Genomic DNA, 57671 nt, shown 5'->3' with positions numbered 1-57671 from the left:
CATCCACAAGGGTATAGCAATGATCTCACTTTATTTGGTCGTAAACGAGGTTCGGGTGAAACGATTTGGGATATTAAACGCCATATTGGTTATGTTAGTAGCAGCTTACATTTGGCTTATCGAGTTAGTTCTAGCGTTAAAACTGTGTTATTGTCTGGCTATTTTGATTCGATTGGTGTCTACCAAGCTACCAGTGATAAACAAGCTAAATTGGCTGATGAATGGCTACAGTTATTAGGGTTACAAACGCAGGCGGATAAACCCTTTCAATCGCTTTCTTGGGGACAACAAAAATTAGTATTGATTGCCAGAGCGTTGGTTAAACATCCGACACTGCTTATTTTAGATGAACCATTGCAAGGGCTTGATCATCTTAATCGAGAATTAGTAAAACGTTGGATAGATCGTTTAATTAGTGAAGGGTACACGCAGTTGCTATTTGTGTCTCATCACGCAGAAGATGCGCCAAAATGCATCACTCACCGATTGAATTTCATCCAATGCTTGGATCATAGCTATCAATATCAAATCGAACAGATAAATCGAATGATTAGTTAAAACTATCAAACATAGTGTTAAAGATAGGAATAAACATTAAAATAAGAGGAATTTGTTTTTGAAATTTTATCTTTATAATTGAAAAAAGTTTATAAAGATTATACTTATAAAGTTATCCCCGTTGCCTGTGGATAACTCTGTGAGTATTTTATTGAAAAAAGCGCTAACCTCAGTAACTATCAGGATTTTTCTTAATTTGATTGTAACTTAATCATGAAATATTTTTTTGTTTTATATCAACACGTTATCGTAAATCAAGTTATAAATTAGTTGTCTTTTTTATAAATGAAAATGTTAATTGAATAAAAAATAGTAAATTTTAAAAGGTCAAGTCCTTTTGGGGATAATTTTTATTAATAGGTAAAATATTAGGTTGCGATGTAATGAAAAAATTTAAATTATGTTCCGAATTTAAGCCAGCTGGTGATCAGCCAGAAGCGATAAAAAGGATTAATCAAAATCTTGATGATGGGATTGCGCATCAAACATTATTAGGCGTAACAGGATCAGGTAAAACATTTACCATGGCAAATGTTATTGCTAAACATAATCGCCCTACAATTATTTTAGCACCAAATAAAACATTAGCCGCTCAGCTATATGGTGAAATGAAAGCCTTTTTCCCTGAAAATGCGGTTGAATACTTCGTATCTTATTATGATTACTATCAACCTGAATCTTATGTACCGTCAACCGATACATTTATTGAAAAAGATGCATCAATCAATGAACATATAGAACAAATGCGTCTTTCTGCCACTAAATCACTACTAGAACGACGTGATGTTGTAATTGTTGCTTCGGTGTCGGCTATTTATGGTTTAGGAGCACCAGAAACCTATATGTCGATGATATTACACCTAACAAAAGGCACCATAACCGATCAGCGTTCAATCTTAACTCGATTAGCTGAATTGCAATACACTCGTAATGAAATAGGTTTTAGTCGTGGTACATTTCGTGTTCGAGGAGATGTTATAGATATTTTTCCAGCTGATTCAGACGATCTTGCTGTGCGCGTAGAGTTATTTGATGATGAAGTCGATCGAATTGTTATGTTTGATCCGCTTACAGGTAATAGCATAAATGAAGTATCGCGGATAACAATTTATCCAAAAACGCACTATGTCACACCAAGAAACATTATGGAAAACGCTATTGCGCAAATAAAGCAAGAGCTTAAAGAACGTCAAAAAGTTCTGTTAGACAATAATCGTCTATTAGAGGAGCAACGTTTAACTCAGCGGACATTATTTGATATTGAAATGATGACCGAATTGGGGTATTGCTCTGGGATTGAAAACTATTCACGCTTTTTAGCTCAGCGTAATCCGGGCGATCCGCCAGCAACCTTATTTGATTATTTGCCACCTGATGGATTACTGTTTATTGACGAATCTCACGTGGCTATTCCACAATTAGGAGCAATGTATAATGGTGACCGTTCACGTAAACTTAATCTGGTTGAATATGGCTTTCGGTTGCCATCAGCACTAGACAATCGACCGTTAAAATTTGCTGAATTTGAAAACATCATGCCACAAACTATTTATGTGTCAGCAACACCAGCTAAATACGAGATTGAAAAATCAGGTAATGAAATTATTGAACAAGTAGTTAGACCTACAGGTTTATTAGATCCTATTATCGAAGTTCGACCAGTTGCAACGCAGGTTGATGATCTATTATCAGAAATCAAAATTCGTATCAATAACGAAGAGCGTGTTTTAGTGACCACATTAACTAAACGTATGGCAGAAAACTTAACTGATTATCTGTCAGAACATAATGTAACTGTAAAATATTTGCATTCAGACATCAATACGGTTGAACGTATGGAAATTATTCGTGACCTACGTTTAGGTAAAGTTGATGTACTTGTGGGCATTAACTTATTGCGAGAAGGTTTAGATATACCTGAAGTCTCACTAATAGCAATATTGGATGCTGATCGCGAAGGTTTTTTACGTTCAGAAAGTTCACTAATTCAAACCGTAGGGCGTGCAGCTCGTAATGTAAATGGTAAAGCCATATTATATGCTGATAGAATAACCCCTGCCATGCAAAAAACGATTGATGAAACTGCCCGTCGTCGTAAAAAACAGGAAGATTTTAATACAGCACACGGCATTACACCAAAATCAGTACGCAAAGAAATTAAAGACGTATTAGAGGCAGGTTTAAGTACCAAAAAATCAACAGCCAAAGTACAAGCATTTGAACCAGGCAAACCTTATCAGTATGTTTCAGTTAAAGAAGTACAAGCAAAAGTGAAAGAGCTTGAAGCAATGATGTACGAAGCGGCTAAGAATCTTGAATTTGAAAAAGCTGGTGTACTGCGTGATGAAATAAAAAAATTGCGTGCTGATTTTATTAAAGTTTCTTAATAACTCATCTAACAAGGAAAATATGATGACAATAACACGAATTGATCCAGATAACCGCTAGTCTGAAGCAGTGATCCATAATAACGTTATTTATTACACAAGTGTTTCAGCTGATCTTGAAAATGACGCTTATGTACAGACTAAAAGTGCATTAGCTGAAATTGACAAAATATTAGCCCGAGCTAACAGTGATAAATCACGTATATTAGATGTAACATTATTTTTAGTTAATAAAAGTGACTTTGCCGCTATGAATAAAGCATGGGACGAATGGGTAGCTAAAGGTAGTGCACCAGTACGTTGTACAGTGCAAGCAGGGTTAATGAAAAAAGAATATTTGATAGAAATTAAAATCGTGGCAGCAGTAAAAGGCTAACTTTTTCTTCACCGCCGATACTATTCGGCGGTATCACTTTGTTTATCATCTTCATTTTGCAGGGAACATGTATTTTAATTGCTAACAGATAAAATCCTTACTATCCCCATTAATTAAATTTTAGTGTATACTTCACATACATCTTATTTTAATTATTCATACATTTGCCATGCATATTCAACCTAGAATTGCCATAGTAATGGGTTCCAAAAGTGATTGGACTACTATGCAACACGCAGCCGATATCCTTGATGCATTAACAATTCCTTATCATGTTGAAATCGTTTCTGCTCACCGTACCCCTGATAAATTATTTTGTTTTGCTGAAGATGCCAAACAAAAAGGCTTTGATGTGATCATAGCTGGTGCTGGCGGTGCGGCTCATTTGCCAGGTATGTTAGCTGCTAAAACGCTGATTCCTGTATTAGGTGTTCCAGTGCAAAGTGCTGCATTAAGTGGAATAGATAGTCTCTATTCTATTGTTCAAATGCCTAAAGGTATTCCAGTTGGCACTTTAGCAATAGGTAAATCTGGTGCAGCGAATGCGGCATTACTTGCTGCACAGATTCTAGCTCTACATGATAAAGTCATATATCAACGCTTATCAACATGGCGATTAACACAAACTGATGAGGTATTAAATAACCCAGATCCAAGAGTGAATGCATAATATGAAACTTCAATCTGTTTGTGTACTAGGTAACGGGCAATTAGGGCGAATGCTTAAGCAAGCTGGCGACCCAATAGGTATTAAAGTTTATCCAGTTGGATTAGATGTAGATCCTACCGCCATTCCATATCAACAGTCAGTAATAACAACTGAAATTGAGCGATGGTCAGATACGCCATTTACACATATTTTAGCCGAGCATCCGCATTTTATTAATCGAGATGTTTTTCCGATTATTGCAGATCGTTTAACCCAAAAAAAACTACTTGATGAGCTAGGTTTACCTACAGCTAAATGGTTTGCACTTAATCAATACCAAGATTGGTCAAAGTTATTCACTGAACTTGGTGAGCTATTAATTGTTAAACGTAGAACTGGCGGTTATGATGGACGAGGGCAATGGCGAATTGCTATTAATGGTCCAATAACTGTACCTGATGATATCTATCAACAAGCTATCGTTGAACAGGCTATCCCGTTCGAAAAAGAGATGTCATTAATAGGCGCTCGTAATGCAAAAGGTGAAACAGTATTTTATCCCCTTACCAATAACTTCCACCAAGACGGCATCTTAAAAATAAGTGTTGTACAACCTAACGAATCAGATTCATTACAAATAAAAGCAGAACAAATGCTATCTGCTATTATGCATAAATTGAATTATATTGGTGTAATGGCAATGGAATGCTTTATTGTTGGTAATGAACTACTGATCAACGAACTTGCTCCACGAGTACATAATAGTGGTCATTGGACGCAAAATGGAGCTTCAATTAGCCAATTTGAATTACATCTTCGTGCTATATTGGGGCTTCCATTTCCTAAGCCAGATGTATTTACGCCATCAGTTATGGTTAACTTAATTGGCACAGAATTAAATTTAAATTGGTTATCAATTGATTTGGTACATCTTCATTGGTATGAAAAAGAAGTTAGAGTTGGACGTAAAGTAGGGCATTTAAATTTAACCCATAACCAAACAAACAAATTGTTAAAAGCATTAGAGAATTTAATACCGTTATTACCTAATGATTATCAAAAAAGTATTGAATGGGCAAAACAAACATTAGCAATTTGAAAACTTAAAACAATTTGAGTGATTAAATTAGGGATGAAACCATGATCAACTTTAACCAAAAAATCAATTATCAGCGTTATGCTAGCAAACAGCGTGAAGCTCTGTCTGATGAGTACTCAATAGTACGTTGTTTTGAAAGCGATCGTGGACGCATCATAAACTCAGCCGCTATTCGTCGCCTACAACAAAAAACGCAAGTTTTTCCATTAGAACGAAACTCAGTAGTTAGAACAAGACTTACTCACTCTATGGAAGTGCAACAAGTTGGGCGATACATAGTCAAAGAAATCGTTAATCGCCTAGGCAATGCTGGAAAATTAAAAAAATACGGGCTTGATAATTGTATAATGGCGATTGAAAGCCTAGTTGAAATGGCTTGTTTAATGCATGATATTGGTAATCCTCCATTTGGTCATTTTGGTGAGGCTGCCATTAATAAATGGTTTACTCTACGTTTAGGTCTTGGAAAAACAACAGATTATCGACTTCTAGAAATAAATGATAGTGATAAAAAAGAAATAAGAGTACTTAAAACTAAAATCCGTCAAGATTTATCAAGTTTTGAAGGTAATGCACAAGCAATTCGTTTAGTGCATACAATATTACGCCTTAATTTAACTTACTCTCAGATTGCTTCAATTATGAAATATTCTAAACCAGCTTATTGGTCTAAGCCGGTACTGCCAGAATTTTCTTATTTAATGAAAAAAGCAGGTTATTATTTATCAGAAGAACCATTTATTGAGGAGTTATCTAAACAGCTTGATATCAAACCATTTCATCGTTATCCATTTACCTATATCATGGAGGCAGCCGACGATATCTCATATTGCATTGCCGATCTAGAAGATGCGGTTGAAAAGAAAATTCTAACAGTAAAACAGCTTTATACTTACTTAGCTGAGGCATGGGGACCGATTAAAAAAGGTGATCTTGATCTGTTTGATACCGTTGTCAATCGCCCTTATGAAAATCTAAATCAAAATGGATTTGATGCGATAGGAATCGACCAATTTTTTATGTACCTACGTGTCAACACTATTGGCAAATTGGTACCACATGCTGCTGAACGCTTTATTGAAAATATTGAAGAAATTTATCACGGCTCATTTAATCATGCCTTACTTGAAGATCATGGTGCAGAATATAAATTACTCAATATTTTCAAAACAGTTGGACTTAAACATATATTTAATCATGAATCGGTTGAAAATATTGAACTTCAAGGGTACCGAATTATTAGTGGATTACTCGATATTTATAGCCCACTGCTTGATATGCCTACCAACGACTTTTTGAAATTGGTTGAGGATAAACATCACAAAAATTATCCTATTGAAACTCGCTTATATCATAAATTATCCTCAAAACATTGTGTCGCTTATAAACAAGCAGTTAACAAACTCAATATAAATAAAGCGGAAAATTTTGCGTGTATGGAATTCTACTATCGATGTCGCTTATTGCAGGATTACATTAGTGGCATGACAGATCACTTTGCTTATGACGAATATCGCAAGTTAATGGTGACATCCTAGATCCTATTAATTTTTATAACAGCTAAGCACCACTAATATGCATTGGCACTATATTAGTGCGCTGCTAAATAATAATAAATCTAATTAACTATTTGTTATATTTTGTTTTAATCCTTCGAACAGAACCGCTGAACCGTGATTTTATAACAACTATATTTTTTATAAATTCAGCTGCAATAGCTTAATTTCATTTAAGTTAACTTTTTTGGCACATTCTTTGCATAATTTAATCTGTAACTCACAATTTTTAGGAGCGATGGATGAAATTAGTTACTGTAGTTATAAAACCTTTCAAATTAGAAGAAGTTCGAGAAGCCTTATCCAATATAGGTGTTACAGGATTAACTGTTATCGAAGTTAAAGGTTTTGGACGACAAAAAGGTCATGCCGAACTTTACCGTGGTGCAGAATATAATGTCAATTTTCTACCAAAAGTTAAAATTGATTTAGCTATTAGAGATGATGAACTTGACCAAGTTATTAGTACAGTTACTAAAGCAGCGTATACGGGCAAAATTGGTGATGGAAAGATTTTTGTCACTTCACTTGAACATGTAGTGCGTATACGTACTGGTGAAACCGATGACTCGGCATTGTAATTGATTGTTAAGGAAATTATTATGTTGAAAAAAATTATTCTCTTTTTAGTTATTTTATTCTCAAGTTCAGCTTTTGCCGAAGGAGCTGCCATAGTTGATAAAGCGGATAACGGCTTTATGATGATCTGTACCGCCCTAGTACTTTTTATGTCGGTGCCAGGGATTGCTTTGTTTTATGGTGGATTATTACGCTCTAAAAATGTGTTATCGATGTTAACACAAGTGCTGGTAACTTTTTCGTTAATAGCGGTGCTATGGATTGTTTATGGTTATTCACTTGCTTTTGGTGAAGGGAACTGGTTTTATGGTAACTTTAATCATTTTCTATTAACAGGGATAGGTATTACAGATGTGTCAGGATCGATTTACGAGCTAATTTGGATAGCATTCCAAGGATCATTTGCTTGCATTACTTGTTGCTTAATTCTTGGTGCTTTTGCTGAACGAATTCGTTTTCCAGCAGTATTAATATTTATGGTGTTATGGTTTACATTTTCATATATTCCCATAGCGCACATGGTATGGGGTGGCGGAATTTTAGGTGATGAAGGCGCACTTGATTTTGCTGGCGGTACTGTAGTGCATATTAATGCTGCGATTGCAGGAATAGTGGGCGCTTATCTGATCAAACAACGTATTGGTTATAATCGTGAACCACTAAAACCATTTAACTTACCTTATGTCTACCTTGGAGCTGCTATTCTTTATATTGGTTGGTTTGGCTTTAATGCAGGATCATCAACGCATGCAGATGAAATCGCAGGTTTAGCCTTTATTAACACTGTTGTAGCAACAGCAGCCGCGGTTTTGGCATGGACATTCGCAGAATGGTTTTTACGAGGTAAACCATCCTGCCTTGGCTCGGCATCGGGAGTGATAGCGGGATTAGTTGGTGTAACACCAGCGGCAGGTCTTGTTGGTGTAGGTGGTGCTATGTTAATAGGACTTATTTGTGGTTTTGCTGGTGTCTGGGGAGTATCAACACTCAAAAGAATTCTAAACGTTGATGATACATGTGATGTATTTGGTGTACACGGCGTATGTGGAATTGTGGGTTGTATATTAACTGGTATATTTATATCAGAATCGTTAGGAGGTATTGGTTATGCCGAAGGTATTACAATGGCAACTCAAGTAGGAATTCAATTGATGAGTGTTATTACCTGCGTAGCATGGACTACAGTGGTTGCTTATATTGCTTATAAAATTGCAGATATCACTGTTGGTTTAAGAGTATCAGAAGAACATGAAAGAGAAGGTCTGGATATTAATAGCCATGGTGAAAGTGCTTTCAATAGTTAATCCGTAAATAAACTTTCATTAATTAAAAAATCATATATAAAAAGGATTTAAATTAAAAATAATTTACAGGGAAATGTCCCTGTAAATTACTGTTTTTATTAATTATTGTTAAGATAAAATTTTAATCATCCCAAAGCATAATTGCATTATCTTCAGTCAAGATTAAAGGTGGAGCAAATAGATATTGTTTTATTTTAGTCGGTAAAATTCGCATATCATTAAAATTAAGTTGGAATTCAGGGTAAAGATTAGCGATTTCCTTTATTCTTTTCTTTAGCAATCCTTTAATTTTATTGGATTCATTTGTGATAGCTATTTCCTCTTTTAGCATTCCAATTTGTTTTTGATGATGTTCTGACTCAAATATTTCATGAAAAACAAAAGAAAAACCTCTTTTATTATTGCTCTTATCACTATCATGACATTCTCTATATTCAGGATGATGCAATTTAAGTTCTTTAACACGCAAAGCAATAATTTCGTCAATATGATCAGTGTAATAATTTAATGTGGGATCCAAATAAGCCAGAGTTCTGTGTTCAGGTATGGAATTATTACTATGTACTAAGGTAAATAAAGGTTTTTTATATATCTTCATTTTGTAACTTCCTTTTTATTAAAATAAAAAGATAACAAGACCTTAATAAAGAAAGAGGTTGTTAATTTTTATGTAAAAATGTTTCAGGTTGACAAAATACTTAAATATGAAAATAAACAAAAAATTCAAATAATTAATAATATTTTATTAGATATTCAAATAAATGAATTAAATCTCAACTCAAAAAAGCATAGAAAAATAAACACTGCTAGAAATGACTACTATTAGAGAAACGAAACAGTCTAATTTACTTATAAAGCCTGTTAAAAGGTTAATTACGGCATTTTATTAAAACAGCAAAACCCTTTACTTATTACTAGAAAACTAAATAAGCGATGACTACCTATTTTCAATAACGGACTAATACTATTAAAAATAGTCTCTTTATATTAAGACAGATTTAATTTAGGAAAGTTCAAAAATATTGTAGATTTAATTTTTTTGTTGAAGATTTTTATTATATTTTCGCAGAAAAGTAAACCATAGAACGCCCCCAATATACTATAATAATTTTTAATATATTTGACTATTAAAGCTATTCAGAATAAGGCAGAGTATAAAATCATTTATTTTTTGATAATAAATAGCAAGATCGGCCAAATTATTAGACGATTATAGTTATGGTGACGATAGTTGGTTTTTCAATGCCTTTGGATATTATAAATAATAAACCTAATATATAGAAATTACTCGCTTCGTTTACAGTAATTTCTGGGACTAAAGTAATTGACATACTTTAATTAAGATGTGGTGTACACTTTTTAGATTCTATTTCTGTAAAAATATTCAGGAATCTATACCATTTAGTAATTAATTTATATATCGTTCTATCTATTCGTTAAAACGTGTGATAACTACCATATCAATCAAAAAGCACAAAAACTGCTTATTCACAAACAAATGGAAAAGATGAAAAGAGTGATACGTACTTTGATAAAGATGAAGCATAATCAGCAAATAGTTAGCAATTCAACATATACAAACAAAATTTTAAGTGATTTGTAAGATTAATGCCACATAAAGCAATTTTAAATAAAATGCCTTATGAGGTTTTAGAGGACAATTTTAACTATGAAATGTAAACAATTCAGTATTTTCTTACATTTTAAGTCAAAAAAGTCAGATAAACTAACTATTTTTCAAGTTTGCTTTTTTAATATGCTTTAAGTTAGGTAAAACAATTGCCAAAAGAATAATACCCACTCCAATCCATTGATTAAAATGGACCGATTCGTGTAAATAAAAATATGAACAAATGACTGCTACAGGCAGCTCTGTTGCCGACAAAATGGCACTTAATGAAATCCCAATTCTTGGGATTCCTACCGAAAACAAAAAAGGTGGCAATACAGTACCTAGCAATGCTAATAAAAATCCTAATTGATACAGTTTGTCGCTAATATCAAGTCTGAAGAAAAATAAAGGTGGAAATATCAAAAAAGTAACAATACATGCACCGGTAATCATCAACGCACTTTTTTCAAGCTTAGGTAATTCGTTACCAATATTGCTGCTAGTACTAATAAAGAGTGAATACATTAGTGCTGCTAAAAAACCAAAAAAACAACCAGTCAAATTTAAACTAATATCTTGATTAAAAATACCTGCTGCTAGGCAGCTACCTAAAATAATTATAATAACCGCTGAAAGTTGAATAATACTAGGTTTATTCTTAAATATAATAAAATCAATAAAGACACTAATCCACAAATATTGCATTAATAAAATAATTGCAATTGATGCAGGCACTAGTTGTACGCATTGGTAATAACAAATACCGACTAATCCAGGAAATAGACCAACAGCACAGATCTTCCATTTTTTTGTCAATTTTGTATACTTTTCTGTTGGAGTTGTTAATCGTGTGTTTGTTGATGTAGATACTTTTGGGGAGCGTATTATTTTGACAATAAAGTGAATACTCCATAACATTAACATTCCCAAAAAACATTGGATACCAGTGACTTCACCTAATTTATACCCGTTTTGATAAGCCGTCTTAACGATAGAAGATAGTACACCAAAGCTACATGCACCTAATAAAACCAGTAAACCGCCTAAAAATTTATCTTTCATATCTAAATCTCGTAACAAAAAACAACATTGCCGATAATTGTCGGCTAAAAAACACAATAAAAGACATCAGATGAAGGATCATACAATTCATCTCCCGGTGTCTTTTTAATAAATTAATCAAATTACAATGATAATTAATATTTCAAATATCTATTAATCTAAACGGATAAGTGATTATGCAGCACACTTACTTTTAGTATGGTCATAATTAAATGAATAATAAAAAACAATACCTAACACAAGTGCATATGTAGCAAAAATTAGCCAAATTGTTTGCCAATCTTTAAGACCATCATGTGTACACATGTCAACAACATAACCACTTAAAATCGAGCCAAAATAAGCGCCAATACCATTAACCATGGTCATAAACAGTCCTTGAGCACTGGCTCGAATATTTGAACTGACTTCTTTTTCAATGAAAATAGAGCCTGAAATATTAAAAAAGTCAAATGCACAGCCGTAAACGATCATTGAAAGCATTAATAGCACAAAACCAAAAGGTGTTGGATCACCAAATGCAAATAAACCAAATCGTAAAGTCCAAGCAATCAAGCTTATCATTATGACTTTTTTAATACCAAATTTTTTGAGGAAAAATGGGATGGTCAAAATAAATGCGACTTCAGCCATTTGTGAAACTGATAATAAAATAGCAGGGTATTGTACAATTAAGCTATCTTTAAATTCTGAGACTTTACCAAAATCATGTAAAAAAGCGCCACCAAAAGTATTAGTGATTTGTAGTATCGCACCAAGTAACATAGCAAAAAGAAAAAAAACAGCCATAATGGGCTTTTTGAATAACACAAAAGCATCCAATCCTAAATAAGAAACCCAAGACTGTTTTTGACTTTTAGATACAGTAATATTTGGTAATGTTGTACTATAAACAACAAGTACAACGGATGCTGCGCAGGCAACATAGAGCTGAGCATTACTCAACTCGAATTTGCATAAACTAATTGTCCACATTGCAATGATAAAACCAACAGTACCAAATACTCGTATTTTAGGGAAAACGGTTACCGAATCTAAGTTATGTTGAGCCAAACAGTGGTAGCTAATAGAATTAGATAATGCAATAGTTGGCATAAAAGCTAACGCATTGCCTAACATTACCCAAAATAAAATAGCTGAATTATTAACTGATGCAGCATAAAAAAGCGCAATAGCACAAACAGAATGACAAAGCATATATAGATATTTAGCCTGTAAAAATTTATCGGCAATAATACCAATAATAAATGGTGTAATTAATGCCGCTAAACCTTTGGTACTAAAAATCATAGATACTTCAACACCAGAAAAGTGTAAAGTATTAAATAGATAAGCACCAAAAGTGGCTAACCAGCTTCCCCAAATTAGATATTGGAAAAACATCATTATTTTCAATCTATTCTTTATGTTCATTGTTTATTCCTAAAATAAAGTGAACTTTTTATAGAAAATTACCAATAAAAAGTATTGGTTAGAAACGTGCAATCGTTTTTGTTATTAGTTGTAAAAAAGTTGATTTAACGCGTTCTGCTGTCTCTATAACTTCTTCGTGTCCTAATGGTTGATCTAAAATTCCGCAAGCCATATTAGTTAAACACGAAATTCCAATGGTTTTAATGCCTGAATGGTGTGCGATAATTGCCTCGGGTACAGTTGACATACCAACTGCATCGGCACCTAAAACACGAATCATTCTAATTTCGGCAGGTGTTTCATAAGTTGGACCTGTCCACCAAGCATAGACACCTTGTTGTAAGGTAATATTAAGTTCTTTGGCTACATCAATTACTGTTGAACGCAATTGCTTATTATAAACCTCACTTACATCTAAAAAGCGCACACCTAAATCAGGGTTATTTGGTCCAATAAGAGGACTGTTGGCAGTAAGATTAATGTGATCGGTGATCAACATTAAATCGCCTGGTTTAAAACTCGTATTGACTGCACCACATGCATTAGTGATAATTAATTTTTCAACACCAAGCATCTTCATCACACGAACAGGGAAAGTAACTTGATCTAACGAAAAACCTTCGTAATAGTGAAAGCGTCCTTTCATTGCCACAACTGTTTTGTCTCCGCATTGGCCAATGACTAATTCATTTGCGTGGCCAACGGCTGCTGATTTGGCAAAATGTGGAATTGTGTCATAGGGAATATGAACAGCATCTTCAAGAGTGTCGGCAAAAGGTCCTAAACCTGAACCAAGAATAATTCCAATTGTTGGTTTTTTGTTTGTATGTTTCTGAATAAAATTAACGGTTTGTTGAATGTCTAAAGTCTGATGCATGATAGTATCCTTTCAAAAAAAATTAATGCTAAGCTAAAGTAAAATAGGTGAATATAATAAAACAACGATAACCTATTGCTTAGCTTAATTGGGTAAAAATCCCATAAAATAATTAAAAAACAAAATAATTTTTGTTTTCGGCATATATTATGATGATCTTCGTTTCATAAAGGAAGATGCGAATTGATATATCTTAGAATGAATTAGAAAAATTTCTTTTTTATTTTTATTATTCAATATATTAAATTTAGATTAATTTAATCACCATAAATGAAAAATACAAAAGATTTTTTTAGATAAGACGATCATCGCCAGAATAGATCACGCCTTTATCGCCTCTAAAAAAACCCAATAAAGTTAAATGGCACTGTTTTGCCAAATCAACGGCCATTGAGGTTGCTGCCGAAACCGCTAACAAAAATTTTACACCACACTTGGCCGTTTTTTGCACCATTTCGTAGCTGGCGCGGCTTGAAACCAATACCACACCATGTTGATAGCTAGGATTATTAGGCAATTGCATTGCTCTAAAACCAAGCAGTTTATCTAATGCGACATGCCGGCCGATATCTTCAAACCCTACCATAAATTGTCCTTTCAAATCTAGCCATACAGCTGCGTGCGTGCAACCAGTTTGTTTACCAACTTGTTGAACATGCGATAAATAGCTTAAGCTGTCACTAAAATCTGCTAAATCAATCTGGCTTATTAATGGTAAAGTAGGAATATCTTGGCAGACTTGCTCTATCTGCTCAGTACCACAAATACCGCATCCTGTTCGCCCAGTTAAATTACGTCGTTTTTCTTTCAGCTCGCTAAAGCGTCGTGACGAAAGTTCGATCTGTACTTCTATGCCTTTGGGAGTATCAATAATATCAATGCCATAAATATCATTAACCGAATGAATAATATTTTCCGTTAACGAAAAACCAATGGCAAAATAATCCAAATCTTTTGGTGTTGCCATCATCACTACATGTGAAATTCCGTTATAAATTAAAGCAACTGGCTTTTCGATAGCTAACATATCAGGTTGAAAATGTTGTAACTTACTGTTTTTAAATTTACGTACTGGAATTGATTTAACACCGATCGCCATTAATTGCCTCTTGCTAATTTGGTTATAATTAAGACTGCTATCAGCACAAGATCAACCATTAATAATTCTAAAATGTTAACGTAGTGTAATATTTTATCAATAGATAGCGTGCTCAGCACTTAATAAGCAATATTATGATAAAATAGTTCATCATAAGCAATTGATAATTCATAAACTAACTCTATGTCATTACAAGAAATCACACAGACTATCATGCAGTTTATTGAGCACCATCAAGTTTGGGCATTACCCATTATATTTTTATTGGCATTTGGTGAATCATTGGCAATTATCTCGCTTTTAGTGCCTGCAACGGCTATTTTATTAGGGGCAGGGGCTTTAATCGGTGGAGGAGCAATATCATTTGTACCCGTATTAATTGCCGCTTCGGCAGGTGCTGTTTTTGGGGATTTACTGTCTTATTGGTTGGGTAAACACTATCATCAACAAGTTATTGCCTCATGGCCACTTAATAAGCACCCTAAATTAGTTTATCGTGCTGAGCAATTCTTTCAGCGTTATGGAACGTTAGGGGTATTTATAGGTCGATTTTTTGGACCACTACGAGCCATAGTCCCTTTAATTGCTGGCACAATGCATATGCCAACCACCAAATTTAACCTAGCAAACATTGCTTCAGCACCAGTTTGGGCTTTTGTATTGCTTGCGCCAGGAGCATTTGCCGTGCCTTGGTTAGAAACTCTTTTTGGTTAAAGTGTACCGATGGTATAACTGCGACGCCCACTCTTGCGTCCCAATGCTTCTAAATTGGTTTGCAATGGTGGGAATGGTAGCATTAAATGATGTTTACGATAAGCTTCAAGTATCAATTTATGTATAGCGCTTCGCAGTAACATTCGGTGTCCCATTTCAGCAGCAAAAACACGTAATTCAAACAACTGAATGCCTTCTTGGATATCTACTAAAAATACTTGTGGTTCAGGATCGTTAAGCACATATTCACATTCGTCTGAGGCTTGTTGTAAAAGTTTGATAACCAAATCACTATCAGCATCGATAGTTGCAGGAATGGTTAATACAATCCGAGTGATCGAATCTGATAACGACCAGTTCACCAATTGTTCGGTAATGAAAGCTTTATTGGGCATCACAATTTCTTTACGATCCCAATCGACGATGGTAATTGCGCGAGTATTAATTTTGGTGATATTACCTGTCAAATCGCGAATTGTCACCGTATCGCCAATACGCACAGGTTTTTCGAATAAAATGATTAAGCCAGAGATAAAATTAGCAAAGATCTCTTGTAAACCAAAACCTAACCCTACACCTAATGCGGCAATTAACCATTGAATTTTAGACCAGTCAATACCAATAAACGAAAACGCAATCATACAGCCTATCATCAAAGTAATATATTTTGAAACTGTGGAAATAGCATACCCCGTTCCCGGTGCTAAATCTAAATGTTGCAAAATGCCTAACTCCAACAAAGAGGGCAAATTTTTGACCAACTGTATGGTAATTGTCATCACTAAAATTGCAATACATACTGCGCCAAGGGTGATGTATTGTTCGATTTCGGTTCCATTAACAATGGCACTGGTTCCCCAAAGTTTAATATTATTCATAAAAGCAAAGGCCGAATGCAGTTCAGACCATAGCAAAATCATACTAATTAGCGCAATCATCATAATAATCGATCTGACTAAATGTAATGATTGAGCACTAATGACATCTAAATCAATAACAGGTTCATCAACACTTTCGTTAAGTGAATTGAGATCATCTTCATGTGATTTGGCTCGTTGCATACGCTCTAAGCGACGTTGCTTGGTTCGTTCAAATTCAATACGGCGTTTTTGGATCCACATCCAACGGCGAATCATAAAATAAATAACTAACAGAGCAAACCAAATAATGACAGAAGCTTCAAGACGCCCTAATAGTACTTGAGCTGTCGAAAGATAACCTAAACAAGCCGCAATGATAGCTAGCCATGGTGCACTTAATAAAATAAACCACAAAATATGGCTTAATAAATTATCGCCTGCTCCTTTTTTATCAATATAAAGAGGAACTTCAGCACGATGGATAGAGTTAGTCATAAACACCAAAGCAAAGCAAAGAAAAATAAACGACGTTCGACCAATTGTGGCTGCAAATTGGTGATTATTATATTGATCAAAACTCATCACTATCATTACTAGTGGAATTACAAGCCAAATTGAAAGTTGATAATATTTCATTGCCGAGCGTACACTACGTTCTGACCAACCAAAATGGGTAATAAACAGCCCATTGGATGATGCAAAATGGGCTGAAATAATAAATACCCACAAAATAGGCGCTGCTGCATTCACGCCATAACCTAAGGCAAATGCGACAGGATAATCTGAATTAATCTGTAAAGCATAGCCAAATACCGCCCACAAAATTGGTATAGGTAAGGCCATTATTAATGAAAATATAATTACTTTTAATGTTAAAGAATAGCTATCTTGTGTTATTTTTCCCACACGGCTAGCTGATTTGTTTAAAAAAGTATTATATTTAGCACGCATTTTAAAGTGTGCAAACACGAACAGCAACGATAAAATAATTAAAAATAACGTTTTTGGAGAACTAAGTACTTCAACGCTAGCATTATAAAGTTGCGAAATTGTATCAACAGAAAAAACCATATAAACAACATCTTTAGCTAAATCGATTGGATAATTTAACGATATTGGATTCACATCTGCTACCCAGAAAAAATATCTGTGTGCGGCATCGTTTACTTCGTCGATCGCATTAGTTAATTGCTTATTGGCAATTTTTAATTTAGTCAACTCTAAAATGGTAGTGTCAGTTCCCGAAATAAGAGTCTTAAGTAATTCGTTCTGTTCCCGAATTAAACGACGATATTGTGTTGCTTCTTTGACACTGTCAAGTGAATTTGTTAACATTGGGTAATCGTCCAAAGACGTTAAAATATTACTATAATTAAGTTGTTGAGCCTTTGCCTCGGCAATTTCGGCATCAAGTGCTTGTGATTTAGGTTTCTCAGGCAAACGCAATAATTGTTGACGTAAGGTTTCGCCCAAAGCGGTCGAAAAACTTAACCACTCCCCTTGTTCATCAAGGGTTGCCAGTGTATTTTGTACATGTGAAATTTGTGTAGTAATATTGTTCTGTTCATTAACAATACTAGTTAGATGTGCTTTTTGTAACTCCATATTTTGTCTGAGTTCATCATTTTTATCATTTAACTGGTGAACAACTAGCGAAAGATCATCCTCATTGTTAATGATTGGCGTGGTTTCTTCGGCAAAGGTCAGTGAAGAAAACAACACAGCAACAAAGCACATGACACCACGAGTCCACATAACGTTATATCCTATCAGCTAATTTTTGGCCTACACGCGTAACTTCACCTACTTTGAGTTGATTATCAAACTCAATTGAATTTGACGCAAATAGCGTAATTACAGTTGAACCTAATTTAAAGCAACCTATATCTTGCCCTTTAGTTAATTTTATACCGTTGGCATAAGTCCATCGTTTCATAATTCCTTCTCGCGGAGGGGTAATAATGCCTTCCCATTGCACTTCTATGCTACCTACAATGGTTGCACCAACTAAAATTTGTGCCATTGGACCTAATTCGGTTTCAAACATACAAATTACACGTTCATTACGAGCAAAAATATTAGGAATACTTTCGGTTGTAGCCTTATTAACTGAAAACAGTGAGCCAGGTACATAAATCATCTCACGCAAAATACCATCGCAAGGCATATGAAAACGGTGATAGTCTTTAGGTGATAAATAAATGGTTGCATATAAACCATTTTTAAAATATTTGATCATATCTGAATGACATGCAAGCAATGATTCTAAAGAATAAAAATGCCCTTTAGCCTGTAGCAGTTGTGTATCTTGAATAGTACCGAACTGACTAATTACACCATCAGCAGGCATAACAACTGTACTATCAGTAGTATCAATTGGGCGTGCATCTTCGTTTAATTCACGAGCAAAAAAGTCATTAAAGGTTTTAAACTCTTTTAAATCGTTAATTTTTGCTTCACTCAAATCCACTTTATATAATTTACAAAAAACCATAATCATCCATGTAGTAATTTTCCCCAATTGTTTTTTTGCCAGCCAACCCAAAAAAACAGTTAATAACTGTTTAGGAAGAAGGTACTGAATAATTGCTTTTAATTGATTTAACATATATATCTCTCAAAATTATGTTAGGAATATTTCATTATACCAAGATTTGTACACAAAGTGTAAAATGACTAAAAACAGTAATACATGATGTGCACATTAACTACTAGAGTTTTAAAAATTTATAAATATTAATTTACAGTTTATATGAAATGAAGAATGCTGCTATTTAGTTATATTTTATCTTAAAGTAAAAAACAACATAACAGAGTTTTTACAGTATCAGAATCACTTTAATTTATGCTTGTTAACAGTCTAAATTAAAAGAACACAAAAAACACCAAATTATCAATAATAAACACTGGTATTAAAATACACACAGACCACTTCATATAACTAAAAAAGCTTGGCATGTTAATTTTATTTTGAATTGCAATGCTTTTGACCATAAGGTTAGGTGCATTACCTATGTAGCTAAGAGCTCCCATAAAAACCGAACCCATTGAAATAGCGAGTAAGGTTTTTTCTAGTATATTCATTAAAATAGTGGCATCGCCCGAAGCTAGATTAAAGAAGACCAAATAAGTGGGGGCATTATCTAAGAATCCTGATAGTAGACCTGATAGCCAAAAATACATGCTATTAATCGGTTGTCCATGTTCATTTGTTACTAGTGATACAATTGGGGCTAATGCACCATGGCTACCTGCTCGTAAAATAGCAAGTACAGGGACGATAGTAATAAAAATCCCGATAAACAGCTTAGCAACTTCAATGATAGGCTCCCAATTAAATTCGTTACCGGCACGTACTTGTTTAGGGGTAATTAATATAGAAAATAGGGTAATCATGATAAAAATAATATCACGAATTAAATTTTGTAAAGCAATATGTGTTCCTAAAACCGTAAAATTAACCGATGAATGCCAAATACCAGACATTAACACGCAGGCAATAATGATTGCCAATAAAAAGATATTGCTTACACCATAAACCTTAATAGCGCTAGCTTTTTTAGCCGAAGTTAACGTAAGCGAATCACCATATTGCGTACGAAAGTAGTAGCAATCAATCTTATAATAAATTGCTAATAACAAAATTGAACTAAACAAAACTGGCAACAACATATGTTTAATTGTCCATCCAAAATTAACACCTTTTAAAAAACCAATAAATAAAGGTGGATCGCCCAGTGGTGTCAAGCCTCCGCCAATGTTTGCTACTAAAAAGATAAAAAAGACAATGGTATGTACGGCATATTTACGATTGCGATTAGCTCTAATTACAGGTCGAATCATTAACATAGCTGCGCCAGTAGTGCCCATGAGTGACGCTAACAGTGTACCTATTGCAAGCAAACCAACGTTTAGTTTGGGGGTGCTAAGCACATCGCTCTTAATTAAAATCCCTCCTGAAACGGTAAATAGTGCAAGCAATAACAAAATGAAAGGAATATATTCAGCTATAATTGCATGAGCAGTAAGATTGATGGTGGTTTGTAGACCAAAAGAATATAAGGCAAACAGTACAAACAGCATTGTCCAAAAAGTAATAATTTTGCCATAATGATAGTGCCAAAGCCGCGACAGAAATAGCGGCATTAATGCAATAGAAAGTAAAATTCCCACAAACGGAATACCCCAAAAGAGTGATAGATTATGACCACTAAAATCCATAGCAAAAAGATCAAAAGGCATTATGGTTAAGGGGATAATGGGTACAAGGGCTTTCATTTCGCATTTGTTTTTGTTTTTAAAGTGATGAAGGATTATAACAAAGTGTTTTTAATATATCGAATTTTAGAATTTTTGAGGGAGGTGACACTATGCAACAATGGTTATGCGGTTATGCTGGAAATTTAGTTGTATAAAACTAAAAAACGTCAGGTTCAGGTAGAGTAAAAAACAACATTCCACCGTAGTCATTTTGATTAATTGATTTGTTCGGTTTTCGCATATTGCTGTTAAGTCGTTATAATAGCGGTTATTTGATTTTGGATAAAATAGGACAATTGTGCAAAAGCCATTAAAAAAGCCTCAATTACATTGCAGAAACAAACACCAGAATGGTTATAATTTTGCAACGCTCATTAAAATACTTCCTGAGCTGTCTCGATATGTAAATCAGAATTGCTATGGCAATTTATCGATCGATTTTGCCGATCCTATGGCTGTTAAACAGTTAAATAAAGCCTTGTTATTTAATGATTATCAAATAAATTATTGGGATATTCCAGATGGTTATTTATGTCCGCCCATTCCTGGTCGAGCTGATTATATTCACTATTTGGCTGATTTATTAGCTCAAGACAACCAAAATAGCATTCCAACAGGTAAACAAATTCGGGTTTTAGATATCGGCGTTGGGGCTAATGTGATTTACCCTATTATTGGTTGTGCCGAATATGGTTGGTCATTTGTAGGGAGTGATATTAATCCAGTTGCGATCAAAGTTGCTTTGCTAATTACACAAGCCAATACGTTATTAAAAAATACTTTGCAGTGTCGATTACAAAAAGACAGTGGATCGATTTTTAAGCATATTATTAAGCCCAATGAATTTTATGCTTTAACCCTGTGCAATCCGCCTTTTCATGCTTCAGCAGCAGATGCGTTGGCAAGTACGCAAACCAAATTGAAGAAGTTAGGTAAATTAATAAATTCCACTCAAAAAACTGTGCTTAATTTTGGTGGACAACATGCCGAGCTTTGGTGTCAAGGAGGTGAAAGTACTTTTATTAGTAATATGATTAATGAAAGTACTCAATATAAAACTCAATGCCTGTGGTTTACTTCATTAGTTTCAAAAAAAGAGACCTTGTCGGTAATTAACAAAAAATTAAAGCAAGCTGCTGTTGTTGAAAGCCGTATTATTCCCATGGCGCAAGGGCAAAAAGCGAGCAGGTTTATAGCATGGACTTTTTTTAATCAAACTGAACGTAACAACTTTTGTCAAAAAATAACAAAAAACAAATTGTTAAACATTATAAATAAATTACCTTTATAGACCTTTTTGTTGTAAAAGGTCGTTTAAGTGTGTTTTGTTCATCTGCAATAAAAATTCCGATAGCTTATTGTTTTGCTTTTGGTTAAGATGGTGATTATTTAATCGCCGCTATTAACCCATCTCAATTTTCAATAACCATAGGAAATACCGATATGAAAAGTAATCAAACAGCTAAGCTCATTGAGCAGCTACAAGGTATTGTTGGACATAAATATACTTTAACCAATCCAGCACGCACATTACCTTATCGTCAAGGTATTCGCTTTGGTGAAGGTGATGCATTAGCAGTTGTTTTGCCGGGAACGTTAGTTGAACAGTGGCAGGTGTTAAAGGCGTGTGTTGAAGCGGATGTGATTGTTATCACACAATCCGCAAATACTGGTTTAACTGGTGGTTCAACGCCTGATGGTAATGACTATGATCGTCCTGTTGTTATTGTTAGCACTCGTCGCTTGGATGGAATCAAAGTGATAGAAAATGGTGAACAAGTTGTCTGCTTACCGGGTAGTACACTTTTTCGTCTAGAAAAGGAATTAAAAAAATATCATCGAGGTCCACATTCGGTTATAGGTTCATCTTGCATTGGCGCTTCTGTGATGGGTGGGGTATGTAATAATTCGGGTGGAGCACTGATTCAGCGTGGGCCTGCTTATACTCAAATGGCGGTGTTTGCTCAATTAGATGCGCAAGGGCAATTGCGTTTAGTTAATCATTTAGGTATAGAATTGGGTGATGAACCAGAAACAATTTTACAGAATCTTCAAAATCATACTTATACTGATAAGGATATTAAACCTGATGCTGGTTTAGGTCATGATCATCATTATTGTGAGCATGTTCGTGAAGTAGATGCCAATACGCCTGCTAGATTTAATGCTGATCCTGCTCGTCATTATGAAGCATCAGGTAGTGCTGGTAGATTAATGGTATTTGCTGTGCGCCTTGATACATTTCCGTTAGAGAAAAAATCAGCCGTATTTTATATTGGTACAAATGATATTAATGAATTAAATGGTATTCGTCGCCACATTTTAAGCCAATTTAAAACCTTGCCTGTATCGGGCGAGTATATACACCGTGTGGCTTTTGATATTGCCGCGGTTTATGGGAAACCGACCTTTTTAGCCATTAAAAAGTTAGGTACAGATATGATGCCACGCATGTTTGTGTTTAAGAACTTTGTTGATCGTGTTACCGCTAAAATTCCATTTTTTCCAAAGAATTTTTCGGATCGGTTTTCTATCTTTGCTTGCAAATTTTTGCCAAATCATTTACCAAAATTAATGCGTGATTATCGTGATCGTTATGAACATCACCTTATTTTAAAAATGGCAGATGATGGGATTGCAGAAGCCGAGGCTTTTTTAAAAGACTATTTTCAAAATAAAAATGGTAATTATTTTTTATGTAACGAAAAAGAAGCCGAAGCCGCAATGTTACACCGTTTTGCAGCTGCGGGTGCTGCAACGGCTTATCGTAATGTACATAGCAAAACAGTGGAAAACATTGTTGCATTAGATATCGCACTACGACGTAATGATACCGATTGGTTTGAAACGCTGCCAGAAAACATTGATCAAAACTTTATTTATAAAATGTATTATGGGCATTTTTTCTGTTATGTATTTCATCAAGATTATATAGCTAAAAAAGGGGTGGATTGTGATAAAGTTAAGGAAAAGATTTTAGCATTGCTTGATCAGCGTGGTGCGCAATATCCAGCCGAGCACAATGTGGGGCATTTGTATCATGCCAATGAGGATTTGAAAAAATTCTATCAAGAGCTTGATCCTACAAACAGTCTTAATCCGGGCATAGGTAAAACATCTAAGAAGAAAAATTGGGCTTAATTTTTTAAATTCTAGATGCTATTAATAATTAAAACCAACCGCTAGAAATCACATCTAGCGGTTTTTCAGAATAATATCACAATAGAACAATTAGTGGTTATTTAAATCACACCAACTTTTTTAATTGATATAAAATTTCTAATGCTTGTTTTGGTGTTAGAGCATCAGGATCAATCTGTTTTAACGCTTCTTCAACTTCCGAAGGTTCAGGTTCGTTGATAAAAGAAAGTTGAGATTGAGCAACGCCGCTGTTAGCCGTTTGTTTTGAAATAATCTCGAGCTCTTTCAATTTTTGTTTAGCTCGCTTTAATACTACCTTAGGCACACCGGCAAGTCCAGCAACAGCAATACCAAAACTTTTACTCGCTGCGCCTTCAGATACTTCGTGGATAAAAGCAACGGTGTTATCGTGTTCAATGGCATCAAAGTGGATATTATAAACACCTTGCATATGTTCGGGTAATTGGGTTAATTCAAAGTAATGAGTGGCAAAAAGCGTCATTGATTTGATTTCATTTGCTAAATTTTCGGCACAAGCCCAAGCTAATGAAAGCCCATCATATGTTGAAGTTCCTCGACCAATTTCATCCATTAATACTAAACTTTGTTGAGTTGCATTGTGCATAATGTTAGCCGTTTCGGTCATTTCGACCATAAAAGTGGAGCGACCAGATGCCAAATCATCAGAAGCGCCAATACGTGTAAAAATGCGATCAACAGGTCCAATGACTGCTTTTGATGCAGGGACAAAGCTACCAATATAAGACAGTAATACAATTAAAGCAGTTTGACGCATATAAGTACTTTTACCGCCCATGTTTGGGCCCGTAATAATTAACATACGTCTGCTTGGTAATAATGAGAGCGAGTTTGCAATAAATGGTGTTTGTAAAACTTGCTCAATCACCACATGTCGGCCATCTTTAATTTCTATTCCTGAGTCGGTTGATAGTGTTGGTTTTTGATAGTTAAGGGTTAGTGCTCGTTCCGCCAAGTTGGTAAGCACATCAAGTTCGGCAATGGCTTCAGCACTGATTTGCATAGTGGCTAGATCTGGCATTAATAGATCAAATAGCTGTTCGTAAAGTTGCTTTTCGAGTGCTAATGCTCGTCCTTTGGAAGTTAGCACTTTATCTTCGTACTCTTTAAGTTCGGGGATGATATATCGCTCAACATTTTTCAGTGTTTGACGACGAGTATAATGAATTGGTGCCAAATGGCTTTGCCCACGGCTGATTTGGATATAGTAGCCATGCACAGCATTAAATCCAACTTTTAATGTATCAATGCCAAGTGTTTCACGTTCTCGGATTTCTAACTGTTCTAAATAATTGGTTGCACCATCCGCTAAACTTCGTAGTTCGTCTAGTTCTGCATTATATCCAGTAGCAATAACCCCACCATCACGAATAATTACCGGCGGTGTTTCAACAATAGCCTGATTTAATATTTCGGCTATACGGTCAAATTGGTTTATTTTTTTACGCAAGTTAATTAACGCTGGTGAAGTAAGACCACTTAGTAGTGTTTGTAATTGTGGTAATAAATTATAAGCATCACGTAAACGAGCAAAATCACGAGGTCGAGCCGTATGTAATGCAAGTCTTGCCAAAATACGTTCCAAATCACCAATTTGTTTTAATAATAGATTAACTTCATCAATATAATTTTGTAATTCGCCAATAGCTTGTTGTCGATTTTGTAATATAGTTAAATTACGAATTGGTGAATGCAACCAACGTTTAAGCATACGGCTACCCATTGGTGTTTGAGTTTTATCAAGTATTTCAGCTACAGTATTTTGAGTTCCACCAGATAGGTTTTCGGTGATTTCAAGATTACGACGTGTTGCGGCATCTAACACGACAAAATCATAAGCCGACTGTTTGATAATTGAACGTATATGAGGTAGAGTTGTGCGTTGGCTATCTTTAACATATTGTAACAAACAGCCAGCTGCACAAAGTGCATAATTACACTCTTCCACACCAAATCCAATTAAATCATTAGTGCCAAATTGTAGATTAAGCTGTTGTTTTGCTGTTTCAAGATCAAAGTCCCATTGTGGACGACGGCGCAATCCAGAGTTATTTTCAATTAATGGCATGGATTGAAATTCTTCTGGATATAGCAATTCGACAGGACTTGTACGTTGTAATTCGGCTTGCATTTCCTCGAAATTGTCACATTCAAAAATATAAAATCGTCCTGAACTGATATCGAGTGTGGCATAGCCGTAATAATTTCTATATTGCCAAATTGATGCCAGTAAATTATCTTTGCGATCTTCTAATAATAGCTCATCACTTACTGTACCAGGAGTTACAATACGGACAATTTTTCGTTCTACTGGTCCTTTACTAGTAGCTGGATCGCCAATCTGTTCACAAATAGCAACTGATTCACCTAGTGCGATTAATTTTGCTAAATAACTTTCAACCGCATGATAAGGCACGCCAGCCATAGGAATCGGTTCACCATTTGACGAACCACGCTTTGTGAGCGAAATATCTAAAAGTTGCGAGGCACGCTTGGCATCATCATAAAACATTTCATAAAAATCACCCATGCGATAAAACAATAAAATATCAGGGTTTTCAGCTTTAAGTTTTAAATACTGCTGCATCATTGGTGTGTGGCTGGCAAAATTGTCTTTATTAGTCATGTTGGTTTTTCTTTTTTTTATCCTTCAACGTAATAAGTAAATTCATTAGTCTAACAAAGAACCATTAAAATGCATAAATTCGTACTGGTTCTTATTTTTAGTTTAATCATAAATTATGATAAATGTAAGTTGTATAATGTAATCATTTATATAATAATTTTATTATAACTGATTATTGGTTTATTACAGAGGGCTATTTGGGGCTTAATGTAAAATGGATATGCTTGCATTTAATTAAAGAATTGGACTCATTACGAGCCCATTATTCTAAATTATGTACTTTTTTATGTGGTTTGGTTATTTAACAATATTGAATATAAAAAAATTGTTATCTTCATATTGCCACATGATTTTTTATATCATTTTTGTACTAATAACCAGATATTTACAATTCAATTCTTTTTTATGATTAGTTAAGATTTTTAAATTAATAAAATGGGCAAAAGTAATCAATGGATCGTTATTATCCATTTTATTCATTAAATTATCAAAGGTATTTCGCTTTTTTTCCTAATCTATTGGTCAATGATTGTAGTACAAGCAATTTTTTTTACTTGTTTGTGTAATTATACAAATAGTTTCTCTCATTCTCCTTTTCCTTTGTTCTTACCTTTTTTTACTGTTTTTGATTCATTGGCACAGCTTAGATTAGAATTTAATTATTATGTAAATTAGTTTAATTATAATCGATTTTATTCAACATTAAATTATCAGTCACCGATTGAATACAAAAGAAGTCGATGACCTTATATTTTTGGTACTAAAAAGTGTGAACACACCAGTTTAAAAATGAGCAGATACACAAATTTATTTACAGAGTCGAATTTTGTTACGTTTATGCCAATTTTAAGTATATAATTGGTATAAATTCCTCTACTATGTATTGTTATGACTAAAGTATCTTCGTTTCGCCAAAAGCAAAGCACTATTTTTGTCGCATTTCTAGTCACAACTTTTATTGTTGGTATTGCTGGTGCTTTACAATCTCCTACTTTAAGTCGATTTTTAACTTTTGAAGTTAATGTTAATTCACGGCTAGTTGGACTTTTTTTTTCTGTTAATGCTTTAGCCAGTATTGTGGGTAGCTTTCTATTAGCTAAATATTCCGATAAAAAGGGCGATAGGCGTTATATTGTTATATTTTGCTGTTTAATGGGCATTGCTAATAGCATTACTTTTGCGTTTACACGTCACTATTTGCTGTTAATCACGCTGGGTGTTTTGTTTGCTGCGTTATCGTCTGCTGCTATGCCACAAATTTTTGCTTTAGCACGCGAATATGCCGTTAAAACTGGACGTAATGTTGTGGCATTTAATTCACTTATTCGAGCTCAACTTTCGCTTGCTTGGGTATTTGGCCCACCAATTTCTTTTGGCTTAGCTATTAATTTTGGTTTTACGGCAATGTATTTAACGGGCATGTGCATGTTTATGGTCGCGATGCTGTTTGTTGCTATTTTTTTACCTTCGGTTGAAAAAAATCCCACCTCACAACTAAATAACGAAGCAGAGTTACAAGCAGCAAATCAACCACTTTGGAAGAATAGAAATGTGCTTTGTTTATTGCTATCTACGGTATTTATGTGGACAGCAAATATGATGTATATTATTGATATGCCAATTTATGTTGATGTTGTATTACATTTTTCAGATTCATTGCCGGGTGTATTGATGGGGCTTGCTGCTGGTATCGAAATTCCAGTTATGCTTATTGCTGGATATTTAGTACCCCATTTAGGTAAACGAAATCTATTTTTTATTGCAATCGTTTGTGGTTTGATTTTTTATCTTGGTATGATTTTTTGTACTGGTAAATATGCCTTATTAGCATTACAGCTCTTTAATGCTCTATTTATTGGTATTGTAGCTAACATTGGTATTATCTATTTTCAGGATTTATTGCCTACCCGAATGGGAGTGGCTTCTACTTTATTTAATAATGGTATTATTTTCAGCATAATTATAGCTGGAATGTTGCAAGGATTTGTATCAGAAGCCTATGGACATGAGGTTATCTATTGGATTGCGTTAGTAATGGTTGCGATATCATTGTTATTCTGTACGTTGGTGAAAGATGTAAAAACTAACGTGGGCTGAAAGTAGATGAATAGTTAGATAATTAATAACAAAATCAATAGTAAATAAATAATTAAGTGTAACTTTTCTTCTTAATAGTTAGGAAGACAAATTACTGAAACAATTAAAGATTAGATGTGTTTAACAGTTTTTCATAAAAGGCATAATCGGTCCTTTCATAACCCAATGGCGTAATGGCAATAAAGTTGGCATTAGCGGCATCAAGTTCTTTATTGTCATCAAGTATTTGTAAATTGCGTTTTGCTCTAAACCAAAAGTAATCATTGCCTTCGGGATCTTGTGTTGGTATCACCATAAAACGACTTACATCGCTATCGCCTTGTTTTGTTATTTTCAAACCTTTAATTTGTTGTGCTGTACATGCAGGAAAATTAACGTTAAAACAAATATTTTGCGCAGATGGTAACGAAAGTAATTTAGCAATAACTGTTTGAGCGTGATGTTTAGCACAACTCCAGTCAGTTGGCTGGTTATCTTCACTGGTTAATTGACTCAATGCAATTGCAGGAATGCCCAAAGTCATAGCCATCATTGCCGCACCAACCGTGCCAGATAACACTGTTTCAAATCCCACATTTGAACCATTATTAATTCCAGATAGTACTAGATCGGGTAGGTTGTTAGCCATCAAATATTTAATTGCAAATAGTGAGCAATCGGCAGGTGTGCCATAAACGGCAAATTCTTGTTTTCCACGTTGAACAACTCTAAATGGCGTTTTTAAGCTCACTGAACAAGATACTCCACTTTGATCTATGGCTGGTGCAACTACCCAAACCTCGTGAGCTATCTTTTTTGCAACTTCTTGCAATAGTTTAATACCTGGTGCATCAAAGCCATCATCATTGACTAGTAAAACGCGATTAACTAACTTTTTTAACATATTATTTCCTTATTGAGCAAATGTATTACATTCGTTTATTGCACCGTTATCAAACCCACGTTTAAACCAAGTATAACGTTGTTTAGATGTACCATGGGTAAAACTATCAGGTACAACATAACCTTCACTTTGTTGTTGCAAGCGATCATCACCAATGGCTTTTGCGGTGTTTAAAGCTTGTTCAATATCACCTTCATCCAGCCGATTTTGCTGTTGCATTGCATTGCCCCACATGCCAGCAAAACAATCGGCTTGGAGTTCTAATTTAACCGACAGTTGGTTATTTGTGATTGTGGACTGACCTTTTTTTAATTGTTCAACGTGGCTAAATGTGCCTAGCAAATTTTGGACATGATGACCAACTTCATGCGCAATTACATAACCTTGAGCAAAGTCGCCACCACCACCGAGTCGCTGTTTCATCTCTTGATAGAAAGACATATCTAGATAGACAGTTTTGTCAATACTACAATAAAATGGTCCCATAAAGGTTTGACCAGTGCCACAAGATGTTCTTGTAGAGCCGTTATAAAGTACTAGCTTAGGGGGAGTATAGGTTTTACCTAAACGTTGAAATTCTTGATGCCAATAATCTTCAGTACTTGCTAAAATGATAGACGTAAATTTGACGGCATCTTCATCATCAATTGAATATTGATTAGTATTTTGTTCGGTACTGTTCGTATCAATTAGTGTTGAATCTAGCAAGCCAGTTAAATCAACACCATAATAGCCAGCAATTAACACTACAATAAATAAAACAACCTTACCTTTACCACCAATTGGAAGTCTTGTTCCTATTTCACTTCCTGATTGTGAGCGACGATCTTCAATGTTATCGCTCTCTCGTTGGTCTCTCCAGCGCATAGGAATTACCTTGTCAGTTTTAGTTTAATTATTTTAATGGATAACAAATAAGTATTCTAGATTAAGTTATTAGCGTTATTATAAATTGAACAAATTAACCATATAAAAATAGGTAAAGTATTTGTTTGTAAATTTGGTTATTTCTTGCTTTTTTTAGGTATATAATAGAATTCATACCATTATATCTTCATACTAATATTTGGGTATTGTTATGCCATATTTATTGCTTACTTTGGCGGCTTGTTTTTGGGGGGGTAATTACGTTGTTGGGCGTGTTTTAGTTACTCAAGCCGATCCTATGGTAATATCCGAAGGTCGTTGGGTTATTACTGCGCTGTTATTATTGTGTTTATATCAACGTCAAGTTCGTAATGACTTATCCAAAATTAGAAAATCAATTGGTCCCATTTGTTTGTTAGCCATTTTTGGGCAGATTTTGTTTCCATTAACACTTTATGTTGGATTGCAATATACTTCATCGCTTAATGCATCAATTTACCTTTCTGCAACACCATGTATGGTGTTGGTTATGAATAAATTGTTATTTAATGATACGATTTCAAAAAATAATATTTTAGGCGTGCTATTTAGTACAATTGGCGTGATTTATTTGATTTTACAAGGAAATCTAACCAATTTAAGTGAGTTGAGTAATATTAATAAAGGGGATTTATGGGCAATGGCATCAGCAATGAGCTGGGCTTGTTATAGCGCATTTATACGGTTAAAAGATAAATCTATATCTGGCAATGCTTTTGTGACTGTTAGTGCCGTGTTAGGTTCGGTCATGTTACTTCCTGTTGCGTTAGTGTATTTTTATTTTTACCCAGTTTCCAACCTAGCACATTATACCTCAACAAGTTTTTTGCTTGGCTTATTATATATTGCTATTTTTGCGTCTTGGTTATCTTATTTATTTTGGAATAAAGGTATTATGGATATTGGCGCAACACGTGGGCAAATCTATACTCATATTATCCCTTTGTCAGCAGGAATTTTTAGTATTCTATTTTTACATACGCCAGTTGCGTATTTTCATATTGTGTCGATAGTACTAATAGTTATTGGGATCTATTTTTGTTCACGGAAATAGTTAATAATGCAAACAATCGTTTTTAAAATAGCTTTAGTTTTAACTTAAAAATCAAGAAAATTTTACAAAATGAGGTTATTTTGCTATAATTAGCACTCAATTTTCACAAAAAGGAATTGTTTTGTTGTTATTTAGTAGAAATTAAAACAAACAATAAAACATTAGTTTTTGCTTTTTTATTATCCTCTTTTTTATCTTTGCTGTATTTTGCTTCAATTTTAATTAACTGATAAACACTTTTTCAAAGTGTAATCTAAAAAGTATTGTTCTTTGTGTATTAAAAGGTAACCGTTTACCTTGTTGCATCATTCCTTTTTATTATTTGTATGTAAACAGGCGGTATTTTATGAAAAAAATAAGACAGTCCCAAAATAAACCATTAAACATCAACGATATTACTATAATTGATGATAGCAAGTTAAAAAAAGCCATTACCGCAGCAGCACTTGGTAATGCGATGGAGTGGTTTGATTTTGGTGTATATGGCTTTTTAGCCTATGTTTTAGGGCAAGTATTTTTCCCTGATGCATCCCCTAGTGTGCAAATGGTTGCTGCACTCGCCACGTTTTCCGTACCATTTTTAGTTCGGCCGTTAGGCGGTTTAGTGTTTGGGATCCTTGGTGATAAATTTGGACGCCAAAAAGTATTATCAATAACCATCATTATTATGTCGTTAAGCACTTTTTGTATTGGTTTAATTCCTTCTTATGCCTCGATTGGTATTGCTGCACCAATATTATTATTGCTAGCTAAATTTGCGCAAGGATTTTCAATAGGGGGTGAATATTCTGGTGCGGCTATATTTGTTGCCGAATATTCGCCAGATCGCAAACGTGGTTTTATGGGGAGTTGGTTAGATTTTGGTTCGATTGCTGGTTTTTTAGTTGGAGCAGGTTTAGTCGTGCTTTTATCTAGTATTCTTGGCAAAGTTGCATTTCATGATTGGGGCTGGAGAATTCCATTTTTATTCGCTTTACCGCTAGGACTAATTGGGCTTTACTTACGTCATGCACTAGATGAAACACCTGCATTTCAACAGCATACCGATTTGATGGATCAAAATGTTCGCGATCATATTACTAATCAACCTAAAATGACTTTCAAACAGATTATTATCAAATATTGGAAAAGCCTATTAGTCTGTGTAGGGTTAGTGATTGTTACTAATGTGACTTATTATATGTTGCTTACCTATATGCCTAGTTATTTATCTCATAACTTAAATTACGATACAGATCATGGCGTACTAATTATTATTGCTATCATGATAGGTATGTTATTTGTTCAACCATTAATTGGTTTTATTAGCGATAAAATAGGTCGCAGACCGTTCATTATTGGGGGAAGCTTAGGTTTATTAATTCTTGCTTATCCGTCATTTGTTATGATCAATAGTGATATTATAGGTCTTATCTTTTTAGGATTATTGATTTTAGCTGTATTACTTAACTGTTTTACTGGTGTTATGGCCTCAATTTTACCGGCTATCTTTCCGACTAGTATTCGTTACAGTGCTCTAGCTATATCATTTAATATCTCGGTATTAGTTGCTGGTGCTACTCCAACAGTGGCGGCTTGGTTGGTTGAAGAAAGTAATAATTTATACATGCCAGCTTATTATTTAATGGTTGTGGCATTAGTGGGTTTACTTACAGGCATAAAAATGAAAGAAACCGCAAACCGTCCACTCCGCGGCGCAACGCCTGCAGCATCAGACAGGTCAGAGGCAAAAGAAATATTATCAGATCACTTTGACTCAATAGAACAAAGAGTCGAAGATATAGAACAGCAGATCGAAACATTGCAACAACAGCGTCAGAATTTAGTCGATCAGCATCCTAAGTTAGATTGATTTTTTTGATATCGATTGATTACGGACATTTTTAAAATGTAGGATTTTATGATCATTGATATTATGTCCAAGTAAGGAGGGGGGATCACCCTCCCTTTTTTATCGTTACTCAACGTCTATTTTGAAAATTAGTTATCTAATGAAAGATGTAAAACTTGATATAAATTTTGATTGGTTTTAGTTGGTTTATCTTTGAAAAAAGTAAATATAGCATAAGCCCATCTGTCAGGATTATAAATTACTACTTGACCAGTATAATATTGATATTTAGGAATTCTAAAATCAAAATTTTTTAACTGTGCTTGAGCAGGAATAATGAAATTTTCTTCTAACATGTATCTGCTTTGAGCAAAATTATCACTTAATTTAATTTTAGTCGTCATACCAATATTGATATTTTGCCAACCGAATGACCCAATGATATTGTCAAAGTAACCGTCAAAAATGAACATATTCATACCTTCTGTCTGTTTCCAAATATAAAGTGGACAATAGCTATTGCCTATATTGCTATTATCTTTTTCAGAAATTAGGTAAGCCTTGAATAAAAGATCAGTAAAATGATCAGTTTTATATCCATTATCTTTAATTCGATTTTTGATGATATTCATATCATAGTCGGTGGGTAAATTAATTTTATATTGCATAGCTTGCATGTTTTATTTCCTTTGAAGGTTTTGCTTAGTTTAAAAACTTAATTGAGGTTTGAATAATTCTAATTTATGATTGGGGTATCAAAAAAAGTGATAGGTCGCCGTGCAATATGAATTTTAAGGGATTACAAATTTTTAAAACGATTTATGAACTTAACAGCCTTAATAAAGCAGCTAAGATTTTGGGCTATACGCAATCAAATTTAACGGCTCACTTAAAAAAGATAGAGCATGAGTTGCAAGCACCGTTATTTATTCGAGGTTTTGATGGTGTTAAACCAACCCCAAAAGGGCAACAGTTTTATCATTTTACTTTGCAAACTTTGGAGCAATTTTCTCAACTTAAGCACTCCTTTAAATCTAAACGTAAAACCTTATTAATCTCGGAACTATTATTTCAATTAATTGTTATAGAAAATGCAAAATATCACATTGAATCAACAGAAATAGTTATTAAACGAACGGATGACATATTTAATGAAATTAATCAGCATTGCTATGATGAAGTCATTACTTTTAATCAATTAAATCATCAAGATTATTGTTTAATAGTGAATCAGCAGTTACCTGTTGCTTTTTTGCAAAGTCAATCAGTTTTAGAGAATGATCATCTACCAATATTGATTAATAATGATGAGCATTGTCCACTGCGAACTAAAACGTTAGCTTGCGGTTATCCACCTGAAAAAATGATTACGGTGGACTCGTTAAGTCAATTATTAAATCTTGTTGAAAAAGGGCAAGGTATAGCACTTTTGCCAATCTTTTTAATAAAAGATAAATTCAAAACGATCAATAATAATCGTGACTTTATTCAATTTTATTTTTATCAACATTCTTCGGTTTAATCCCGATAATAATCATATTATTTTTGTAATAATTTACTGTGGTACTGACGTCGATATTCAGTGGGTGTTCGCTCTGTCTTTTTTTTTAAAATCCGACAAAAATAATTACTATCTTTAAACCCCGATGCTAGAGCAATTTCTTTTATATTTAGATCATAATCCTTTAGTAGCGATTTTGCATATTCTAAGCGAATATGATTTAGATATTCATTTAACCCTCTTTTTCCCTCGCTTTGAAATAGATGTGATAAGTAATTGGGTGAAATGTAAAACATATTAGCTAAAAAGTCGCGTGTAATATCTTCACGAAAGTGAGTATCAATATATTGGCGAATAATTTCATATAGGCAAGTAGTTTTGGATGATGTTTTGATATTGATATTTAACAAATCGAGCGTGTTGCTAAGTAAACTGTGAATAAGATAGTAAGCAGTTTTATTTTGTTTACATGATTGGTTTTGCCAGATAAGTTCGGTCAGAGCTTGAATAATAAATGTACCAACCCGCGGGCCTCGTCTTGGTGTGTTAATTTGCCCAAGCGGAATTAGTTGTGTGCCATCCCAATGCAATAGGCTTATACCAATTTGTTGTTTACCAAACAATATGTTTAATGAAGTAACAGGGCTTGTCCAAATGGGTTTGTTCCAGCTTTGAGCGGAAATATATAAAAGATCATTAGTTGATAATATTTTTTCAATAACTTTGCCATTACTATCTGCCCATAGCATCTGTTGCTTTCCTTCTAATATAATTTCAATTCTAGGAAAGTTGACTTGGTAGGCAAGTAAAGAAGGACAAGTATTACTATTGGCAAAATAGATATGATTGATTGACTCTGGGTTATTGACTAGTTTAGCTAGTTTTTCATTAATGATTTTTGTCATAAATTAAGTTAATGATAAATCAAGTGTGTACTATCGTTTAGATTATATACGCATATGGAAAAGATGAAAATAAGTATAAATTTTTCTTTTATTTAATAAGTTAATGTTAATTTTTCATTGTGTGATCTAAGTCTCAATTTCTTATTTAGCGTACAAAAATCCAGTAAATGACAAAATTGTCTTCTAGGCGGTTGGATCAGTTTTTTTTACTATAGCTGTAACGCAAAATTTGTAATACAAAGAGCGTTATATGTATACGTTAATAGATATTTGTTGGTTTTAGCTAGGAGTTAACTATGGAATTATATTTAGATACCGCCGATCTTGTCGCCATTAAACGTTTAGCCAGGGTGTTACCTATTAGTGGGGTTACCACTAATCCAAGCATTGTAGCAAAATCGGGCAAGCCAATTTTTTCATTATTAGATGAATTACAGGGAGTATTGGGTTCAGATAAATTACTATTTGCTCAGGTACTTTCAAGTAATGCTGATGAAATGATAAAAGAAGCTTATCAGCTTAGAAAAGCAGTATCATCGATTGTGACTAAAATTCCTGTTAATGCTCAAGGATTGATTGCAATTAAAGAATTAACCCAGCAAGGAATTCCAACTTTGGGAACGGCTGTCTATGGTGCAGGGCAGGGATTTTTAGCTGCATTAGCAGGGGCTAAATATATTGCACCTTATGTTAATCGCATTGATGCTCAAGGCGGAAATAGTAAAGATACAGTACTGGAATTACAAAAATTGTTAGATTTGCACTGTCCACAATCGCTGGTATTAGCCGCAAGCTTTAGAACACCAAGGCAAGCGTTAGACTGTATACTTGCTGGTTGTAAGTCTATTACGTTGCCAGTAGATGTGGCTGAGCTATTTATTTCTGATCCAGCTGTTGATGCGGCGATTACTAAGTTTGATCAAGACTGGTGTAATGCTTTTGGTAAGTTATCGTTTTAAATTTATTTTTTTATTTGATTTTTTCTAAACTTGTTTCATCGCTTTTGGGTTAAACAAGTTTATCTATTTTTTCAATTATAAAAATAGCATTATTCTAATATATTTTGTTGTATGATGATGCCATTTAGCAATAAATATAAGGATCTGCTGATGGATGAAAAAATAGGAAAAATCAAATTCAATAAGAAAGTCATCGTCAATGCGTTATTAACAGTATTGAATATTGAAAAAATATCTCCCAGTTTTATTCGCATACAGTTTAGTAGCGATAAATCAGTGAATATCGATCCATTATGGGTTTGTCCGTATTTAAAATTGCTTTTTCCTGATCTTTCAACCAATGTAATTACTTTCCCTAAACTTGATGATAATAATAAAATCGCTGTTGATGATAAGCAACGTCAGCTAGTCCGTAGTTATAGTGTGCGCGAATTTGAGCGTGCCTCTAATCAATTTTTTGTTGATTTTGCTGTTCATGATACAGGTTTGGCTTCAGTGTGGTCGCAAAAAGCTAAGATTGGTGACCAAATCGGTTTGATTGCGGCAGCCAGCAAGTTGCGATTTACTGATAATTGTTTGGTGTTAATGGGGGATATTTCGGCTGTGCCCGCCATATGTTATACGCTTGAACATCTTCCCCAAAATCAGAAGGCTTTTGCCTTTATACAGGTTAATCATAAAAGTGATATAGTGCCGTTGCCAGATAATAAAAATATTAAGGTGAATTGGTTTATACAAAATAGGAATAATCCCTTTCAATTAGTTGATGCGGTAATTAATGCTGATTTATCAGAGCAAAATAAGCTGTTGTTTTGGGGCGGGATGGAGCGTTCGTTGGCACAATCTGTTCGTCATGCTATTAAAGATAAATATATACATTTGTCGCCTGATGCTTTTCATATTACTAGTTACTGGCGAGAAGGTTTCGCTGAAGGCGAATTTAAACATCGTGAATAATTAACGGTTACTTTTATGAATATTCTTGCTCATTTGCATTTGGCTACGTTAGCACGTAGTTCGTTGATTGGTAATACAGTTGCTGATTTTGTTAAAGGTGATCCTTATTTAATTTATAACTCTAATATTGCCGATGGCATTATGCTGCACCGTAAAATTGATAGATTGACCGATAGCCTGCTTGAAGTTAAGAAAGCTAAGCTGCTGTTTAGAAAATCGCATCAGCGAGTTGCACCCATTACATTAGATATTGTGTGGGATCATTTTTTGTCAAAGCATTGGGCTAATTATGGTTTGTTATCGAGTGTGTCTCAATTTAATCAAGTAACAAAAGCTCATATCCAACCTTATATTGACGTTTATCCGGCAGATTATCAGCATTTTATGAATTCAATGTGGCAAGGGGAGTGGCTCGAAAATTATGCTTCTATTGACTTTGTTGGTAATGTCCTTAGTGGCATGGCAAATAGACGACCAAAATTATATTTGTTAAAAGAAACAATTGTTGATGTTAAGCAGCATTATGCTCAATTAGAGTCGTTATTTTTTTTGTTATATCCCAAAATCTGTTTAATAGTAAAAGCTTAGCTCTAGCTAAGCTGAGTTTTGGTGCTACCAGTTCAAGCCGCTGTGCTTAAACCAGTAGCATTTTGAATATTTGCTGTTAATTAGGCAATATCAGTTTGCCATCCTCTTTTTGGATAATGCTGTTGCTATTTGGCGTTTGGGCTATCGGTTTTAGGTTGTTGTTGGTTATTTGTGGCGCATAACCACTTTTACCTCCACGAGTTTTAGTATGTACAACTTGGCTTACTGGTAGCGTAGCGTTGTTGGTTAAGTTAGCCCATAACCACTCGATGGCATCTTCGCCATAATAATCAATTGGTAGTAATGTGTTGTCAAATGGGGCTCTGCCATCTAAGTAGCTGGCATTTTCTACTTCAATGTATCGCAGTTGTGATTGTTTACCTTCTACCAAGCTGTTTAATGCGACATAAGCGCGCGATGTATAGTTTGGTAATTGTTTAACATTGTTCCGACCATGGACAATAAAGGTTTTTATACCATGTAAGTTACCCGATGCCATAACTTGTTTTATGCCTTCGTTAACTCGTGGTTCTTGTGATTTTTCATAAACACAGATCGACCCTTTGGTGCCATAATCAATAGTATTTTTTGTTTGCGAGCTAGAATAAAATTCACGTCTTGGAGTGTTAAGATCTTCGTTTTCAACTAGATCCAAAACCGTTGCATTACGGCCATTCCAAAGCGGTAAATGACCGTTAGCCATTCCCCATATTTGTTCAAACGAAATTTCTTTTAATGGTGCAACTTTTCCTGTGTTGTTAATTGGGTTTTGCTGGGTGCTTGCTACCGAAAAATTGCACATATTTTCGGTGACACTATATTTGCCATAAGCACTAATATATTGATAAGGTAGACCAATGGATTCAGTGTAGTAAAAATAAGGTAGTTGGATGTCCATTTCTGGTGTCCAACCTTTTTTATGTAGTTTTTCTAGCGCTTCTTTTGGTGTTCCTGTAGTCAGTAACTTTGCTTTTTTAAGGGCGTTACAGCGCTCTTGTGAATAAAGAAAATAATCCGCATAAGGTACATAAGCATCTTCTTTATAAGCTGTTATGGCTGGTATGGCACATGGTATATATAACGCACCATAAGCACTGTAATTAGCAATAGATTTGGCTTCTAACTTTTGCGAGTTGTTGTTGCCGATTTTGAGTTTAATTGAGGCTTTGTCAAGATTTGGTTGAATTTGTGGATTAACTGCAACAATGCCGTTAATTATATTTTGGTCGTCTAATTCTCCAGCTTTTAATGCTGCTCCACCACCATCGCTTGCGCCATAGACCAAAACGAGAGTGTTGTCTTTGTTGAATATAGCTTGGTCATTAGAGGAAAACATACTATTAAGTTCATAAAAGGCAAATTCTATGGATTTTAATACATGTTCCCCCCAGCGAGCTTCGGCATTGAGTTGTGAGTGCAGTTGTTTTGTAGCATAGCGATGGGGATATTTTTTAATATATTTTTCTTTGTTCTTAATCGAAGGAGAGAATAAGATGTTACCGCTTTGTACTTCTCCCCAAACGGTGAACCCAAGTTTGCGTTCAATATCATAAATGCCGTTACCTAGTCCTTTGTCGTTATAAACTACTGCACAGTTGTGACGAAGACCCCATAATCCACGAATTTGTATATCTTTGGCATTTAATATTCCATCCGAATCACTGCTAGGTATGGCAATAATACAGGGTTTATTTTTGTTAAAATCAAGCGGAATTTGTAGTAACATGCCAACACTGTCTTGTTTTTGTATGGCAAATATTTCAGTTCCTGCGATTTTACCGTCAAATAAGGGAGTTAGTTCTTGTTTTCTAAAACCAAATAGTGTTCCTTCGCCAATTTTTGTATCAATATAGCGATTTAGTTTGGCTTGACGACGTTCTTGAAAGTTCGGTTTAGCTAGAATTTCAACCTTAGGCGTGATAATGGTAGTTGATAATGGCGTAAAACCGAGTCCAGCGGTAACAAGATCGTTGCTATCGCCATCATAATAGGTCAATGTACTTCGGACTAGCCACTGTGGTTTTTTTATTGTTTTATCAATCATGGAAGGTGTATTATTGCTAGTCACAATATTAGTATTATTTGTTGTCGCTATCGCGGTTGCCGTTTTGATGTTGGCTTCTATATTATTTTCGATGGTACCAGTGTTTATTTTAGATGTGTTTTTTTTTGTGGTATTGGACTGTGCCGCTAATGGCATGGTAATAGCCGAAAAAAATATCAATGAGACTAAAGTTCTTAATTTTATCTTTTCCATTTTCAATTCCATTGCAATGATATTCTGTTACATAAAAATTTATAAAAACACAGTATTTTATATGTTAATTAATACGTTATACTGCTTTAATTTTTTGCTATATGATTATACACTATATTTTTGTTATTGGTTATTAGGTAAATTGAGATTGCAAATTGTCCAAAAAGCGGCAATGATTTTTTCAGATAATCTTCTTTTTTGTACACAGATGCCAACATCAAAAGGCTCCATTAAGGTTGTTGACCATTCGGTTATGCGCTCTCTTATTCGTTCTGGGCTATTATCCATTACAACTTTAGGTAATAAGGCTACTCCACAACCTAAAGCTACCATTGATACAATGGCTTCATGTCCTGCGACTGTAGCATAAATTTTGGGATTAAAGATTTTTCTTTGCTTAAACCATAAATCAATACGGTGGCGACTAGGGCCATGTTTAGGCAATATAAAGGGAATATTGTGCCAGTCAGGCTGTTTTTGATGTAATTTATCGCTAAATGTGCTATTAAGTTTAGGAATCAGCAAGACCATTTCAATTTCGCCAAATTTTAAAAACTCAATACCTGTAGGGAGCTGCTTTGGTTTGCCTGCTATAGCTAAATCGGCTTCATTTGCTTGTATTTTTTTTACGGCGTCAGCTGCATCACCCGTTGATAGTTTGATTTCAATCAGTGGATAGTGCATTCTAAAGCGATCAAGTATTTCTGGTAAATGGCTATATGCAGCGGTGACTGAACAAAAGAGAGCAAGTTCACCAACAACCAGTTGGTTTGATTGATCTAAATCATGTTTTAGCTGTTGGTACATATTTATTATTTGTTGAGCAAAACGTTTAACTTTTTCACCTTCCGAAGTGATTTTCACTTGCCTGTTGTCGCGAATAAATAGCGGATGACCAAAATGTTCTTCAAGTCGTTGGATCTGTCTTGATAAGGTTGATGGACTAACATGCATAGCATTTGCCGTTATACCAAAGTGACAGGTTTTGCATAAATGTAAGTATAATTTTAAATCACGAATGTTCATAGTAAATTCCGGTTTTATACTTAAACACATACTTTCCTGAAACTTTTTTACAAGAAGCAGCAAATTGTGCATTGCTTATTACAATAGATATTATGCATAGATAAATAAATAAGGCAACTAACGTTGCATATAACATCAATAGCAAAGCAGACAGATATCTGCTAAAATATGTGATTATTTTTGTGTGAGTTAAAACAGTTTTATGACAGAACAAGCTTATTTAGACGAAGTTAATGCACGTCGCACTTTTGCAATTATTTCTCACCCCGATGCTGGTAAAACAACCATTACCGAAAAAGTATTGTTATTTGGTCATGCAATTCAAACAGCTGGTACAGTTAAAGGCCGTGGCGCTAATGCCCAGCATGCTAAGTCAGACTGGATGGAAATGGAAAAGCAGCGTGGTATTTCAATTACTACATCTGTGATGCAGTTTCCTTATAATGATTGCTTAGTTAATTTATTAGACACTCCTGGGCACGAGGATTTTTCTGAAGATACTTACCGTACGTTAACAGCGGTTGATAGTTGTTTGATGGTGATTGATGCAGCAAAAGGGGTTGAAGATCGTACACGTAAATTGATGGAAGTGACACGATTACGCAATACACCAATTTTAACCTTTATGAATAAGTTAGACCGTGATATTCGCGATCCTATGGAACTGCTTGATGAGGTTGAAAACGAGTTAAATATTATGTGCGCCCCTATTACTTGGCCGATTGGTTGTGGCAAGTTATTTAAAGGTGTTTACCATTTAGCTAAAGACGAAACTTACCTTTACCAATCAGGGCAAGGTCATACAATACAAGATGTCCGAATTATTAAAGGGTTAACTAACCCTGATTTGGATTTAGCGGTGGGTGATGATTTAGCACAGCAACTGCGTGAAGAACTTGAATTAGTGCAAGGAGCATCAAACGAATTTGATTTAGATGCTTTCTTGTCAGGCGATTTAACACCAGTCTTTTTTGGTACGGCATTGGGTAATTTTGGCGTTGATCATATGCTTGATGGTTTAACTGCTTGGGCACCAACTCCTCAACCTCGTCAAACTGATAAGCGTGAAGTTGAATCATCAGAAGAAAAATTCAGTGGCTTTGTTTTTAAAATTCAAGCCAATATGGATCCTAAACATCGTGACCGCGTTGCATTTATGCGCATTGTATCGGGTAAATATGAAAAGGGCATGAAGTTACGACATGTACGTATTGCTAAAGATATCAATATTTCTGACGCCTTAACGTTTATGGCAGGTGATCGTGAACAGGTTGAAGAAGCCTATGCTGGTGATATCATTGGTTTACATAATCATGGCACCATTCAAATTGGTGATACCTTTACACAAGGTGAAGATCTAAAATTTACAGGCATTCCTAACTTTGCACCAGAACTGTTTCGTCGAATTCGTCTTAAAGATCCACTTAAACAAAAGCAGTTATTAAAGGGGTTAGTTCAATTGTCCGAAGAGGGTGCTGTACAAGTGTTTCGCCCATTAACCAATAATGACTTAATTGTGGGTGCTGTAGGGGTTTTACAGTTTGATGTGGTGGTTGCTCGATTAAAATCAGAGTATAACGTTGAAGCCATTTATGAGCCAGTTAATGTGACAACAGCGCGTTGGGTTGAGTGCTCAGATGTGAAAAAACTGGAAGAGTTTAAACGTAAATGCGAACAGAATTTGGCATTAGATGGTGGTGATAACCTTTCTTATATTGCGCCAAGCATGGTTAATTTAAATTTAACTCAAGAAAGATATCCTGATATTGAGTTTAGAAAAACTCGAGAACATTAATTGTATTCATCACAAAATAGCGGAATCTATCATTATGTTTAAGCATTTTGATACATCCGCTTCTTTCTTTTTAACCGTATTTTTTTGATGATAAAGTCAAGCGAGTGAATATTATGGATTTGAAAAATAAAAAAATAGTCAATTTAATAATTAGTAGTGTTATTGGATTATTAACTATGACTACTTCACCGATATTGTTTGCTATTGAAAATAAGCTTGTGAGCCCAGTTTTGTTAGAAAAAGTTCAGCAAAGCGAGCGCGATAAGCGTCAATATGAAGTGGTTGAGCTAGCAAATAAAATGCGAGTGTTACTTGTTTCAGATCCTAATGCTGTAAAATCACTGGCATCATTAGCACTGCCTGTCGGCTCGTTGCAAGATCCCAAAGAGCAGCAAGGGTTGGCTCATTATGCTGAACATATGGTATTAATGGGATCGAAAAATTATCCAGAACCAGCAAGCTTTTCTCAATTTTTAAGTCGTCATTCGGGAAGTTATAATGCTAGCACTGCGGCACATAGAACGGCTTTTTATTTTGAAGTTGAAAATAGCGCATTTGATAAAGCACTGGATTATTTAGCTGATGCTATTGCTGAGCCCAATTTAGATCCTAAATATGCCGATAAAGAACGTAATGCAGTTAACGCTGAATTGACAATGGCCAGATCAAATGATGGTTTTAGGATCGGGCAAGTTGATTCTGAAACAATTAATCAAAACCATCCAGCTTCTCAATTTTCAGGCGGTAATTTAGAAACGTTAAGTGATAAAGAAAATAGTAAATTACAAGATGCTTTAGTGAATTTTCATAAAGATTATTATTCAGCCAATATTATGGTTGGAGTGATGTATAGCAATCAGTCGATCAATAAATTGACAAAATTAGCTGAAAATAGTTTTGGTAAAATCCCTAATAAAAATATTAATGCCCCAATAGTTGATAAACCCGCTATAACACCAAATGTGTTAAATAAACAAATTTCTATGGTACCAGCACAACCCAAAAAGCTATTGTTTTTACAGTTTCCGATTGAAAATAACTTGGCTAAATTTGCTGATAAAACCGATGAGTATATTACTTATTTAATCTGTAACAGTAGTCATAATACGTTGTCTGATCAGTTACAAAAACAAGGTTTAATTGAAGGAATTAGTTCATCTATCAATCCTATCCGTTATGGTAATAGTGGTATATTGAGTATTAATGTGAGTTTAACCGACGATGGACTTGCTCAAAAAGATAAAGTTATTGGCGCTATTTTTAATTATTTACAGTTGATTCAAAAAGAGGGCATTTCTGACGCTTATTATCAAGAGATTCAAAAGGTATTAGCGTTAGAGTTTAAATATCAAGATGTCGAGCGTGATATGTCATATGTAGAATGGCTATCAGATCAAATGTTGTTGTATCCAGTTCAAAATGTGTTAAATTCAGATTATGTTGCTACTCATTTTGATAAATCAGCTATTACAGCACGTTTAAAAAGTTTGACTGCCAATAATGCTAGAATTTGGGTGATTTCGCCAAACCAAACTACCAATAAAACTGCTTATTTTGTCGATGCGCCTTATAAAATTGATAATATCACTAGCGAGCAAAAAGCAAGTTGGTTAGCACTAGGCAAAAATTTTACATTTAGTTTGCCTGAGCTCAATCCTTATATACCTGATAATTTTACGATTTTAAAACAAAATCGTAATCAAGCGCAACCTGAAAAATTTAGTAAGCGCGGTAATCATATTCATTTTGCTAGCCAGTATTTTAAAAATGAACCTAAAGCTGCTATTGTTGTTTCATTACGCAATAATCAGGCTACTAGCGACGTAAAAGCTGTGGTTGCTTTTAATCTGCTTGATTATATTGTTAGTCGTAATTTAGAACAATTACGATTTCAGGCTGGAGTTGCTGGTATTTCATTATCAACTGGTAATGATAATGGCTTAATGATTTCAGCCAGCGGTTTTAGTCAGCATTTACCAAAAATGGTTACGGCCATACTTGATAACTATCGCAAGGCCACTATTGATGAGCAAAGTTTAGCATTAGCTAAATCTTGGTATTTGCAAGAATTGGATAAAGCCGATCATGCTAAGAGTTATCGGTTAGCGGTTAATCCTATTAATGCATTGTCGGTATTACCGCATTATTTTGAACGAGATGAAAAACGACAAATTACAGCAAATATGACCATTAATGATGTGTTAGCTTACCGTGATAACTTATTAACTCACTCAGTACCTTATATGCTTAGCTTGGGTAATTTGTCTAACGAGGACTCTTTAGATCTTTATCATGCCATCCAGAAAACATTAGTGCGTGATGTTGAATTTACTCCTGTTAATAATATTCAGATTAAAAACTCGTTAGAGGCTAAAATAACTCAACATGCAAAAAGCACTGATAATGCTTTAATGATGAGCTATATTCCAATGGGTTATGATCGAATTAGTAGTAGCATGATAAGTTATACTCTTTCTAAAATTATTTCACCTTGGTTTTATGATCAGTTACGCACCAATGAGCAACTTGGTTATGCTGTATTTGCAGAGCCTATTACGGTTGGTGATTCGTCGGGAATGAGTTTTATCATCCAAAGTAATCAATATGATCCGGCTTATTTAATTAAACGCTACCAAGAATTTTATCCAGTTATGCTGAATAAATTGCAAGCATTATCGAAAAAAGATATTGAACAATATAAAAAAGCGGTACTTGATGAATTGAAAATGCCTCCGCAAACATTGGATGAGGAGTTTGGTCGTTATATGCCTGACTACCGTAATTCACGTTTTGCGTTTGATTCAAAGGATAAAAAAATCGAGCAATTGCAAAAAATCACTAAGCAAGATTTGATTGATTTTTATAAACGTTCAGTAATGCAACCTAACGGATTTGTAATGGCATCACAAGTACTTGGCAATACAACTGATATATTAAAGCAGCCACAAGCAATAACTGAGTATACCGAATATAAGAATGCATCAGCTTTGCAGGCTATATTACTACAGTCACAAACTAAATAAATTGTTATAAATAATAGAAAAGTTAATTCAATAGGAGAAAAAACTTAGATAGGAATAAAACATTTTGCCAAAAATTGGCATTGCTATCACCTTGTGATACACTGCCAAAATCCTAATAGTTTGAGTGTATTATGATTACTGGATCGATTGATTATTGTGCTATAGGTCAGCGTCTGCGTGCGTATCGGATTGCTGCCTCTTTGAGGGCTGAAGATGTTGCAGAAAGTCTTAAAATTTCAAGAGCAGCAGTATATCGGTTAGAAAAAGGTGAGATCGTTAAAATTGAAACTCTAGAGCGATTGGCTTCCTTACTTGATACGTCTTTTGCTAGTTTACTTGGCATTGATACTGAATACTATTCGAGTGGTGAAGGCTTTTTTGAACGTATGCGTCAATTAGAAGAGCAATCAACTCATATCTATTCTCATTTCGATCCTTTTTCCTTTTTATTAACTTCTTCTGATTATTTGTCTCATTTAGCGATGATGTTAAATGAATCGAGTAAACCCGCTGATCCTCAAAAATATGCCACTACCTTATCCATTTTAAAAGATCGTAAAACTCAGTTCTGTCAATCAATTCCAAAAGTTATTAATTTAATCAGTTTACGTAATGTAGAACGTTTTTTACATATTGGTTTGGTTGGTAATTTAACTATTTCGCCGGGTAAAAAATCGGAAAGAATGCTACTAGCACGCAAAGAAGTTTATCACTTAATTCAGTTAATTGAACAACAATCTCTTGCGCCAACAATTGCTATTACACAAGAAGCTATTCCGTCAATTGCTTTTCAGATTTTTTATCAAGATGGGAATCCTATTTCATTAGCAATGAGCCCATTTCGATTAGGTGAGTTACCTAATGTTACTACCGGTATTGCATCGATTACGTCATCTTATGAGGCAATTAAACGGTATCGCCATTTATTTGATAAGTTATGGGAAAATAGTGCTAAAGATAAGCAAGCAATTGATTTATTGAAAGCGACGTTAGAGAAATTTTAAAGAATATTAAAGAGAGTCCTTATGTTATCCTTAACATTACAACCGATAAAAAGATTTAATGGTACTATCAATTTGCCTGGTTCAAAAAGTGTTTCTAATCGTGCGTTATTACTATCAGCATTGAGTAAAGGTAATACACGGTTAACGAATTTACTTGATAGTGATGATGTGCGTTATATGCTTGATGCGCTTGCAGCGTTAGGTGTGAAGTATCAACTATCACACGATCGCACGATTTGTGATGTGCAAGGTGTGGGCGGTATTTTGCAATCCGACCATGCATTAGAGCTTTTTTTGGGTAATGCTGGCACAGCAATGCGTCCTTTAGCTGCTACGTTATGTCTTGGAAATAATAATATTGTGTTAACGGGCGAACCTCGCATGAAAGAACGCCCAATTGGTCATTTGGTCGATGCTTTGCGACAAGGTGGAGCTAAAATTGATTATCTTGAAAATGAAGGCTATCCACCACTACATATTCAAGGCGGTTTTACAGGTGGTGATATCAAAGTTGATGGTTCGGTATCTAGCCAATTTTTAACTGCACTATTAATGGCTGCGCCATTAGCAAAACAATACACAGAAATTACTATTATTGGTGATCTTGTTTCTAAACCTTATATTGATATTACAGTCAAAATGATGGCTATGTTTGGTGTTTTAGTTACCAATCACAATTATCAAAAATTTACTGTTAAAGCTAATCAGTGTTATCAATCGCCAGGCGATTATTTAGTTGAAGGCGATGCGTCTTCTGCTTCTTATTTTTTAGCAGCGGCTGCAATTAAAGGCGGTACTGTTAAAGTAACTGGCATTGGAAAAAATAGCTTACAAGGCGATACCCAATTTGCTCATGTACTTGAAAAAATGGGGGCTAAAGTTATTTGGGCTGATGATTATATTCAATGCTCTCGTGGTGAATTACACGGTGTTGATATGGATATGAATCATATCCCAGATGCAGCAATGACTATCGCCACAACAGCGCTGTTTGCTAAAGGTCCAACAACAATTCGTAATATTTACAATTGGCGAGTTAAAGAAACTGATCGCTTATATGCGATGGCAACTGAATTAAGAAAGGTTGGCGCAACTGTTGATGAAGGTCACGATTATATTACTATTATTCCTCCAGTTAAATTAAACCATGCCGAAATCGAAACCTATAATGATCATCGTATTGCTATGTGTTTTTCATTAGTGGCGCTTTCAGATACACCTGTGACAATATTAGATCCTAAATGCACAATGAAGACTTTTCCTGATTATTTCGAACAATTTAAACGATTAAGCGAAGAATAAAATGAATAAATCTGTTCCCGTTATTGCTGTTGATGGGCCAAGCGGTGTCGGTAAAGGCACGTTATGTCAAGCATTAGCCAATCATTTTAAATGGCATCTTTTAGATTCTGGTGCTATCTATCGTGTGCTAGCTCTTAGCGCGCTTAAGCAAGGTATTGCGCTAGATGATGCCAATAAACTTGAACAACTAGCCCTGAATTTGCCACTAACGTTTGATACGCAAGGTTATAATGTTAAAGTATTATTAGATCAGATTGATGTGACTAAAGAAATTCGTACAGAACAGACGGGGGGAGCTGCATCAAAAGTGGCGGCAATTAATTCGGTTAGAGCAGCTTTATTACAACGTCAACGTGACTTTAAGCAAGCACCTGGATTGGTTGCAGATGGTCGTGATATGGGCAGTGTAGTATTTAGTGATGCCCCTGTTAAGATATTTCTTGATGCTAGTGCCCAATCTCGTGCAGAAAGACGAATGAAACAGTTGCAAGATAAGCAAAATAATGTTAAATTCGCCGAAATTTTGCAGGAAATAACTGCGCGTGATGAACTCGATCGTCATCGCGCCGTTGCGCCACTTAAACCTGCAATTGATGCTCTAAAAATTGATACTACATCACTGTCTATTCAAGATGTTTTTAATCAATCTATTGAGTATATAAACAAAAAAATTGCGTTGTAACTTAAATTATAGCGTGAACTTAGCTCCATTATAAGGATGTATGGAGTATTATAAACAACCCCACAAGACAGGATGTAATGTGGACGTTAAAATTAACTTAAGTATATAAATATGACCGAATCTTTTGCTCAACTCTTTGAAGAGTCTATTAATCAACTAGACACTCGTTCTGGTAATATGATCCGTGGTACTGTCGTTGCAATCGACAAAGATGTTGTTTTAGTTGACGCTGGTTTAAAATCTGAATCAGCGATTCCAGTAGAGCAGTTTAAAAATGCCCAAGGCGAATTAGAAGTTCAAGTCGGCGACGTTGTTGACGTTGTGCTTGACTCAATTGAAGATGGTTTTGGTGAAACTATCTTATCTCGTGAAAAAGCTAAGCGTCATGAAGCATGGCTTACACTAGAAAAAGCAGTTGAAGATGCTGCAACAGTTTTAGGTGTTATCAATGGTAAAGTTAAAGGTGGCTTTACGGTTGATCTTAATGGCGTTCGTGCGTTCCTTCCAGGTTCACTTGTTGACGTTCGTCCATTACGCGATACTTCTCATATTGAAAATAGAGAAATCGAATTAAAAGTTATTAAATTAGATCAAAAACGCAACAACGTTGTTGTTTCACGTCGTGCAGTTATTGAATCTGAAAATAGTGCAGAAAGAGAACAACTTCTAGAAAATCTACAAGAAGGTTCTGAAGTTAAAGGTATCATCAAAAATCTTACTGATTACGGTGCATTCGTTGATCTTGGTGGGGTTGATGGTTTACTTCACATTACTGACATGGCTTGGAAACGTGTTAAACACCCAAGTGAAGTGGTTGAAGTTGGTCAAGAATTACTTGTTAAAGTACTTAAATTTGATAAAGATCGTTCACGTGTATCACTTGGCTTAAAACAATTAGGCGAAGACCCATGGGTTTCAATCGCTAAACGTTATCCAGAAGGTACTAAAGTAACTGGTAAGGTAACTAACTTAACTGACTACGGTTGTTTTGTTGAAATTGAAACCGGTGTTGAAGGTTTAGTTCATGTTTCTGAGATGGATTGGACAAACAAAAACATTCACCCTTCTAAAGTTGTTAGCTTAGGTGATGTTGTTGAAGTGGTTGTGCTTGAAATTGATGAAGAACGTCGTCGTATTTCTCTTGGCCTTAAACAATGTAAACCAAACCCATGGTTACAATTTGCTGAAACACACAATAAAGGTGATAAAGTTAGTGGTAAGATTAAATCAATCACTGATTTTGGTATCTTTATCGGTTTAGATGGTGGTATCGACGGTTTAGTTCATCTTTCAGACATTTCTTGGAATATGCCTGGTGAAGAAGCAGTTAAAGCTTATAAAAAAGGTGATGATATCGAAGCTGTTGTTTTACAAGTTGATGCAGAACGTGAACGTATCTCTTTAGGTATTAAACAATTAGAAGATGATCCATTCAGTAGTTTTGCTTCTAACTATAAAAAAGGCACAATAGTTAAAGGTACTGTAAGTGCAGTTGATGCTAAAGGCGCAACTATCGAAATCGCTGAAGGAATTGAAGGCTACTTAAAAGCACAAGATATCGCTCGTGAGCGTGTTGAAGATGCAACAACTGTATTAAAAGTTGGTGATGAAGTTGAAGCTAAAATTGTTAATATCGATCGTAAAACTCGTGCAATTTCGTTATCAGTACGAGCGAAAGATGAAGCTGATGAGAAAGAAGCTCTTGCAGCAGTAAACAATACTGCAACTCAAGAAGATGCATCATTTACTAACGCAATGGCAGAAGCATTCAAAGCTGCATCAAAAACTGAGTAAAAAATATTCACGTAAAGAGTAAAGAGGGCTTGCCCTCTTTTTCTTTTATGGGATAGAATGAAATAGTTACGTGCCACATAAATAAATTAGGAGTGATCATGAACAGATCAGATTTAGTAGAACGAATTGTTAACTGGCGGACACATCTCCCTGTTCAACTAGTTGATGATTCAGTTAGAGATATCATTGAACAGATCGCTTTAGCTATGGAAAGTAACGATCGTGTAGAAATTCGAGGTTTTGGTAGTTTTAGTTTGAACTATCGGGCTCCACGTAAAGCAAGGAACCCAAGAACTGGAGGTAATGTTGAAGTAAAACATAAATATATACCTCACTTCAAACCAGGTAAAGAATTACGTGAAAGAGTAAATAATGCTGCAAACGCATAATCTTTAAATTCTACACCTAGATAGAAGCCTTTGAGTTAAATCAAAGGCTTTTTTGTTTTAGTTAGTTTAATTTCTATCATTTAGTCGTATTCGCTGATTTAATCAATCATTACTATTTATCATTAAGAAAAACTTGTCAACCTTATATTGATTTAAATCATGAACTCCCTTATTTAAAATATGCAATATTCCGAATAAATTTAGTAAATTTCATTAAAATTAATGATTAAAATGGAACAAAGATCGAAAAATTCTACATCAATTATTTTTTTATAATATCAAGTGATAAGCTTATATTGTTCAATTTAAAGATGGTAAGGTGCTAGTGCAAAAAATTTGTTCTTTGGATTTAATGGCTATCATGTTTTCATTAGGTTGTTTGCCATTACTCTTTTTGCCACATTTATTGTCTGATTTTAATTGGTATTTACTTGCTTTTATCTTGTTTTTAATTGTGTTAATCGTTCCTGTTAACTTTCGTTGGTATTTATCAGTTTTTGTTGTATTTAGTTTAGGTTTTTTATGGTCAACTGCTTATTCTAAGCAATATTTATCCAATATTTCCCCTTATATTGATAAAACGCTAGTTGTTCACGCCAAAGTGGTTAATATCAATACTCATCAGGCAGCAATGGTCAACGGACCTTATTACATGCCATTTTCTATTTTTTCCATTTCAGATATTACGCTTGCAAAGGATGTTCCGACTTCGGTTTACTGGGATAGGTTAGATCACCCTAAATCTGGGGAAATTTGGCAATTGACACTAAAAACAAAAGTTGTACATGGATACTTAAATGATGGAGGATTTAATAGCCAACGTTTTTCGATAGCAAACCGTAGCTTATTATCGGCTAAATTGGTTGATGCCAAGTTATTAAATAATAAATCTGACTTAAGACAATATATTACTGATTTGGCTCTACCTTATATCGATTTATTTAGTTATAAAGGTATTTTGCTAGCCCTTGTTTTTGGTGATCGTTCTCAATTAGATGACGAGCATCGTATGGTAATGATGCAAACAGGTATTGCTCATTTAATGGCTATATCTGGTATGCATATTTTAGTTGTTTATGGACTTAGTTGCTTTTTGGCTAAAGCTATACTGTTTTTTATTCCAAAGCGTTTTATCTATTTTTTTGTACCAATTATAATAGGGTGGTTATGTGCATTTTTTTATGCATGGTTAACAGGTTTTAATCCGCCTACTTTGCGAGCTATGGTTGCTTTGTCAATTTGGATCTATTTTCGTTATAAAAAATATAAAATAAGTTCATGGCAAAAAATCAATCGGATCATTGCGTTGTTATTATTATTTGATCCATTGATGATTTTATCTGAAAGTTTTTGGTTATCTTGCTATGCAGTAATAACTTTAATTTTTTTGCATGATTGGGCGCCGCTTTCCAAAGCAGTAAGGCATAAAAAACGTTGGTATATAATTAGGATATTATATTTGCAGTGTGGGTTAACCTTATTGCTGCTTCCAATTCAGTTTTTTGTTTTTCAAGGTGTTAGTGGAGTTTCGATTTTAGCAAATCTAATTGCAATTCCTGTTATTTCATTAGTTACATTTCCTACCATTTTATTGGCGTTAATATCTAGTATTTTTGATTGTTTTTCTATTGCTTTATGGTTTTGGCTAATTGCTGATAAATCTCTAGAATGGCTATTTTTGAGTTTAAATTGGCTTAATCAATTATGGATTAACATCCCTTCAGATTTTTATTTATTAGGTCTTTTAGGTTGGTTAACTGTAGTGATAATCCGTACAGGAGCTTGGCAACGCTTTAGCATTACTTTGCTCGTAATTTTGATGATACTAGTTACCCCTTTTTTTAAACAGCAACACTATCGTTGGCGGTTAGACATGTTAGATGTAGGTCATGGATTAGCTATCGTTATCCATGATGGTAAGTCTGCAATTTTGTATGACACAGGAGCTAAGTGGGAAAAAAGTTCCGCTATGGAAAGGGTTATTATTCCTTTTCTACAATGGCATAATTTGAATGTACAAGGTATTATTATTAGTCATCAACATAATGATCATGTTGGCGGTTTGAAATTAATTCAACTTATTTATCCTGAGGCATGGTTAATGAGTTCGTCTTCTGACTTTAATAATGATTATCAATGCTTAGCCGGTAATAGTGTTATTTGGAATGATCTGACGTTTAATGTGCTGTGGCCTAATCAGCTAGTTAGCGATACTCAAAATAAGGATTCCTGTGTGGTACAGGTTACCGATGGACGTTTTTCTGTATTGTTAACTGGAGATCTAGAACGTAATCAGGAATATCAGTTAGTTACTAAATATCGAAATCAGCTAACGTCTACTATTTTACAAATCCCCCATCATGGTAGTAGTACATCGTCAAGTTATACATTTTTAAATCATGTTAAACCAGTAAAGTCTTTGGCGTCTACATCTCGTTATAACCCTTGGAAACTCCCCTCCAATAAGGTAATGGCAAAGTATAAAGATTTACAATTAGACTATTATGTTACTGCTAGAACAGGTCAAATAAGTCTTTTTTTTGATAAACAAACATGGAAGCTAAAAACTATGCGAGGTGAAATTAAACCTAGATGGTATCATGATTGGTTTGGTAGTTTACCAAATTATGAGTAAAATAGGCTATCGTTTGCTATAGGCAACTATAATAATTGTTATATTGAGATATAAAACAATTTTACTAAATGTAATTGAGTGATGTTAAAGTTATGATTGAAAAACTGTGGTATGGTAAAAATCGTTTATTTTGGTTATTCATACCATTTTCCTTATTATATGGTTTAATTGCTATTTTCCGTCGCTTTTTATATCAAGTTGGTATTTTAAAATCTTGGCGATCTCCTGTACCTGTTATTGTTATTGGCAACTTATCTGTTGGCGGTAACGGTAAAACGCCACTAGTTATTAGTTTAATTGAATCGTTAAAACAAAAAGGATTACAGGTTGGAGTCGTTTCACGAGGATATGGAGGCAAGGCTGATAGCTATCCGCTTATTTTAGATAATACAACCACAACCGAACAAGCAGGTGATGAACCTGTGCTTATTTATCAACGTACTAGTGTACCTATTGCTGTCTCACCTTATCGCTCTGAGGCTGTTCAAGCGTTATTAAAGCAGTACCAGTTAGATGTTATTTTGACTGATGATGGTTTACAACATTATGCTTTAGCGCGTGATATTGAAGTGGTGGTGATTGATGGAAAGCGCCTATTTGGTAATGGATGGTGGATGCCGGCAGGGCCAATGCGAGAGCGTGAAAGTCGGTTAAAATCGGTTGATCTTATTGTCATCAATGGTGATAGTGTAAATAATTTAGCGCAGCAGTATCCTAATAAAACCTTTACTATGCAATTAATGCCCCTGTATGCAGTGAATTTACTTACTCAAGAAAAAAGAGCGTTATCTTCGTTGTCAAATATATGTGCTATTGCTGGTATTAGTAATCCAAAACGTTTTTTTGATATGTTAAGTAAATTGCAAGCGGATGTGGTTGAAACCGTTTCTTTTGCCGATCATCAAAAATTTACTTTACCGTTGTTAAACAATGTAGCACGTAATAAACAAACACTTTTAATGACTGAAAAAGATGCAGTTAAATGTAGACAATTTGCTCAACAAAATTGGTGGTATCTGCCCATCGATGCGGTAATACCTGTGCAAGTTATTGATCAAATCTGTTTATTACTATCTGAGACAAAATCCAAAGAGAAGAAAAAATGAAAGATATCCTATTAAACGCACTTGCTTGTCCTAAATGCCATGGTCAATTGCAATATAATGCTACTAATCAGCAGTTAATTTGTCATACAGATAATTTAGTTTATACAGTTAAAGATAATATTCCGGTGTTGTTAGAATGTGAAGCTAAACCACTTAACCAATCTGAATGTATTCAAGAATAAATAATAAGGTCTTAATTATGAACTTTTCGGTTATTATTCCCGCTAGGTATGCTTCGAGCCGTTTACCTGGTAAGCCACTAGCGGATATTCATGGTAAACCAATGATTGTTCGTGTGATGGAGCAAGCAAAAAAATCATCAGCCAATCGAGTGATTATTGCCACAGATCATCAACAAGTTTATGAGGTAGTCAAGGAGTATGGTGGTGAAGTCATTCTGACAAGTGATAAGCATAATTCAGGCACTGAAAGGTTAGCAGAGGTCATTAATGCCTATCAATTTGCTGATGATGAAATTATTGTGAATGTACAGGGCGATGAACCCTTAATTCCGCCTGTTATTATTCACCAAGTGGCTGAAAATTTAGTGCAATATAAAACGGGAATGGCAACATTAGCAGTACCAATTGATTCTATTGAAGAAGCATTTAATACGGGTGCTGTTAAAGTTGTGACTGATAAAGATGGTTATGCGCTTTATTTTTCTCGTGCAACCATTCCTTGGGAACGCGATCGTTTTGCGAAATCAGCTGAACAGTTAAAACCATCGAGTATCGGTGATTTTTATCTCCGTCATATTGGTATTTATGCTTACCGTGCTGGCTTTATTCGTCAATACATTAAATGGGCGCCATCAACGCTTGAACAAATTGAGATGTTAGAGCAATTAAGAGTACTTTGGTACGGTGAAAAAATTCATGTCGCTGTGGCAAAACAAACTCCTGCAATTGGTGTCGATACTTTGGAAGATTTAGAAAAAGTAAGAGCGTTATTTAAGGAGTAGGCAATGGCAAACTTTACTGGCTTTACCCAAGCTGGACTTAATTTTTTACAAGACGCTTGGATTAAAAACAGCAAACCGTGGTTTGAAGAACATCGTGCTATTTATAATAACGATTTAGTTAAACCGTTTAGGCTTTTGGTTGAACAATTAACACCAGAGATGCTCAAAATTGATGCGTGGTTTGAAACTCGCCCTGCTATTGGTAAAACGATTTCACGAATACATCGAGATACTCGTTTTTCAAATGATAAATCACTTTATCGTAGCCGATTATGGTTGACATTTAAACGACCAAATAAAGATTGGAAAGAAGCACCTGCTTATTTTTTTGAAATTAGCCCAAGTAGTTATCAATATGGACTTGGCTATTATTGTTCATCAAAACAAACGATGGATATCTTTCGCGACGAGATTCTTAATGATACTAAAAAATTTTTAGCAATGACACGTTGCCTCAAAAAAACATTTGAGCTTGTTGGCGAAAGTTATAAACGCCCATTAATTAAAGAGCAGGACGAAAAAATTGCAAACTGGTATAACCGAAAAAATATTGCGGTTATGATGACAAGTAATCATATTGAGGATGTGTTAAATAGCGATTTACCCGATAAACTAGTTAAAGGTTTTAAACAGTTAGTTCCACTTTATGATTATTTAATGCGGGTAGAAATGATTAAAAATATACCGACTCTTTAGCTTTGTTGAGTCGGTGTTTAATATTAAATATTAGGAAAATTCAATACAATTTCTTTAATACCATTAATTATGAATTGAGTTCCAACACAAACTAATAAAAAACCCATAATTCTTGAGGTGGCTTCAATGCCTCTTTTTCCCATAAAACGCATTATGCTACCTGCACTGCGCATACAAAACCAAAGTATAATACATAATAATAAAGGTACTAATATCGAAGCAGTATAAACAACCCAAGTTGAAACGTTATAGCCACCACTTTTTACTGTTGATGACATACTTATTATCATTGCTATAGTTCCAGGTCCCGCTGTACTAGGCATAGCGAGAGGAACAAAAGCAATATTATTTGAGATCTCTTTCTTTTTTGCATCTGCTTCAAGAGTTTTGTGTGATGGTTGCTGTGGAAATAACATTCTAAAGCCAATAATGCCAACAATCATGCCCCCAGCAATACGTAATCCGGGAATCGATATGCCAAATGTGCTCATCACTATTTGCCCACAATAAAACGATACAACCATAATCATAAACACATAAATACAGGTCAATTTTGATTGGTAATTTCGTTCTTCATTGGTCATATCCCCAGATAGACCCAATAACAGTACCACAGTGTTTAAAGGATTTGTTAAAGGAATAAATAAAATTAAACCAAAACCGACAGTTTGTATAAGTTCCAACATAGATTTATTTTGTAACTCTCCCCTAAAATAATACAGCAAAAAAGTAGAAAATTCTCTATGATAAAAGTAAAGATGTAAATACCCCAAACTTAATACACAACTCACGTAGAAAATTAAGCTGCCTGTTTTAATGTTTTATACTCGATCGGCGTCATATTATTTAGTGCTTCATGAGGCCTTTCGGTGTTATAAATCGTTAACCATTCTTCGGTTATTCTCCTTGCTTGCGCTAGGTTGTTAAAAAGATATAAATCTAACACTTCAGTTCGATAAGTCCGATTAAATCGTTCAATGTAACCATTTTGATAAGGGCTACCGGGTTTGATGTAATCTATAGTTATACCATGTGTTTTTGCCCAATTAGTAAACGTGTTTCCGGTGAATTCTGGTCCATTATCGACTCGTATTTTTAATGGATAC

The 57671-nt window shown here is 34.6% G+C and carries 47 protein-coding genes (1 of these 47 running past the window's edge); 30 read left to right on the top strand and 17 right to left on the bottom strand.

Going from position 1 to position 57671, the window contains the following annotated elements; all coding sequences use genetic code 11:
• From modF to amtB, 8 genes are all read left to right on the top strand, one after another.
• Positions 1-558, top strand: partial view of a molybdate ABC transporter ATP-binding protein ModF gene (modF, locus tag A9G43_RS06230; protein WP_065607545.1) — the 3' end only. 915 nt of this gene lie to the left of the window's left edge; 558 of the gene's 1473 nt are visible here — the last part of the coding sequence; its start codon lies beyond the left edge, outside the window; the stop codon is at positions 556-558.
• A 383-nt stretch (positions 559-941) separates the two neighbouring features.
• The gene (gene uvrB / locus A9G43_RS06225) at positions 942-2945 is read left to right on the top strand and encodes an excinuclease ABC subunit UvrB (RefSeq protein ID WP_065607543.1); all 2004 of its coding nucleotides are present in this window, start codon (positions 942-944) and stop codon (positions 2943-2945) included.
• Between the two features lie 70 nt (positions 2946-3015).
• On the top strand, positions 3016-3321 hold the full coding sequence (locus A9G43_RS06220) for a RidA family protein (protein WP_255308748.1): 306 nt from the start codon (positions 3016-3018) through the stop codon (positions 3319-3321).
• Between the two features lie 169 nt (positions 3322-3490).
• A complete protein-coding gene (gene purE / locus A9G43_RS06215) occupies positions 3491-3991 on the top strand; it encodes a 5-(carboxyamino)imidazole ribonucleotide mutase (RefSeq protein WP_065607541.1) in 501 nt (166 codons plus the stop codon).
• A 1-nt stretch (position 3992) separates the two neighbouring features.
• Positions 3993-5069 (top strand): 5-(carboxyamino)imidazole ribonucleotide synthase, encoded by a 1077-nt coding sequence (gene purK / locus A9G43_RS06210; protein WP_065607602.1) that lies wholly within the window; start codon positions 3993-3995, stop codon positions 5067-5069.
• Between the two features lie 41 nt (positions 5070-5110).
• Entirely contained in the window at positions 5111-6607 is a 1497-nt protein-coding gene (gene dgt, locus A9G43_RS06205; RefSeq protein WP_065607539.1) for a dGTPase, read from the top strand.
• 260 nt (positions 6608-6867) lie between these two features.
• Positions 6868-7206: a P-II family nitrogen regulator gene (glnK, locus tag A9G43_RS06200; protein ID WP_065607537.1), complete on the top strand. Its 339-nt coding sequence runs from the start codon at positions 6868-6870 to the stop codon at positions 7204-7206.
• Between the two features lie 21 nt (positions 7207-7227).
• Positions 7228-8508 carry an ammonium transporter AmtB gene (amtB, locus tag A9G43_RS06195; protein ID WP_065607535.1) on the top strand — a complete coding sequence of 427 codons (1281 nt, stop codon included), beginning with the start codon at positions 7228-7230 and terminating at the stop codon, positions 8506-8508.
• A gap of 121 nt (positions 8509-8629) precedes the next feature.
• Here the strand turns inward: amtB and A9G43_RS06190 are convergent, their stop codons facing one another.
• From A9G43_RS06190 to fdhD, 5 genes are all read right to left on the bottom strand, one after another.
• The gene (locus tag A9G43_RS06190; RefSeq protein WP_065607533.1) at positions 8630-9106 is read right to left on the bottom strand and encodes a hypothetical protein; all 477 of its coding nucleotides are present in this window, start codon (positions 9104-9106) and stop codon (positions 8630-8632) included.
• Between the two features lie 1128 nt (positions 9107-10234).
• Entirely contained in the window at positions 10235-11182 is a 948-nt protein-coding gene (locus A9G43_RS06185; RefSeq protein WP_065607531.1) for an EamA family transporter, read from the bottom strand.
• 174 nt (positions 11183-11356) lie between these two features.
• Complete coding sequence (locus A9G43_RS06180; protein WP_065607528.1) at positions 11357-12595, bottom strand: nucleoside permease; 1239 nt, start codon at positions 12593-12595, stop codon at positions 11357-11359.
• A 58-nt stretch (positions 12596-12653) separates the two neighbouring features.
• Complete coding sequence (locus tag A9G43_RS06175) at positions 12654-13472, bottom strand: purine-nucleoside phosphorylase (RefSeq protein ID WP_065607526.1); 819 nt, start codon at positions 13470-13472, stop codon at positions 12654-12656.
• A gap of 292 nt (positions 13473-13764) precedes the next feature.
• Positions 13765-14571 (bottom strand): formate dehydrogenase accessory sulfurtransferase FdhD, encoded by an 807-nt coding sequence (gene fdhD / locus A9G43_RS06170; protein WP_141674040.1) that lies wholly within the window; start codon positions 14569-14571, stop codon positions 13765-13767.
• 183 nt (positions 14572-14754) lie between these two features.
• Here fdhD and A9G43_RS06165 point away from each other — a divergent pair, with 183 nt between their 5' ends.
• The gene (locus tag A9G43_RS06165) at positions 14755-15285 is read left to right on the top strand and encodes a DedA family protein (protein ID WP_065607522.1); all 531 of its coding nucleotides are present in this window, start codon (positions 14755-14757) and stop codon (positions 15283-15285) included.
• Here A9G43_RS06165 and mscM read toward each other — a convergent pair.
• From mscM to A9G43_RS06150, 3 genes are all read right to left on the bottom strand, one after another.
• Complete coding sequence (gene mscM, locus A9G43_RS06160) at positions 15282-17900, bottom strand: miniconductance mechanosensitive channel MscM (protein ID WP_065607520.1); 2619 nt, start codon at positions 17898-17900, stop codon at positions 15282-15284. The two genes, A9G43_RS06165 and mscM, sit on opposite strands and share 4 nt — an antisense overlap.
• Before the next feature lie 4 nt (positions 17901-17904).
• Positions 17905-18753: an archaetidylserine decarboxylase gene (gene asd, locus A9G43_RS06155; protein ID WP_065607518.1), complete on the bottom strand. Its 849-nt coding sequence runs from the start codon at positions 18751-18753 to the stop codon at positions 17905-17907.
• Positions 18754-19010: 257 nt separating this feature from the next.
• On the bottom strand, positions 19011-20423 hold the full coding sequence (locus A9G43_RS06150) for a sodium:proton antiporter (protein WP_065607516.1): 1413 nt from the start codon (positions 20421-20423) through the stop codon (positions 19011-19013).
• Positions 20424-20700: 277 nt separating this feature from the next.
• Between A9G43_RS06150 and rlmF the strand changes: the two genes are divergently transcribed.
• Complete coding sequence (rlmF, locus tag A9G43_RS06145) at positions 20701-21696, top strand: 23S rRNA (adenine(1618)-N(6))-methyltransferase RlmF (protein WP_065607514.1); 996 nt, start codon at positions 20701-20703, stop codon at positions 21694-21696.
• Between the two features lie 152 nt (positions 21697-21848).
• On the top strand, positions 21849-23546 hold the full coding sequence (gene dld, locus A9G43_RS06140) for a D-lactate dehydrogenase (RefSeq protein ID WP_065607512.1): 1698 nt from the start codon (positions 21849-21851) through the stop codon (positions 23544-23546).
• Positions 23547-23652: 106 nt separating this feature from the next.
• Here the strand turns inward: dld and mutS are convergent, their stop codons facing one another.
• A complete protein-coding gene (mutS, locus tag A9G43_RS06135) occupies positions 23653-26211 on the bottom strand; it encodes a DNA mismatch repair protein MutS (protein ID WP_065607510.1) in 2559 nt (852 codons plus the stop codon).
• Between the two features lie 888 nt (positions 26212-27099).
• Between mutS and A9G43_RS06130 the strand changes: the two genes are divergently transcribed.
• Positions 27100-28308: an MFS transporter gene (locus A9G43_RS06130; protein ID WP_065607507.1), complete on the top strand. Its 1209-nt coding sequence runs from the start codon at positions 27100-27102 to the stop codon at positions 28306-28308.
• 103 nt (positions 28309-28411) lie between these two features.
• Here A9G43_RS06130 and surE read toward each other — a convergent pair whose 3' ends face one another.
• Positions 28412-29191, bottom strand: a complete 780-nt coding sequence (surE, locus tag A9G43_RS06125; protein ID WP_065607505.1) for a 5'/3'-nucleotidase SurE — start codon at positions 29189-29191, stop codon at positions 28412-28414.
• 9 nt (positions 29192-29200) lie between these two features.
• Positions 29201-30058, bottom strand: a complete 858-nt coding sequence (gene ypfJ / locus A9G43_RS06120) for a KPN_02809 family neutral zinc metallopeptidase (protein WP_065607503.1) — start codon at positions 30056-30058, stop codon at positions 29201-29203.
• A 211-nt stretch (positions 30059-30269) separates the two neighbouring features.
• On the opposite strand from ypfJ, the gene A9G43_RS06115 reads away from it, so the two are divergent.
• Both A9G43_RS06115 and proP read left to right on the top strand, forming a co-directional pair.
• Entirely contained in the window at positions 30270-31151 is an 882-nt protein-coding gene (locus A9G43_RS06115; protein WP_065607500.1) for a DMT family transporter, read from the top strand.
• Positions 31152-31497: 346 nt separating this feature from the next.
• Positions 31498-33003 carry a glycine betaine/L-proline transporter ProP gene (proP, locus tag A9G43_RS06110; protein ID WP_065559897.1) on the top strand — a complete coding sequence of 502 codons (1506 nt, stop codon included), beginning with the start codon at positions 31498-31500 and terminating at the stop codon, positions 33001-33003.
• Positions 33004-33131: 128 nt separating this feature from the next.
• On the opposite strand, the gene A9G43_RS06105 is transcribed toward proP, so the two are convergent.
• Complete coding sequence (locus A9G43_RS06105; RefSeq protein WP_065607498.1) at positions 33132-33659, bottom strand: DUF4865 family protein; 528 nt, start codon at positions 33657-33659, stop codon at positions 33132-33134.
• 107 nt (positions 33660-33766) lie between these two features.
• Between A9G43_RS06105 and A9G43_RS06100 the strand changes: the two genes are divergently transcribed.
• A complete protein-coding gene (locus tag A9G43_RS06100) occupies positions 33767-34504 on the top strand; it encodes a LysR family transcriptional regulator (protein ID WP_065607496.1) in 738 nt (245 codons plus the stop codon).
• 17 nt (positions 34505-34521) lie between these two features.
• Here A9G43_RS06100 and A9G43_RS06095 read toward each other — a convergent pair whose 3' ends face one another.
• The gene (locus A9G43_RS06095; RefSeq protein ID WP_065607494.1) at positions 34522-35388 is read right to left on the bottom strand and encodes a helix-turn-helix domain-containing protein; all 867 of its coding nucleotides are present in this window, start codon (positions 35386-35388) and stop codon (positions 34522-34524) included.
• A gap of 296 nt (positions 35389-35684) precedes the next feature.
• Here A9G43_RS06095 and fsa point away from each other — a divergent pair, with 296 nt between their 5' ends.
• The 3 genes from fsa (at position 35685) to A9G43_RS06080 (ending at position 37892) form a co-directional block, all read left to right on the top strand.
• Positions 35685-36347 (top strand): fructose-6-phosphate aldolase, encoded by a 663-nt coding sequence (fsa, locus tag A9G43_RS06090; protein ID WP_065607493.1) that lies wholly within the window; start codon positions 35685-35687, stop codon positions 36345-36347.
• A 150-nt stretch (positions 36348-36497) separates the two neighbouring features.
• A complete protein-coding gene (locus A9G43_RS06085; protein ID WP_065607491.1) occupies positions 36498-37304 on the top strand; it encodes a siderophore-interacting protein in 807 nt (268 codons plus the stop codon).
• A gap of 15 nt (positions 37305-37319) precedes the next feature.
• The gene (locus A9G43_RS06080) at positions 37320-37892 is read left to right on the top strand and encodes an acyl carrier protein phosphodiesterase (protein ID WP_065607489.1); all 573 of its coding nucleotides are present in this window, start codon (positions 37320-37322) and stop codon (positions 37890-37892) included.
• Positions 37893-37968: 76 nt separating this feature from the next.
• On the opposite strand, the gene A9G43_RS06075 is transcribed toward A9G43_RS06080, so the two are convergent.
• Positions 37969-40149: a 3-hydroxybutyrate oligomer hydrolase family protein gene (locus tag A9G43_RS06075; protein WP_065607487.1), complete on the bottom strand. Its 2181-nt coding sequence runs from the start codon at positions 40147-40149 to the stop codon at positions 37969-37971.
• A gap of 123 nt (positions 40150-40272) precedes the next feature.
• Positions 40273-41175: an HTH-type transcriptional activator IlvY gene (gene ilvY / locus A9G43_RS06070; protein ID WP_065607485.1), complete on the bottom strand. Its 903-nt coding sequence runs from the start codon at positions 41173-41175 to the stop codon at positions 40273-40275.
• A 202-nt stretch (positions 41176-41377) separates the two neighbouring features.
• Between ilvY and prfC the strand changes: the two genes are divergently transcribed.
• From prfC to A9G43_RS06010, 12 genes are all read left to right on the top strand, one after another.
• Positions 41378-42970, top strand: a complete 1593-nt coding sequence (prfC, locus tag A9G43_RS06065; RefSeq protein ID WP_065607483.1) for a peptide chain release factor 3 — start codon at positions 41378-41380, stop codon at positions 42968-42970.
• A 176-nt stretch (positions 42971-43146) separates the two neighbouring features.
• Positions 43147-45993 (top strand): pitrilysin, encoded by a 2847-nt coding sequence (ptrA, locus tag A9G43_RS06060; protein ID WP_176701711.1) that lies wholly within the window; start codon positions 43147-43149, stop codon positions 45991-45993.
• A 131-nt stretch (positions 45994-46124) separates the two neighbouring features.
• On the top strand, positions 46125-46997 hold the full coding sequence (locus A9G43_RS06055) for a helix-turn-helix domain-containing protein (RefSeq protein WP_034912945.1): 873 nt from the start codon (positions 46125-46127) through the stop codon (positions 46995-46997).
• Positions 46998-47018: 21 nt separating this feature from the next.
• Positions 47019-48299, top strand: a complete 1281-nt coding sequence (gene aroA, locus A9G43_RS06050; protein WP_065607479.1) for a 3-phosphoshikimate 1-carboxyvinyltransferase — start codon at positions 47019-47021, stop codon at positions 48297-48299.
• Between the two features lies 1 nt (position 48300).
• Positions 48301-48981 (top strand): (d)CMP kinase, encoded by a 681-nt coding sequence (cmk, locus tag A9G43_RS06045; protein ID WP_065607477.1) that lies wholly within the window; start codon positions 48301-48303, stop codon positions 48979-48981.
• A gap of 111 nt (positions 48982-49092) precedes the next feature.
• Positions 49093-50775: a 30S ribosomal protein S1 gene (rpsA, locus tag A9G43_RS06040; protein ID WP_065607475.1), complete on the top strand. Its 1683-nt coding sequence runs from the start codon at positions 49093-49095 to the stop codon at positions 50773-50775.
• A 98-nt stretch (positions 50776-50873) separates the two neighbouring features.
• Positions 50874-51164, top strand: a complete 291-nt coding sequence (gene ihfB, locus A9G43_RS06035; protein ID WP_034912930.1) for an integration host factor subunit beta — start codon at positions 50874-50876, stop codon at positions 51162-51164.
• 352 nt (positions 51165-51516) lie between these two features.
• Positions 51517-53799: a DNA internalization-related competence protein ComEC/Rec2 gene (locus tag A9G43_RS06030; RefSeq protein WP_065607473.1), complete on the top strand. Its 2283-nt coding sequence runs from the start codon at positions 51517-51519 to the stop codon at positions 53797-53799.
• A gap of 92 nt (positions 53800-53891) precedes the next feature.
• Positions 53892-54905, top strand: coding sequence for a tetraacyldisaccharide 4'-kinase (lpxK, locus tag A9G43_RS06025; protein ID WP_065607471.1), 1014 nt, complete (start codon positions 53892-53894; stop codon positions 54903-54905).
• A complete protein-coding gene (locus tag A9G43_RS06020) occupies positions 54902-55087 on the top strand; it encodes a Trm112 family protein (RefSeq protein ID WP_065560220.1) in 186 nt (61 codons plus the stop codon). The genes lpxK and A9G43_RS06020 overlap by 4 nt, the downstream gene beginning before the upstream one ends.
• 17 nt (positions 55088-55104) lie before the next feature.
• Entirely contained in the window at positions 55105-55869 is a 765-nt protein-coding gene (gene kdsB, locus A9G43_RS06015) for a 3-deoxy-manno-octulosonate cytidylyltransferase (RefSeq protein ID WP_065607469.1), read from the top strand.
• 3 nt (positions 55870-55872) lie between these two features.
• On the top strand, positions 55873-56565 hold the full coding sequence (locus tag A9G43_RS06010; protein WP_065607466.1) for a DUF2461 domain-containing protein: 693 nt from the start codon (positions 55873-55875) through the stop codon (positions 56563-56565).
• Positions 56566-56588: 23 nt separating this feature from the next.
• Here A9G43_RS06010 and A9G43_RS06005 read toward each other — a convergent pair whose 3' ends face one another.
• Together A9G43_RS06005 and A9G43_RS06000 are read right to left on the bottom strand one after the other, a co-directional pair.
• Positions 56589-57251: a MarC family NAAT transporter gene (locus A9G43_RS06005; protein WP_065607464.1), complete on the bottom strand. Its 663-nt coding sequence runs from the start codon at positions 57249-57251 to the stop codon at positions 56589-56591.
• A gap of 113 nt (positions 57252-57364) precedes the next feature.
• The coding region (locus tag A9G43_RS06000; RefSeq protein ID WP_141673986.1) for an integrase core domain-containing protein at positions 57365-57671 on the bottom strand (307 nt) is incomplete at its 5' end.

The organism is Gilliamella sp. Occ3-1, from assembly GCF_001690655.1.
Classification (GTDB): domain Bacteria; phylum Pseudomonadota; class Gammaproteobacteria; order Enterobacterales; family Orbaceae; genus Gilliamella; species Gilliamella apicola_P.
Note: the sequence above shows the minus strand (reverse complement) of the source record. Positions and strands in the feature narration are given on the sequence as shown.

Excerpts from the sequence above, each read along its gene's own strand:
- ptrA (WP_176701711.1), top strand. The coding sequence starts at position 43,147 with ATGACTACTTCACCGATATTGTTTGCTATTGAAAATAAGCTTGTGAGC.
- A9G43_RS06115 (WP_065607500.1), top strand. The coding sequence starts at position 30,270 with ATGCCATATTTATTGCTTACTTTGGCGGCTTGTTTTTGGGGGGGTAAT.
- ihfB (WP_034912930.1), top strand. The coding sequence starts at position 50,874 with ATGAACAGATCAGATTTAGTAGAACGAATTGTTAACTGGCGGACACAT.
- A9G43_RS06030 (WP_065607473.1), top strand. The coding sequence starts at position 51,517 with ATGGCTATCATGTTTTCATTAGGTTGTTTGCCATTACTCTTTTTGCCA.
- kdsB (WP_065607469.1), top strand. The coding sequence starts at position 55,105 with ATGAACTTTTCGGTTATTATTCCCGCTAGGTATGCTTCGAGCCGTTTA.
- aroA (WP_065607479.1), top strand. The coding sequence starts at position 47,019 with ATGTTATCCTTAACATTACAACCGATAAAAAGATTTAATGGTACTATC.
- A9G43_RS06010 (WP_065607466.1), top strand. The coding sequence starts at position 55,873 with ATGGCAAACTTTACTGGCTTTACCCAAGCTGGACTTAATTTTTTACAA.
- A9G43_RS06095 (WP_065607494.1), bottom strand. The coding sequence starts at position 35,388 with ATGACAAAAATCATTAATGAAAAACTAGCTAAACTAGTCAATAACCCA.
- ilvY (WP_065607485.1), bottom strand. The coding sequence starts at position 41,175 with ATGAACATTCGTGATTTAAAATTATACTTACATTTATGCAAAACCTGT.
- A9G43_RS06020 (WP_065560220.1), top strand. The coding sequence starts at position 54,902 with ATGAAAGATATCCTATTAAACGCACTTGCTTGTCCTAAATGCCATGGT.
- fsa (WP_065607493.1), top strand. The coding sequence starts at position 35,685 with ATGGAATTATATTTAGATACCGCCGATCTTGTCGCCATTAAACGTTTA.
- mutS (WP_065607510.1), bottom strand. The coding sequence starts at position 26,211 with ATGACTAATAAAGACAATTTTGCCAGCCACACACCAATGATGCAGCAG.
- uvrB (WP_065607543.1), top strand. The coding sequence starts at position 942 with ATGAAAAAATTTAAATTATGTTCCGAATTTAAGCCAGCTGGTGATCAG.
- A9G43_RS06130 (WP_065607507.1), top strand. The coding sequence starts at position 27,100 with ATGACTAAAGTATCTTCGTTTCGCCAAAAGCAAAGCACTATTTTTGTC.
- A9G43_RS06175 (WP_065607526.1), bottom strand. The coding sequence starts at position 13,472 with ATGCATCAGACTTTAGACATTCAACAAACCGTTAATTTTATTCAGAAA.
- A9G43_RS06150 (WP_065607516.1), bottom strand. The coding sequence starts at position 20,423 with ATGAAAGCCCTTGTACCCATTATCCCCTTAACCATAATGCCTTTTGAT.
- fdhD (WP_141674040.1), bottom strand. The coding sequence starts at position 14,571 with ATGGCGATCGGTGTTAAATCAATTCCAGTACGTAAATTTAAAAACAGT.
- purK (WP_065607602.1), top strand. The coding sequence starts at position 3,993 with ATGAAACTTCAATCTGTTTGTGTACTAGGTAACGGGCAATTAGGGCGA.
- surE (WP_065607505.1), bottom strand. The coding sequence starts at position 29,191 with ATGTTAAAAAAGTTAGTTAATCGCGTTTTACTAGTCAATGATGATGGC.
- glnK (WP_065607537.1), top strand. The coding sequence starts at position 6,868 with ATGAAATTAGTTACTGTAGTTATAAAACCTTTCAAATTAGAAGAAGTT.
- lpxK (WP_065607471.1), top strand. The coding sequence starts at position 53,892 with ATGATTGAAAAACTGTGGTATGGTAAAAATCGTTTATTTTGGTTATTC.
- A9G43_RS06055 (WP_034912945.1), top strand. The coding sequence starts at position 46,125 with ATGATTACTGGATCGATTGATTATTGTGCTATAGGTCAGCGTCTGCGT.
- mscM (WP_065607520.1), bottom strand. The coding sequence starts at position 17,900 with ATGTGGACTCGTGGTGTCATGTGCTTTGTTGCTGTGTTGTTTTCTTCA.
- amtB (WP_065607535.1), top strand. The coding sequence starts at position 7,228 with ATGTTGAAAAAAATTATTCTCTTTTTAGTTATTTTATTCTCAAGTTCA.
- cmk (WP_065607477.1), top strand. The coding sequence starts at position 48,301 with ATGAATAAATCTGTTCCCGTTATTGCTGTTGATGGGCCAAGCGGTGTC.
- A9G43_RS06080 (WP_065607489.1), top strand. The coding sequence starts at position 37,320 with ATGAATATTCTTGCTCATTTGCATTTGGCTACGTTAGCACGTAGTTCG.
- proP (WP_065559897.1), top strand. The coding sequence starts at position 31,498 with ATGAAAAAAATAAGACAGTCCCAAAATAAACCATTAAACATCAACGAT.
- A9G43_RS06105 (WP_065607498.1), bottom strand. The coding sequence starts at position 33,659 with ATGCAAGCTATGCAATATAAAATTAATTTACCCACCGACTATGATATG.
- A9G43_RS06085 (WP_065607491.1), top strand. The coding sequence starts at position 36,498 with ATGGATGAAAAAATAGGAAAAATCAAATTCAATAAGAAAGTCATCGTC.
- A9G43_RS06005 (WP_065607464.1), bottom strand. The coding sequence starts at position 57,251 with ATGTTGGAACTTATACAAACTGTCGGTTTTGGTTTAATTTTATTTATT.
- purE (WP_065607541.1), top strand. The coding sequence starts at position 3,491 with ATGCATATTCAACCTAGAATTGCCATAGTAATGGGTTCCAAAAGTGAT.
- A9G43_RS06075 (WP_065607487.1), bottom strand. The coding sequence starts at position 40,149 with ATGGAAAAGATAAAATTAAGAACTTTAGTCTCATTGATATTTTTTTCG.
- asd (WP_065607518.1), bottom strand. The coding sequence starts at position 18,753 with ATGTTAAATCAATTAAAAGCAATTATTCAGTACCTTCTTCCTAAACAG.
- dld (WP_065607512.1), top strand. The coding sequence starts at position 21,849 with ATGAAAAGTAATCAAACAGCTAAGCTCATTGAGCAGCTACAAGGTATT.
- A9G43_RS06180 (WP_065607528.1), bottom strand. The coding sequence starts at position 12,595 with ATGAACATAAAGAATAGATTGAAAATAATGATGTTTTTCCAATATCTA.
- A9G43_RS06100 (WP_065607496.1), top strand. The coding sequence starts at position 33,767 with ATGAATTTTAAGGGATTACAAATTTTTAAAACGATTTATGAACTTAAC.
- A9G43_RS06165 (WP_065607522.1), top strand. The coding sequence starts at position 14,755 with ATGTCATTACAAGAAATCACACAGACTATCATGCAGTTTATTGAGCAC.
- ypfJ (WP_065607503.1), bottom strand. The coding sequence starts at position 30,058 with ATGCGCTGGAGAGACCAACGAGAGAGCGATAACATTGAAGATCGTCGC.
- A9G43_RS06190 (WP_065607533.1), bottom strand. The coding sequence starts at position 9,106 with ATGAAGATATATAAAAAACCTTTATTTACCTTAGTACATAGTAATAAT.
- rpsA (WP_065607475.1), top strand. The coding sequence starts at position 49,093 with ATGACCGAATCTTTTGCTCAACTCTTTGAAGAGTCTATTAATCAACTA.
- A9G43_RS06185 (WP_065607531.1), bottom strand. The coding sequence starts at position 11,182 with ATGAAAGATAAATTTTTAGGCGGTTTACTGGTTTTATTAGGTGCATGT.
- prfC (WP_065607483.1), top strand. The coding sequence starts at position 41,378 with ATGACAGAACAAGCTTATTTAGACGAAGTTAATGCACGTCGCACTTTT.
- dgt (WP_065607539.1), top strand. The coding sequence starts at position 5,111 with ATGATCAACTTTAACCAAAAAATCAATTATCAGCGTTATGCTAGCAAA.